The organism is Acetobacter sp. (genome assembly GCF_047723915.1).
GTDB lineage: Bacteria > Pseudomonadota > Alphaproteobacteria > Acetobacterales > Acetobacteraceae > Acetobacter.
Map to the genome: position 1 here is coordinate 56,691 of NZ_JBDOBQ010000003.1, position 57,671 is coordinate 114,361.

The following is a 57,671-nucleotide window of genomic DNA, read 5'->3' on the forward strand; positions in this document are numbered from 1 at the left end:
ATCCTGTCGGTCTTTTTGACACCGCTGCGGATCTGGATGGTCTGGCCGTAATTGGTGCCCACCTGCACGTTGATCAGATGCACGTGGTTCGTGTCATCCACCACAGCCACCTGCGTACCCTCTGCCCGGAACAGGATCGTGCCCAGTGGCAGCGCCATTTCGTTCGGGTCGCCCGGGGCGTGGAACGTGGCCGTGGCGTAGGAGTTGGGCCAGAGTTCACCGGTCTTGTTATCCAGCACCAGTTCCGTTGTAACCGTTCGGGTATTGGGGTTGAAAGCCGTGGCCGTCGCCAGGAAACGCGCCTTGAAGTGACGGTCAGGATATTGCGGAACGCTCAGTTCCGCCTCCAGGCGCGGCGAGATGATGTCGGCATAGTCCTGCGGGACCGCGACAAACACGCGCATGGCATGCACATCCGCCACGCTGAACAGTTCCGTCGCGTTGCCCTGGCTTGTCACATCGCCCCGCCCCGCATTGACGTAATCCCCCACGTCAGCCAGACGCGTGGTCACCACGCCATCGAACGGGGCAACGATTTTCTTGAACCCTTCAAGCGCCGCGAACCGTTCGACCTCATGCCGGGCAGCCTCCACCTGGGCCTGCTGTGCCTCGGCATTGGCGGCCTGCACGTCGACCTCCTGCTGCGAGACCGCCTGAGTGCCCTGCAGGGCCTTCCAGCGCTTGGCGGTAATCTGCGCCAGCTTGTAGCGGGCCGCAGCAACGTTCAGGTTGGCCTGGGCTGTCGCATACTGCGCGTCCAGCCCCGGTGTGTCGATAATGGCCAGCACATCGCCCGCTTTGACCCGTGCGCCGAAGTCCTTGTACCACATCTTCACGTAGCCCGAGACCTGGGCATAGATCGGCGCCTGGTACCACGCCGCGATATTGGCCGGCAGGGACAGCGTGCGTTCGTCCGGCCCTGGCAGCGGATAGGTGATCTGCACGGCGGGCACCGCGCTTTCACGTGTTTCGTCCGCCAGCTTCACATAGGAGGAATGGCGCTGCACAATGCCGGACACCGCCAGAAAACCGGCAACACCCGCGGCAATGGCGATCCCCATTTTTCTCTTGCGTGCGGACTGGGCCGCGGCATCGGTCCCGGCAGTTTTTTCATGCTCTGGGCTCATGCCACAGTCTCCTCTTTTTCAGTCTTGTCCGGCGTTCCCCTGCCATGCAGCAGGGTAAAGACACATGGCACGAACAGCAGGGTCGCAACCGTGGCGACAATCAACCCCCCCATGACCGCCTTGCCCAGCGGTGCGTTCTGCGAATTGCTCAGCGACATGGGCAGCATGCCGATCACCATGGCCGATGCAGTCATAAGCACGGGGCGGATACGCTCGAACCCGGCCTCCAGCGCGGCCTGTAGCGCATTGCCGTGCTCCTCCAGCCGTTCACGGGCGAACGACACCACCAGAATGGCGTTGGCCGTGGCCGTGCCCATACACATGATAGCCCCCGTCAGCGCCGGCACGGACAGGGTCGTATGGGTCAGGAACAGGCTCCAGGCGATCCCGGCCAGGGCACCCGGCAGTGCCGTGATGATAATGAACGGGTCCAGCCAGGACTGGAAATTCACCACGATCAGCAGGTACACGAGCAGGATGGACATGCCCAGCCCACCTATGAGCTGCACATAGGCATTGTTCATGGTCACGGCCTGGCCACGTACGCTCAGCGAGGAACCACGCGGCAGGTCGGCCCGTGCCTCATCCACGATACGGTTGACCTGCCGCGACACCGCACCGAGGTCCAGCCCGACATTGGTGGCGTAGATATCGAACACCGGCATGATGTTGTAATGCGCGACCTCCGCCGGGGTGCCAACCTGCGTGATTTCGCTCAGCCCCCCCAGAATCTGCGGCTGCTGGCCACCGGGATTGCCATCCCCCTTGTCGATGGGGGTCAGTTCCAGGTCGTTCATGGTCTGCAGGAACGGTGCGGGGGTCTGGATATCGATCAGATGCGAAACCCCGGTTGCCGTATCCAGCCAGTACACCTGCCCCACCTGCGAACTGCCCGAAAGCGAGACAAGGGCGTTATCCGCCACGTCGGCTTCCGAAATGCCGGTGCCAAGGGCGTAGATACGCCGGGCGTTCACCCGCAGGGTTGGCGCGGTCATGGGTTCCTGAACCGAGATATCGGCCAGCCCCGGCAGGTGGCGCAGTCGCTCCGCCAGCCGGTTGGCAAAGCGGAAATTACCCTCCAGATCGCGGCCTACCACCTGCACATCGATCGGAGATGGCAGGCCGAAGTTCAGGATCTTGGCCGTCAGGTCACCCGGCAGGAACGAGAACTGGGTGCCGGGAAAAGCCTCGCCCAGATCGTGGCGCAGGGTAGCGCGGTATTCCGCCACGGGAGACGCCGGGTTTTTAAGTGCGATGGTAATGTCGCAATCCTGCGTGCCCACCGTAGGGGTGGGGATATACGCCTGGTTGAGCGGGCTGAACGGCAGGCCGCAATTATCCACGATGGATTCAACCTGCCCGGGCAGGGCCTGTTCGACCCTGGCGTTGACAAGCTGGGAAATCTTGCCCGCCTCCTCGAGCCGGGTGCCGATGGGGGCTCGCATATGCAGGGCTATGACATCGGAATCCACCTCGGGGAAGAAGTCCTGACCAACAAAAACCAGCAGGCCCAGCGATCCCACGGAACACAGGATGAACACCGCCACGAACTTCCCGCCCAGCGAAAGCAGATAGCTCAGGAACTCCCGGTAGCGATGCCGGAATTTCTCGAACTGGTGCTCGAACCCGCGCTGGAAACGACCAAAAACATTTTTCGGTTCGACCGGCCCATGCGCATGGGCCGCCACCTGTGCGGCCAGCATGTATTTGGCCATGGTCGGCACCAGCGTTCTGGACAGGATGAAGGACGCCAGCATCGCAAAAATAATGGCCTCGGCCATGGGCATGAACAGCCAGCCCGCAACACCCGTAAGCTGGAAAAGCGGCATCCAGACAATGCAGATGCACAGGGTGGAAACAAAGGTCGGAATGACGATCTGGTTGGCGGCGTCGATAATGGCCGTCTCGAGGTCTTTCTCCATTTCCAGATGCGCGTCGATATTCTCGATCATGACCGTCGCGTCATCGACCAGGATACCCACCGCAAGCGCAAGCCCGCCCAGCGTCATGACATTGATGGTCTGCCCGGCCCAGCCCAGCCCGATGATGGAGCACAGCATGGCAAGGGGAATGGACGTGGCGATAATGACCGTGGACCGCCAGGACCCAAGGAACAGCAGCACGACAAGCCCGGTCAGGCACGCGGCTGTCAGCATTTCGCGCAGGACGTCGTAGACGGAATCCTTCACGAAAGTCGAGGCATCGTTCAGGACCTTGATTTCGACCCCCGGCGGCAGGGTCTGGACAATGCCGGGCAACAGCGCCTTGACCCCGGCCACCACATCCAGCGTCGAGGCGTCACCCCCTTTCATGACCACGATCAGAACACCCTGCTGCCCCTTGACGAGCACGAGGTTGGTCTGCGGTGGCCCGCCCGGATGGACCCAGGCCACGTCACGCAGGCGCACGACCGCCGTGCCCACCTGCTTGATCGGCAGGTTGTTCAGGTCATCCATCGTGCGGGCGGCGGCATTGGTCTGGACCATCCAGTCGAACGGACCGATCCGCTGGTCACCCGCGGGCACGACAATGTTCTGGCTGTTCAGCGCGCGCGACACATCCGTGGGCGAAAGCTTGTGCGCAAGCAGCTTGACCGGGTCCAGATCGACCATGACGTTGCCGGGCTGCCCGCCATACGGGTTGGGAATGGCCGCCCCCGCCACCGACACGAGCGCCGGGCGGATCAGGTTGGACGACATGTCGTAAATCTGGGATGCCGTCATGGACTTGGACGACACCTGCAGGGTCACGACCGGCACGGACGACGCATTATAGGCCAGCACCAGCGGCGGGGTGGAGCCGGTCGGCATCTGCTTGATAACCGTCTGCGACACGGACGTGATCTGGCTTTGCGCAACGGAGGTATCGGTGCCGGGCTGGAAGAATATCTTCACGATACCGCGGCCGTAATAGGACTGGCTTTCGATATGTTCGATATTGCTGACCGTGGCGGTCAGGGCGCGTTCGTAATAATACACCACGCGGCCCGACATGTCCTCGGGCATGAGGCCCGCGTACTGCCAGACCACCGCCACAACCGGAATGCGGATGCTGGGGAACACGTCCGTGGGCGTGGTGAAGATGCCTCTGATACCGAATACGACGATCAGGACGGAGAGCACCACGAATGTATACGGCTTCTTGAGCGCCGTAACGACAATCTCGTTCATGCCGCGACCTCCCGCATCATGGACGGTGCGACACTGGATGTGATGATAATAACCATATTGTTACACGATACATATCCGCTCCGTGCCTCGCCAATGACGTTGCAGTTAAATTCGGCATCATCCCGTGACACTCTGAACTGACCTGAGATTGGAATAACCTGTCTCCGCTGGCGTGATGATGGACTGTTCATTGCTGGACAGGAAAGGTGATGTAAAAACAGGTGCCGGTGCCGTCAGGCCCGCTTTCTATGCGCACATCCGCCTCGTGCAGATGGGCAATGGCGCAGACCAGGCTCAGCCCCAGGCCGCTGCCCGAGACATGCCGGCTCTTGTCCGAACGGTAAAAGCGCGACAGCACCGCCTGCCGCTCATCGGGGGCGATGCCCACGCCGTTATCCGTCACCATAAGGGCGGCCTTGCCCGCCTGCTCCCGCATTCCCAAGGTTATCGTGCCTCCTTCGGGGGTGAATTTGATGGCGTTGTCCACCAGATTGGCCAGCAGTTCTATCAGCAGGTGCCTGTCACCCCAGACCTGCAACCCAGCAGGACCGGGCTGGGCCAGCAGACGCTTGCCCTCGGTTTCGGCAATGGGTTCGTACAGGTCGAACACGTCATCTATCAGATCGCTCAGGACAACATGATCGAAACCCGCCTTTCTGCGGCTGTTCTCCAGTTCCGCAATGCGCAGCAGCGCCGTGATAATACCCAGGCACTGGTCCAGATCGTCCACCGCCCGGCCGATCGTGGCGTTCAGCGCATCCGCGTCCAGCCCCGCGGCACCGGCCCGTTCCAGCCTGGCCCGCACGCGCGAAAGCGGCGTGCGCAGATCATGCGCAATGTCGTTGCCAACCTCGCGCATGCCGTCCATCAGGCGTTCCAGCCGGTCGAGCATGCGGTTCACGCTGCCCGCCAGGCGTTCCACGTCGTCACGTTCGCGCGCAGCTGGCAGGCGTTCGTGAATATCGCCCGCCATAATACGGTCTATCGCCTCGTGCATGTCCTTGACGCGCGACAACGCCCGGTGGCTCAGGGCAATCCCCAGAAACAGCGCGAACAGGAAGGTCGGCATGGCTGCCACCAGCATGGTGTGCCGGAGCATGAGCTTCTGTTCGGCCAGCAGGTGGAAGCTGCGCCCCAGAACAAGAATGGTTTTATCCGGTAGCGTAACGGCCAGCAGGCGTAAAGGATAGGGCGCACCTTCCTCGGGAAAGATTTCTATGTTCTGGGGTTTGCCATCGGCCACCAGCCCGCGCGGCCATGTGTGCAGGTCCCCCGCGATCAGCGCATGCCCGGCGTCGAACAGGCCCGCACTGCTGATGATCAGCCGCAGGTCGCCCGTTGCCCGTCGCCTGATCACATATTCGAGATGTTCTGGTGACATCTGCGCGAGAAGTGAGGCCTCACCCTCCAGCAGTTCGGTCGAGCGGCGGGATTCGACCGCCTCCATCTGTGCGTAGACGAGGCCGAACTGCATCAGCATGACCCCGGCCATGGCGGCCAGAGCCATCAGTGTTATGCGGAAGGTTGCGGTGCGAAAAAGCTCAGTCAGGAACACGCAGCAAAAACCCTGTTCCGCGTATGCTCTGGATAAGCGGCTCCTCCGACGGGGCGTCGACCTTGCGGCGCAGCTTGCCGATATGCACATCGACAAGGTTGGTTCTGGGAATGAAGCGGTACTGCCAGACATCCTCCAGCAGCATGGAGCGGGTCAGGACCTGGCCCGGACGGCGCATGAGATATTCCAGAAGCCTGAATTCGCGCGGCAGCAGTTCGATCTCGCGCCCGTCGCGCCAGACACGGCGTTCGATCAGGTCCATTTCCAGCGCACCGGCCCGCAGACGGGTCGCGCGCGTGTCGTCCGGGCGACGCAGCAGGGCCTCGATCCGGGCCACCAGTTCCTCGATCGCGAAAGGCTTGGTCAGGTAGTCGTCCCCGCCTGCCTTCAGGCCCGTCACCCTGTCATCAACGGCGGAAAGAGCAGACAGCACCAGAACCGGCGTGCGCACGCCCTGCTGGCGCATGCCCTCGATCACGGAAAGCCCGTCCATGCCAGGCAGAAGCCTGTCCACGATCATGACGTCGGCTTCACCCGTCAGTGCCATGTCCAGCCCGGCCCTGCCGTTGGCCTCATGCCGGACGCGGAAGCCGCGGGCGGTCAGTTCAGCGACGATTTCTTCGGCGATCGTGCTGTCATCTTCCACCAGCAGGACCGTTCTTTCTTCCTGAGGGCGGGTCTCGGCGTCCTCTGTCATCATGTCCATGTCCCTGTATTCCTTCCCTGTCATGCAGGCCACGGGCATAATATACCAGTAAATTAGGTTTCAGAGTCCGGCTGGGTGTCCTCATCTCCGTCCAGCCCGTCGAGCGCTTTCAGCCTGCCGCTGACCGCGCGTGTGCGCCTGCGCGCCTCCTCGATCGAGAAGGACATGGACTGCGCGTTTTTCGCCAGTTTCTCCAGCACGCCGTCCATGCGCAGCATCTCCTGCCGGGTGGCCCCCAGCAGCCGCGCGATGCTTTCCGTCCGCTCCTCCAGCGCCAGGGTCACGTAGCCGAGGTGGATGGTCCGCAGCATGGCGGGCATGAGGGCAGGCCCCATGACCATGACGCGGAACTGCCGCCCCACATCGTCGATCAGGCCGGGAATGCGCGCGACTTCGGTATAAAGCCCGTCTGTCGGCAGGTAGAGCACCGCGAATTCGACCGTAGCGGGCGGCTGGATGTATTTTGTCGCAATCTTGCGCGCCTCGAGCCGCAGGGTGCTTTCCAGCGCCTTGCGGGCCGCTTTTTCGGCCTGCCCGTCGCCTTCTTCCGCCGCGTTGAGCAGCTTTTCATACGCTTCGGTCGGGAATTTGCTGTCTACCGGCAGCAGCGGGGCGACCGCCGCCCTGACCGGCATACGAATGGCGAATTCCACCACCTCCGCCCCCTCGCCCACGCGCACGTTGCTTTCATACGCACCGGGCGGCAGCACGTCGTCGAGAATGGCCTTGAGCTGGGCCTCCCCCCAGCCGCCGCGCGTCTTGACGTTGCCGAACAGGCGTTTGAGATCCCCGATCTGCGCGGTCATGGCACGGACCTCGCCCATGGCGGACTGCATGGCCGAAAACTGCTCCAGCACACGCTGGAACGATGTCTGCATCTGCTGTTCGACCGCCGCGTGCAACTGCTCCGTCACCGCCTGGCGGATAGCGGCAAGCTGCCGGGCCGAGGCCTCGGCCATACCCTGCAGCGCCTCGGCCTGGGCGGCCCGGGCTTCGGCCTGTTCACGCCCCATGGCCCCGCCCAGCGTGCCAAGCTGTTCAGCCAGGGTGGCGTGCATGCGCTCGATCCGCCCCGCCACGGCGCGTTCCATATCGGCCAGGGCCGCACGCTGGCTTGCAAGGTCGGACTGGGTGATTGCGGCCTCACGCTCGGTGCGGACATAAAGGCGGGCCAGCAGGTCGCCATCGGCACTTTTGCGACGGCCGAAAAGCAGGCCGATCCCCACCCCCAGAACCAGCGCGGCGACCACGGCACTTACAAGAACAATAATAGAACTCATGCGCCTGTTGTGCCCCGTGACGATGGCTGGGGCAAGGGGCCATGACCACCTGCCGCCAAACGATCCGCTCCACCGTCCCTGACCGGACCGTCATGCGGCCCGGCATGGGTGGGGCGCACGATCCGTCATCACCATTGCGCGTTCCGTGCCTGGCGGAATGGCAATGGCCGCGCAATGATGGTATGCAAACCAAACAACGGAGCCATGTTCAGAACCAGAACAATAAACTGAACACATGGGGGAAGACTTGAATACGACACAACGCATTCGCGGGATACTCGCGGGCTCGGCGGGCAACCTGCTCGAATATTTCGACTGGTACGTCTACTCATCCTTCACCATCTATTTCGCGCATGCGTTCTTCCCACGCGGGAACGCCACCGCCGAACTGCTGAACGCGGCGGCCGTGTTCGCGGTCGGTTTTTTCATGCGGCCGGTGGGCGGGTGGCTGCTGGGGGTGGCCGCCGACAAATATGGCAGGCGCACCGCGCTGACCTTTTCCGTGCTGGCCATGTGTCTGGGGTCTCTGGCCATCGCGATCTGTCCGACCTACACCCAGATCGGCCTGCTGTCCCCCATTGTGCTGGTGCTTGCCCGCCTGTTCCAGGGGCTTAGCCTGGGGGGCGAATACGGGGCTTCCGCCACCTATCTGGCCGAGGTGTCATCCCCCCGGCACAGGGGGTTCTGGTCGGGGTTTTTGTATGTCACGCTGGTCATGGGCCAGTTGCTGGCCCTGCTGTTGCTTCTGGTCATGCAATACGTGCTGCTTACCCCCCAGCAGATCGCGGACTGGGGCTGGCGGGTGCCGTTTCTGGTCGGTTCGGCCGGGGCTGTTCTGGTGTTCTGGCTGCGGCGGCAGATGGCCGAAAGCAACAGCTTTGAAAAAGCGCATGAACGCCAGGACAAGGGCGGCCTTGCGGTGCTGCTGCAACACTGGCGTTCGGTGTTGCGGGTGTGCGGCCTGACCATGGGCGGGACCGTGGCTTTTTACACCTACACCATTTACATGCAGAAATATCTGGCCAACAGCCTTGGTTTTTCCAAGGAAAGCGCGACCCTGATCTCGGCCGTCAGCCTGCTGGTGTTCGCCGCCATGCAGCCTGCCTTTGGCGCTGTTTCCGACAGGATCGGGCGCAGGCCTCTGCTGCTGTTCTTTGGCTTTGGGGCAACATTCGGCACCGTGCCGCTGCTGGGCGCGCTCTCGAACGCGCATTCGGCCCTGGGGGCTCTGGCCCTTATCATTGCGGCCCTTTTCGTGGCCTCGGGCTATACGTCCATCAACGCGGTGGTCAAGGCGGAACTGTTCCCCACCCGTATCCGCGCGCTGGGTGTGGCGTTCCCCTACGCGCTGACCGTCTCACTCTTTGGTGGCACGGCGGAATACATTGCCCTGTGGTGCAAGCAGGCCGGGCATGAAAGCTGGTTTGCCTGGTATGTCTCGGCCACGGCCGCAGTCACGCTGCTGACCGTTCTGACCCTGAAACCCACGGACAGGATTTCGGAAGAGCAGGGCTGACAGACAGCACCCCGCCCTGCCCGACGCAGGCGTGATGTGGAGCAACCGCGCACCAAATGGCCCCGCAAAGGCCTTTAATTTGCCATATGAGAGTCGATACTGGAGCTTATTGGAAAGACAAGGGGGCGGACCACGAAAACCGCACCCAGGAGACATGATCCAATGCGCCGCATGACAAAACTTCTTATGGTTCTTCCCCTCGTTGCCGGTCTGGGACTGGCGGCACAGCCTGCGGCACAGGCCCATCCCGGCGGCCATTGGGGCGGAGGATACGGGCATGGCTGGGGCGGACCCGGCTGGGGTGGACCGGGCCATTACGGCCCGCGCCCTTACGGTCCCGGCTATGGCCGCGGATATTACGGCCCCCGTGGCGGCGCCATTGCCGGCGCTGTCATTGGCGGGCTGGCGGTCGGCGCACTGGCCGGGGCGGCACTGGGTGGCGGACCGGGCTATTACGCGCCCCCACCCCCGCCACCGCCAGTGGCCTACCCGGTGCCCATGGCGGTACCGGTCATGCCCGCTCCCGGCTACTATCCGGGTGGCTATTACCCCGCCTGGTAACACCCCACGTAACACCCCACCCGGCCTGACAGATCAGGCCGGGGTGTAACCCCCTACTGGCCTGCGCCGCGGACCGGGGCTGACAGGCCCAAGCTGTGGCCCCAGCCTGGGCCCCGGACAACGGGCCCGGATATGTCAGGCCGCGCCGGTCAGGGCCTGCGCTTCGTTCATGACGGCCTCGACATGGCCGTCCACCTTCACCTTGCGCCAGATATGGGCGATTTTACCATCCGCCCCGATCAGGAACGTCGCGCGTTCGATCCCCATGCTGGTCTTGCCGTAAAGGGTTTTCTGCACCCATACGCCATAGGCCTCGGTCACGCTGCCATCCGCGTCGGAGGCAAGAGCAAAGGTCAGGCCATATTTGGCGGCGAACGCGTCGAGCTTCTTAACCGGATCGCGCGAGACGCCGATAATGGTCAGGCCGGCCTTTTCAAAAGCGTGCAGCGTTTCGTTGAACCCGCAGGCTTCCTTGGTGCAGCCGGGTGTGTCGGCCTTGGGGTAGAAATACAGAACAAAAGGCTTGCCCTTGAGCGATGCCAGATCGACCGTACGGTCGCCGCTGGCCTGCATGCTGAAAGCCGGCGCCTGATCGCCGACCGCAAGCGGTATCGTGTCCATGGTATGGGTCTCCGTCTTATGGGTTGTCGTGTTGCAGTGTCTTAACCCCGTGCACCGCGTGCTGTTCCGCTGCGATGGGGCCAATAAGCCGATCAAAGCAAGTCCGCACGGTTCTGGCCAGTGTGTTCGCCTGTTCCAGCAGGGCGGCAAGATCTGCCGCCCCCATGCCGCGCAGCAGAATTTTCAGCGCCGCCGGGGCCATGTCCTCAGCCAGTTCCCTGGGTGGAACCGGGCCGCATAGCAGGCGCAGCAGGGCCTGCAGCCGTCGCCAGAACAGATCCGCCCCGACCAGAATGCGCTCATCCTGCCGGCTGAGCAGCCCCGCCTGCGCCAGACGCGTCAGGGCCTGCCGCGTGACAGGGCTGCGCGCGGCGGCATGCCCCGCGCAGAGCTGGAGAGTCTGGGCAATGAATTCCACCTCCATCAGCCCGCCATCCCGACGTTTGACATCCCATATGGACAGCGGGGGCATATCCCGCGCCAGACGTTCGCGCATGGTGAGCGCATCCTCGCATAAAGTGGCGCAGGGGACCGGTGGCTGGCGCAAGGTTCCGTCGAGAATACGGCACAAATCCTGCCGCAGCCCGTCGCGCAGGGAACGGGGGGCCGCAACGATACGCGCACGCGTCAGGGCCATGCGCTCCCACGTCCAGGCGGACTGGGCATGGTACCTGACAAAAGCCGGGCGCGATACGGCAACCGGCCCCGCCGCGCCGGACGGGCGCAACCGCATATCCACCGCGTAAAGCGGTCCCTCCGGTCCGGGGGCGGTCAGTGCGGCGACAAACGCATGCGCAAGCCGTGTATAATAGCTGCCGACCGCGACCGAGCGCGCCTTCCCCACCGTCGCCCCTGCCCCATTGTCCGACTGGCCGCCTCCGGTATTGCTGGCGCCTGCCTGTGTGCCTGCCAGTGCGCCAACCGGTGCCCGCGCCGCCGCATTCCGTAGCGGAACCACGCTGGCCTGGACATGATCGGGGTGGTCGAACACCATCAGCAGATCGAGGTCTGACCCCGGCATCATCTCGCGCGAGCCGACCTTGCCCAGTGCGATCACCGCCATGCCCCCGCCCGGCACCCGCCCGTAGCGGCGCACATGCTCGGCTTCCACCGCTTTTTTGAGCAGGGTGATGATCGTATCCGCCAGCGTGGTGCGTTCCCGCTCAGCAGTGTTTTCGTTGATACGCCCTTCAAGCAGGGCGACCGACAGCCGGAATTCCTCCCCGCGCAGCAGCGGGTGCAGGGCTGCCACCAGCCCTTCGATATTTTCCGCAACCTCGGCCAGATGGTGCAGCCGGGCCACGACGTCGCGCCCGTCCTGCGGACCGGATTCAAGCAGCCCTTCAAGGGCGGAGGGCGTATCGGCCAGATAATTGGCCAGAAAGGCCGAGGCGTCGAAAATACTGGCGATACGCTCGATCAGGACCGGATTGTGGTCAAAAAGGGAAAGAAGCTGCACCCCCGCGTGCTGGCGGGCCAGCAGCGTATCGAACCGGCGCAGGCAGGCGAGCGGGTTGGTGCGCGCCCCGAAACTGGCGAGCAGCGTGGGCAGGAACGACCAGAGCAGCGCATGCGCCCGCTCCGACCGCAGGGCGCGCAGGCTGTTGCCGCTCCACCGGTCCAGAACGTGCAGGGCTTCGGGAATCTGGGTGGGGGGGAAACCCTGTTCGGCCAGCAGGTCCGCAAGCTGGCCTTCATCCGGGCCGCGCACCAGCACCCGCCCCTGCGCCGCACTGCCCGCGCTGGCCTGGGTTACGAAGTGGCGCTCGAATATCCGCCGTGCCTCGCGCATGCGGGGCAGCAGATCCAGTGCGAAGGCCTGCCCGTCCGCGCAGTTCATGAATACGGCAAAGGCCTCGAACCCGTCCTCCGTGTCGGGCAGGGCATGGGTCTGGTGGTCGGCGCGCATTTGCAGCCGGTGTTCCGCATCGCGCAAAACGCGGTAGGTGCGGGCCAGCACCTCGGCCTCCTGCCGGGGCAGGTGGCCCGAGCCCACCAGTTTTTTCAGCCCGCCAAAAGTGGTCTTGTCGCGCAGGGCCGGTTCGCGCCCGCCCCACACAAGCTGGATCGCCTGCACGATAAACTCGATTTCGCGAATACCGCCCTGCCCCAGCTTGAGGTTATGCCCCAAAAGCCAGTCACGGCTGGCCAGCGGGTCGGCCAGCACGGCATCAGACAGATCCGCCAGATCGGTACGCCCGGCCTTGCGGTGACGGTCGATCCGGGCTTTCATGTCATGAATATCATCAATCAGGGCGAAATCGAGCGTGCGCCGCCACACAAACGGGCGAATAGCCGCCAGAAAACGCCGCCCCACCCCCAGGTCACCCGCCACGGGGCGCGCCTTGATCATGGCCGCACGTTCCCAGGTCTGGCCCAGGCTCTCGTAATACAGGATGGCGGACTGCACCGTAACCGCCGGCGGGGTGGAGGCCGGGTCCGGGCGGAGGCGCAAATCCGTACGAAAAACGTAGCCATTCGCATCGCGCGCTTCCATCAGGCTGACAAGATCGCTAGTCATGCGCACAAAGATACGCCGCACCCCCTCGGGGTGTTTATGCATCATGGGATCATAGAGAACCATCAGGTCGATATCGGATGAGAAATTCAATTCCCGCGCGCCCAGCTTGCCCATGGCCAGCACAACCAGCCCGCAGCCCTGCGTGGGCCGGTCGGGGTGCGGCAGTTCGATCTGTCCGGCGGCATGCGCGCACCACATCAGATGCCTGAGAGCAAGCTCAAGCGCGGTTTCCGCCAGGCGGCTGAGTGTCGCCGTTACGTCATCGAGCGACCAGAACCCGCCCAGATCCGCCACGGCGCAAATAAATGCTATACGTTTTTTGAGGCGTCGGAGAAAAGCCGCGACATACTCTCGCCCCGATGTGGGGTCAAAATCCGCGCATGTCGCAAACACATCCTGCACGCATCTGTCCGGCCCGTTTTCCAGCAACGCCGCGAACGCACCGATATCGTCCCGCGCCAGATCGGACAGATAGGGGCTGTTTCCGCCCAGGCAGGCCTGCAACCCCCGCGCTCCGGCCTGCGATATGACCATGGGAAAAATACCAGCGGCATCCGCCAGAACCTTGATATCCGCCGCAAATCGCCGGGCGGCGGCATGGTCGGCTGGCCGGGGCCAGTCCGCATCCGGCCAGGCGCGCAGGCCACGCCCGCGCGGCAGCCTGACATCATGAAAAAGAAAATGCTCTGCCTGCGTCATGAAAGGGTCCGTACCGTGAACCATGAAGGCTTGCTGCGTTGACCGCCAACGGTCAAGACACAGCCGTACGGAAAACGGTGACAGTACGGCGCGCAATGCTGGTCAGTATATGCGCGCTGCTGGGGTTTGGCGTCAGCGGTGCTGCCGCGGCACTCGTGTACATGACCTACCGCCCCATCGACATTACGCCGGTTGTCAGGCCTTTTCTGCCCATAACGCTGATCAACAGCGGCGCCGGTCGCCCGCCACTGGCAAGCCTGAGCCTGAACCGCGCCGAACTGCGCTGGAACGGCCTGCATGACGGGCTTGGAAGTCCGCTGGCCCTTGTCCTGTATAACGTCACCCTGCAAGCGCCCGGCCACAGAACACATGATACCATCCGCGAGGCCCGGGTCATGCTTGACCCGGTGGCCCTGCTGCATGGAACCCTTGGCCTGCACTCGGCCAGCCTGCATGGTGTACGCCTGACCCTGCGCCGCAAGGCTGACGGGTCCACCGGCCCGGATTTCGACCTGCCAGCCGACCTGCAAAGTTCGGGGGGCGGCAACAGCGTCGATATCAGCCGCCTGCAGCATGTGCGTCTGGACGACGCCGTTATAACCGTCAACGACCAGCTTGCCCGTACAAGCTGGGTCATATCCCCCCTCAGTGCCGATCTGTCGGTCCGGCGCAGGGAGCACCATCTGGGCCTTGCGGGAACGGTATCCGTTGGCCTGTCCCGTCAGGATGGTGCGGGACTGACCCGGCTGGTAAACATCAACGCCACAAGCGCGCCTGACGAACACGCAAACGCGACAACGTGGCGACTGCTGACCAGCCCGATCAGCCCCGCGGCCCTTTCATCCCTTGTGCCGCAACTGAAATCCGTCGATCTTCCCATCGCGCTGGCGGCCGATGCAAAACTGGCGCCCGCTGCCGGTACACACTGGCTGCTACCCGACGAGATCAACCTCAACCTGAACCTTGGTGCTGGCCGCCTGAGCCTTGCCGGGTCGACCTACAGCCTGGAGCACGGTACGGCGGCCCTGCGCCTTGTGCGCGACCACACCGCCACCGGCCCCCTGCCCGCACGCCTGACCCTGCATGATACCAGCCTGTCGATCCATAACGCCGACCTGCCCCAGGGCCCCGAGCACGCGCTGGACGTGGAACTGGCTGGCCAGCTCGCCGCGTCCGACATCTTGCAACCACAGGGCATAACCGGGCAGGTGAGCGCGACCATAGCGCATGTGGCATTCAACGACCTGCGCAGCTACTGGCCCGAACATGCCGCCAAAGGCGGGAAAAAATGGGTTGTCGACAATATCACGAGCGGCGATGCATCGGGCCTGCAGGTCAAACTCTCCCTTGCCGGGACCAAAGGCTGGAGCACGCTCAAGGTCGCGGGACTGGACGGAGACCTTGCGGCCAGGGGGTTGACCATTCACTGGCTGCGTCCTGTCTCGCCCCTGCATGACATCTCGGCCAGGCTGGCCATTCACGACCTGGACAAGATTGTCATTACTTTCGACAATGGCTACCAGCTTGTGGACCGCGCGGGCAAGAATGTCGGCCTGTCCGGCACAGGGCGGATCGAGGCCGGACCGGGCAGCATGACCATTACCGGGTTGAGCCATCGGGACCAGACCGGGATTATCGCGTCGAAACTGACCGGAAAACTGGAAGATATTCTCGCCCTGCTGGCCGAGAACCGGCTGCACCTGCTTTCGCGCCACCCCATCACCATGACCAATCCGCGCGGCATGGCCGTGGTCAATCTGTCACTGTCCCTGCCCCTGGTCAGCCATGTGCATATCGATGATATGACCATCAACGCCCATGCGGAGGTGTCGCACGCCGCAATGGGCAATGTCGTGGCCGGGCGAAGTGTCACCAACGGGCGTTTCGGCCTGGATGCCACGACACAGGGCCTTGCCCTTGCGGGCAGTGGTGTTATTGGCGGCCTGCCCGCAACCGTGTCCTACACGACCGATTTCAGCCATGTCGGCCCCAAAGGCCTGCTGGAACAGGCCCATATGACATCGCGCCTGACCCCGCAAAGCCTGACCGCCGCAGGGTATGACCCGGGCGAGCATTTCAACGGCACAGCCGATCTTGACGTCACCTACCGCGAAACGGGCGACCATCATGGCACCGTGGATGTCGGGCTGGACCTTGAACATGCGCGTATTCTTATTCCGCTCTGGCACAAGGCCCCTGATCAGGCGGCCCGGGTTTCCGCCCGGCTGGACCTGGTTGACGGGAAAATTATTGCCGTGGACCGTATTGTGGCATCCGGCCCTGACCTGGAGGTCAAGGGTCAGGCGGCCATACGTCCGAACAGGCCGCCGGAACTGATTGTCTCGTCCTTCCGCATTGCGCGTTCAAACGGGCATGCGCGCCTGGCGTTACCCACGGGAACTGACAGCATGATCCATGTGGGTGTCTATGCCGATGCGCTGGACCTGTCCCCGCTGGTCAGTGGCGACCCGGCGGCCCCCCAGCCCACCACCAAAAGCTCCGGCTACCATGTGCCCGAAGCCGCGACCGGCAGACTGCATGGCCCCACAGGCAATGCATGGGCGATCGACCTGACGGCGGACACAGTGTGGTATAATGCGACCAAGCCGTCGCTGAAGGGGGTAAAGGCCTATTTCGAGCATAATGGCCGCCGCTTGCGGACCATGCGCTTTACCATGCGCGGCCCCACACCAGTCAGCATGTCGCTGACACCGCAGGGCAGCAACCGGACGCTGGACGTAAGCATTCCCGACCTGGGTGCGTTCCTGTCCGCGTTCAACATCCTGTCCGATGTAGAGGGCGGCCACGCGGTGCTGAGCGGCGCATTTGACGACACCCAGGCCACAGCCCCGTTCAAGGGCAAGATCACGGTCAGCCCGTTTACCCTGCAAAAGGCGCCAACGGCCCTGCGTGTGGCCCGTAATATCTCGGTCTATGGCTGGCTGACGGCCCAGAACACCGACGTGTTCGACATCACCCACATGACCTTGCCGGTCACGTTCGAAGGCGATGTGCTGAGCATTCACGATGGCAGCATAGGCAACACCGCTCTGGGCGCAACGCTGGAGGGGGCCATTAACCTCAGCCGCAACAACATAGACCTGCACGGCACGGTAGCCCCCGTATTTGCCGTGAACAAACTGCCGGGCAAACTGCCCGGCATAGGCCGCGTTTTCAGCCCCGAAAAAAACGGCGGTGTAGTGGCCATGACCTTCGGCATAAGTGGCAAACTGGACAACCCCGGCCTGCACATCAACCCGTTTTCGATCCTTTTTCCCGGTGTTCTGCGGAATATGCTGTGAGGACTCCCCTTAAAAAAGATATGAGCAGCACGGGAATAACCAATAAGAGCGATTGCTCGCCCTTATTGTCCATCATGGAGATCAATTCAGGCTAGCAACCACCCTATTGTATCCTCTCTGACACAACATCAAGAACCGCCGCTTGATGTATGATTTTGCCATACTCCTCTACCATCTCCGCAAAACCAGGCTGACTGTCCAACACAGCCCGACTTTTCATAGCAAGCTGAGAACGCAATGCTTCGTCTTCCACCAAATAAGAAATAAGAATTGCCAGCCGCTCTACATCTCCAGGAGAATAGAATAAAGCATTAACATTTTCATATACCTGCTCTGGTATTCCAAACACTGGCGTCGTAATTATAGGAAGACCACAAGCCATTGCCTCCACTATTACTCGCGGAGCGCTTTCTACAAAGGAAGTGCATACTGCAATATCAGCTGCCATATAATATTTAAATGGATCGGATGTTGGGCCTGTTAATATGATCCGCTCTGCTGCGTATGGCGGCAAACTCTTGATACGATTAGTAATCACCTCCACGTAATCTGCTTCTCCATTTGCACCAACCAAATAAATGCGTATCTTTTTTTGAGTTTCTGTATCCAACCAAGAAAAAGCCTCTACTATATCTAATTGAGATTTACGTGCACAAAGAGTGCCGACCACTACAATCACCACCTCTGCATCTTCAAGATGCAGCGAATTACGAGCTCGCTTACGATCCCACTGAGAGACCATTTCCTCCAAATGCAATGGCGGAATCCCATGACGAACAAGCTTGAATGTACGCTGGCTATCAAGTTTTTGCCAAGCACGCCGTGTCGCATCAGCCACATATAAAACACGGTAAGCTTTAGAAAATGCATCGTAAGCGTAAGACCGTATTGCCTCCGGCAAATAGTCGAAATAACTCTCCCATCCCTCGCTCTCATGCTGACACCAGATCGAAGGCAAGCCTACATAAGCAGCAGTAAGAACCGCCCAAAAATTCTGAAGAGTATTGACGACTACAACCTCAGCTCCTATTTCCCTCAACAAGGCCCCATGCCTCTCGCAACTACGTGCTAGAGAGGCACCATCGTAAACATCGTGCAACGGGGATTGAGGCAGAATATGTACAGCGATGCCCTCCGCCTCATAAAGTTCACGCAGTGGGCCGTCGCGCAATGACAATACCTTAGCGTGAACTTCCCCTCGCTTCACGAGGCCTATGGTTAGATCCATCAAAACAGATGGCGCCCCTTCATAGTTTAAATTATGGGTGACCATTACCACATTTACTGAACTACGCCGCCGGCTCTGCAAGCAAATCGCTTCCGGCTCGAAACGCTCATTTTCTAATGACAAATTGGGATTATACCAACGGTCATACCAATTGCCATAAATGCGACGAAAATTTATTCTTTCTTGTGGATTATACTTATAGCCTCGCGTTTTACTCTCAAAATGAAACAATTCAGCCGTAGCGCAATAAATACAACTACGGCTTGAGATTACAACTCTATAGCAGAAATCCACATCATTATAAGAAACAGGAAAATTTAATTCGTCAAATCCACCCAACTCTTCGAACAATGACCTCGATGTTAACAAACAAGCTGCCGTCACAGCCGAATATTCGCGCGAAGTACGAACAAAACCCATGTACCCCCATTCATGCCTAGGGATATTGCGAAAAGCGTGCCCGACCAATCCTTCGTGATAACCATGAACAACACCTGCATGTTGAATGGTATTATCTTCGAAATACAGTCGTGCGCCGACAGCACCGACCCCTGGAATTTGGCCGTACCCTACCATCTGACTTAGCCAGCCAGGTGATATGACTTTGGTGTCATTATTCAGAAAAAGTATATATTCCGATGCACAATATTCCTGCACAGCTCTATTATTAAGATTAGCGAAATTAAACCCGCCATCAGGACTGGGAATTTGTACAACTCGGATAGAAGGAAATAACACCAAAGATTCTAAATAGGCAATTGCTTCAGGCTCATCGCTCTCATTATCAACAATAAGAATATCATAATTACGATATGTTGTTTTTTTCAAAGAATTTATACAAGTCCTAAGAAAATCAACTTGATTTTTCGTCGGAATAACAATTGTTACTGATGGACCATCATCGGGAAAAATTAATCCAAATATACCACATCGTGCTTCCGCAGCCCAAGCAGGATGAATTACACGCACATCGGAATAGCCACGACGCTCCATGGCCTCCTCTACAGCGCGACGGCCAGCCTCAATACTTGCTGGCTTGCTATCCGCGGACACTGCTGTGGAACCCGGTGCAGCTCGCCAATGGTAAAGAATTTTTGGGATATGACCGACATGACGTGCTTTTTCTGCCGCACGCAATGCAAAATCATAATCCTGAGAACCATCGAATGATTTTCGAAAGCCACCCAGATCAACGAACAAAGATCGACGAACGCTAAATATATGCGAGATATACATAAAAGACAGTAGCAATACCGGCGCCCAGTCGGGTTTAAACTGAGGCGCATAACGATGACCGTTCATATCTATCTTGTCGTCATCGCTATAAACAATATCTGCGTCAGGATGATCGGCATAATAAATAGCCAATTCAGCCAAGCAATCTGGAGTTATTAAATCATCATGGTCGAGAAAAGCTATAATCTCTCCACTTGCCATCTCGACACCAGCATTCGTTGCAATACTTATTCCCCCATTCCTCTTCAAACGGGTAATTTTAATGCGTGGGTCACGATCTCTCGCTCTTTCCAACATTGTCGCAATATGCGGAGCACTGCTACAGTCATCGACTAGACATAGCTCCCAATTATCATAAATCTGCAAAAGCACAGACTCTAACAATTCGTCGAAAAGGTCGGGGTCTGTATTATAAATTGGTGTAATTAATGAAATTCTCGGAGTGCACCCCACCCGCTCGTCAAGAAGGTCACGAATATTGGTGACAGCAATGTTACTTATTCGGTTAACACCTAACCAAGCCTCATAAGCTGACACTGGTTCCTGAACGAAGTGATAATTTCTATCTTTTATTTCTGATATTTCTTGCTGCAAAATATTCGTTGCCGCGGCTCCATCATGCCCAAGCGCCTCTACAGCTTGAATCATATGCCCCCACGCACCACGGGCTCCCGCACTGCGCAGACGCGCAAGCATAAAAACCACCCGCCTAGGAAAGCGGCTTGGCCTTTTAATAGCCTCTTTCAGAATAAGCCCACCCATTCGGCTTCTAAAACGAAATTTATGCAGTCCACTCCGGGTGAAAGTCTTACACCATCGTAACCCAGCCGTAATTTGCCATGACGATGAAGCATAAACGGCCTCTAACTGAGCATTTAACCTTTCTATTACCACGCGAAGGCGCTCATTTTCTGGATAGAGCGCCGCTAACCGATTATCGCGCTCCACAATTCGCTCGTTGCAACTCTCCACATCACTAGATATTTTTCTAATTTTAATAGAAGATGCTGCTCTTTCCTTTTTCACCAAAACATTAAGGCGATTAATTTCTTTGTAAAGCAATTCCAATCGGTTATCGCGCTCGACAATCATATCATCCGCGCATTTCTGGACCTCCATCGCGCTCTTCAGTAAAGTATTAAGACGCTCTATTTCTTCATATAATTCTTGCAATCGATTATCACGCTCAACAACCGCCTCCCCAATATGACATTCAGCCTCTGCTGCGTCTTTCAGTAAAGTATTAAGGCGCTCTATTTCTTCATATAATATCTTCAATCGACTATCGCGTTCAACAACCATGTCGCTGAAACGCCGATTTTCTTCATGGGACCGCAACAAAAGGCTGGCACGCTCTTGTGACCACACCCTATCAAATAAACCCGCACCCAAGCGGGAAAAAAAGCGCTGCACAACAGCCAACCGCTCGGTGCTTGACGCCACTTCAGTTATCAACCAGCGAATATTTTCAGGCATAGGTTCATTACCCACGTAAACCATGCCCAACCCATTAGAATGATCGAAAGAAAACGCGGGATATTGTGTGGATATTTCTTCCCACAATTTCCAAACCCCGAAATCTCGCTCACGAACATTAATATCGTGTATCAAGATAAGGCCTCGATAACTCATTTTCGGAAGCCAGTTAATGAAATCATTTTTTACAGCATCATATGTATGCAAACCATCGATATGTAACAAATCGATGGAATTATCAGAAAAATAATCAAGCGCCTGATCAAATGTCATGCGCATCAAACGAGAAACTCCACCATATAGCGGATTATGATAAGCACTCAGTTCATCGTAGACTTCATTCCCATAATAACCAGCATGCGAATCCCCTTCCCAAGTATCAACCGCATAGGCCTTAACTGGTACATTACAGGCAATCGCTGCCTGCAAAAATGCGCAGTAGGAATTCCCTGTATGAGTTCCCAGTTCGACCATGCAAGCCGGACGCGCATTCTCCATGACCCAAAACGCAAATGGAATATGTCCAACCCAAGGGGGGGGCCACGCTAGGAACTGCGGTTCTGCCAAAATTACTTTTGAACACAAAAGGCGCGCAACATCATCGTTAGAAGAAAGCGACATAAAACCAGACGTCCATCAATCATGATTAGTCTCAGTTTTAGCATTCACTCTGCTGCTCTGGAATACCTTCTTTTCGATTTGACGCCTTCTCGACGTCAGAACGGGTTGATTCTGCAGAGGTGATGCATTTTATGACACACCCGATGTCATCTCATCGATGTTTTTGTGCTTAATTTAAGTTACTCTGAACCGATGCAGCCTCATCACATTAGCTCAAATATTTCAAATCATAAACAAATAATTAAATTATTATTAGCCCTTCCAGCCCATATAAACATGACGTATTGCAGCAAACACACCTCATAGTCAGGAGTGAAAGCGTGGTCATTTCAAGATGCTGACGTTCTTGAATGCTAGAGGATGTTATGCGCCTTAAGCGAGTATAGCAGCGTTTCTGAGCATGAAGCATGCGAAAGCGATGGCATGAGGACTTGCGAGCGTTGAAGCGTAGCGCTCGTAATCTTTGCCAAATCTGCGGTATCGTGTGGCCCGTACGAAAGACGGTTCGACGACCCAGCGACGAGGCAGAAGGATCAAGCTGCGTTTGACTTCGGGCAATTTGACGACTTCAAGGGCGATGCCGTGAGCCCCCGCTGCCTCGGCCGGCCTCTCGCCTGTATAGTCCTGATCGACATAGGCCAGCTCGAAGCTTTCGTCCGTCACCTCCTGAATGGCGGCGGCGAGGCGTCCGACCTCGGCGCGATCATCCCGATTGGCTGGCATGACATGCAGAGCTAGCAGATGACAAAACGTGTCCACTGCCATATGCAGTTTTGAGCCTTTTTTGCGTTTGGCCCCGTCATATCCGGCGCGCGCCCCGCTCTCCGGTGTCGAACGCAAGGTTCGGCTGTCGAGGATGGTCGCCGTGGGTTCTGCCTTGCGGTCGGAGGCCATGCGCAGCACAGCCTGCAGGTCAGACGCCAGCGCTTCGAAGCAGCCAGCCTCCATCCAGCGACGAAATTACTGATAGACCGCCGACCAGGGCGGCAGATCGTTCAGCATGGCGCGCCAGACTATCCCGTAACGGATCACATAGCGCAACCCGTTTAACAGTTCGCGCAAATCATGCCGCCGATGTTCCGCGTCCTCTCGCATCAGGACAAGATACGAGACAACCAACGACCATTCTTCGTCTGATACGCCAGAGGGATACGGCTTGCGAACTTGCGTTATTCAGCATTACTAAACCAATCACGCATAAAAGTACATAACACCCCCTAAATATAAGCATAACACGCACTTCAAAACTATCATTAATATTCCCAAACAACAGTCCATTTTTGCCAACACCCCTTCCTTTAAAAGGAAAAGTCTTTCGCTGCAACTACGCGACTGCTTGCGCGTACGCTGTTTTTATGATCATAACATTCGCAACAATTGAAATCCGAATCAACGCCAGCTTGAATTTTTGGGAGTTCACATGAGCATTCCGGTTTCCGTTATAATAACTTGCTATAATTCGGAGCATTTTATTAGGAAGACACTGGAAAAAATTATCAATCAGACAATGCAGAACTTTGAAATAATTTGTATCGATGATTGTTCCAGCGATGCAACGTATACCCTAGTGTGTGATTATGCCAAAAATGATCAGCGAATAAAAGCCATTCGAAATCAGAAAAATATGGGTGCTGCAAAATCAAGAAATATTGGCTTTGAGCAGTCATGTGGAGACTATATTATATTTTTAGATGACGATGATATTTATGAACCCAATCTCGTCGAAGTCGCTTATGAAAATATTAAAAAATATGATGTAGATATTCTAGTTTACAGATCTCATGGCTATGATGAGGAAATTCAATCCAGCATCAATACGGACTGGACAATTAATACACCCAATATCGACGCTTATGAAGTTTTCAACAAAAATGACATAAGCAGGAATTTTTTCCAGTCTTTTATCTGGTGGGCTTGGGATAAAATTTTTAAAAGAACCCTAATTGAAAATAATCAAATAAAATTTCAGAATATACCGTCAGCAAATGACATGTCCTTTGTTGTAAAGGCTTTTCTTCATTCGGAAAAAATCATCTACATCAACGACAGGCTCATAACTCATCTTTTTGAACGAAAAAATTCCATATCAAGTACACGTGCGAAAAGGTATATGGGGTCAATATATGCTCTCTCCAATGTTCTAAATGCAGTGAATGAGCAAAATTCTAACGAAAATTATATGATTTCATTTAAAAATTATTCGATCACCTACCTTGAGTGGTATATCAACACCATAAGCGGCGATGGATTCTTCTCATTATTTTGTGAAATTAAAAAATTTCTTCTTTCCATGAACATTTCACGTGACGATTTATTTGAGTATCATATTTTCCTGGCTTATGAAAGACTTCTGAACCTGACCCCTTTAGAGTATTTATTTTCTTTAAAGGACAGACTGACCCATGAAAGAAAAATTTTTCTTGAGAAGAAGAGTTGATTACATACTATTCCACATCAGTTGTGACGTTTTTCAATAATGTTTTTGGAAGCCTGCTCAGTTAATGATACTCACTCACTTGCGCGCAAGGCACTGTCCCCATAGCCACAGAGATCATGAATGATGTTGCGCATTAAATTCGGCAATACGAAACAAACAGATACTCTTTTGGGTTCCCTCTGAACATATCGAAACCGACTGATCGCCGCTCTAAAATCAGACCTACAGCCTGCGGGAGCTGACTCGACCTGCCCCCCCCCCCGAAGTCAAATCAGATAGTTTTCATACGCTGGGAGGCAAAATGCCTTCTATAATCCTGCCCGCATTATCAGCCGGAATATCGCCGGAGAAGGCCTTTTAAAGCCCATACGGACCTTAATTGACAAATTTAATGAACCCAATAAAATAAACACTATCTTTTGACTTCCTGAAACGAGTTTTTTAAATGAAGATTGAATTGTATATTGCAGCGCATAAAAACTTCGAAATGCGCTTTGATAAAACTTTTCTCCCGATACATGTAGGAAGCAGGAACTCAAAAGAGGATTTTTGTCCCATAAAAGATGCGTCTGGTGACAATATTTCTGACCGAAATGATACTTTCTGTGAATTGACCGCATTATACTGGATGTGGAAAAATACAAAAGGTCAGGATTTTATTGGATTACTGCATTACCGACGCCACTTGAATTTTTCTTTTTCACAAAAAAAGGAAAATGAATGGGGCACTATTGATTATCCTATAATAGATGAAAAATATATCGATGAGAATTCTTTAGATTACTCTGGTGTTTTGGCCCGCCTTGATGACACCGATATACTCTTGCCCAAAAAATGGGATGTGCGTCATGCTGGCTCAACGTCTATGTTGAACCACTATGAACGCGGCGACCACCATCATGTGAGCGATTACATCAGTGCCCTGAATATTCTAAAAGAAAAATATCCAGATTACTATCAATTTGCATCAATAGTAAATAATTCCACGAATGGGTATTTTACAAATATATTTATTGCGAAACGTGATATTTTTGATCAGTATTGCACTTGGCTTTTCGATATTCTCTTTGAATTAGAGAAGACGCTTGATATATCAAACTATTCGATACAAGAGAGAAGAGTCTTTGGATACATCTCTGAATGGCTTCTAAATATTTTTATCGAAAAACTAAAGCATGATAAAAAAGATATCAAAATAAAAGAACTGCAAAGAACATTTGTACAAAATCCATCTTTTATTTTGCATCCGAAACCAAGTTTTTCTGTCGCAAATATTCCTATACTCATTTCATTCAACAACACCTATGCGCCCTATGCCGGTGTTTTAATTCAATCAATTATCAAGAACGCAAATGTAAATACGAACTATGATATATTCATATTCGGCAGCAACGTCTCGCAACTCAATAAAAATTACATCAATCTCATTACATCGCACAAATCCAATGTGAACGTAACTTTTTTAGATCCTGATCCTCTATTTTCAAATTACGATCTGTACAGTTATTCGCATTTTTCCAAAGATATGTACTATCGTCTCTTTATCCCGGATGTATTTAAAAACTTTACGCGGGTTATTTATATCGATAGCGATACTCTGGTTCAAACGGACATTGCTGCCCTTTTCGATACCGATATGGAGGGAAAAAGTATTGCAGCAGTCCGGGACTGCGTCATGCAGGGATTTATTAAATTCAAAGTACGCTCCAATGCAGAAACCGGCTCTTTGGAAGCCATGGATTACCTGCGTAGTTATTTGGAAATCGAAGATGACTGCGCCTATTTTCAGTCTGGAATTTTGATCTTTGACATTGCAAAATCGCAGGCAAAAATGGAGCAAGTCCGTTCCATTTTAATGTCGGGGAAAAAATACTGGTTCCCTGACCAGGATATTTTAAACAAAGTCTATAAAAACGATGTTCTTTATCTAGACCCAAGATGGAATGTCTATCATGGCAATGGTGATACTCAGACGTTTTTCCAAAATTTACCCGCAGCAGTTGCCAAAACATATTTTGAATCAAGGAATGATCCTTTTGTCATTCATTTCGCGGGTCCCCGCAAACCCTGGATATTCCCTAAAGTAGATTTTGCGTCTTATTTTTGGAGCGTGGCAAGAGAAACGCCTTGGTATGAGGAGTTGCTCCTCAATCTGGCTGCCAAGCATGATGATATTAAGGGGATTGATCACAGGACAGTGGAGGTCATTGCCCATAGAATAGTGAATGAAAAGTCTATTGGAATTAGAGACGTAATGCGTGCACTGGCCTCACCGTTTGCACCTATAGGCAGCACACGGCGCAATATTTTAAGAAAGGCCTTTAACGTATTGCGCAGACCTTTTGTGTAAAGCAATTAAATCTTAAAATCTGCTGTTACTGCAATGGCTTCTGATAGCAGCATTTTTGCTATATGTAGGAATTTCATTGTCGGGTAAAGTTTGAGAGATGCTGACGCTGATTCCAACCGGGTGATTTTCCAACGATTTAATGCTTTGAGGTCACTTATGAGACATAAAAAATCAAAGACAATCGTAAGAGGTGCTGATTGCGTATTTTATTGACAGGCGGATGCGGCTTTATCGGGTCCGCAGTCATCAGGCACCTCATCCGGACGACCGGTCATGAGATCCTGAATGTGGACTGCATGACCTACGCAGCGTCGGAAGAAACCGTCGAGGACGCACCGTGCAGCGGCCGGTATCGCCTCACCCGCGCCAATATCGTCAACGCGGATGAGATGAGCCGCCTGTTCGAGACATTTCGTCCGCACGCGGTCATGCATCTTGCAGCGGAAAGCCATGTGGACCGCTCGATCGACGGTCCCGGCGTCTTTATCCAGACAAATGTCGTCGGCACCTACACCCTTCTGGACGCGGCCCGCAGATACTGGTTCTCCCTCGACACAATCGACCGGGCGGCCTTCCGCTTCCATCATATTTCGACCGACGAGGTTTTCGGCGCGCTGGCCCCCCATGACCCGCCCTTTACCGAGACCACCCCCTACGATCCGCGCAGTCCCTATTCCGCCAGCAAGGCGTCGTCCGATCATCTGGTGCGGGCATGGCACCATACATACGGGCTGCCGACCTTCGTCACCAACACGACCAACAACTATGGTATCTGGCATTTCCCGGAAAAACTTATCCCGCTGATCACCATCAACGCCATCGAGGGCACGGACCTGCCTGTTTATGGCGACGGCGCCAATGTCCGGGACTGGCTGTTCGTGGAAGACCATGCCGAGGCCCTGGTCAAGGCCGTTGAAAAAGGTGTCCCGGGGGAAACCTACGCTATAGGTGCCCGCCAGCCGCGCAGTAATCTGGATGTGGTTCATACGATCTGCCGGGTGCTCGATGACCTTGCTCCTGACCCACGCGGCCCCCGTGACCGGCTGATCCGCTTTGTCGCGGATCGTCCCGGCCATGATTTCCGATACGAAATCGACCCCTCCCACGCAGAGCGGGCACTGGACTGGAAAGCCCGGCACGATTTCGAGACCGGTATTCGCCGCACCGTTCAGTGGTATCTGGACAACCGGTCCTGGTGGGAAGTTATTCGCGCCAGGCGCTACACTGGCAACCGCATGGGAACTGCCGTAGAATGACACAGACATCCGCGATTTCCGCACCCATGAAGGGTATTCTGCTGGCTGGCGGTTCGGGCACGCGCCTCTATCCGATGACAATCGCAACCAGCAAGCAATTGCTGCCGGTTTACGACAAGCCGATGATCTATTATCCGCTGTCCACGCTCATGCTGGCTGGTATCCGCGAGATCATGATTATCAGCACACCGGCGGATCTGCCGCAATTCCAGCGGCTGCTGGGTGACGGAGCCCAGTTCGGTGTTACATTCGAGTATCGTGTTCAGCCCTCGCCGGATGGCATTCCGCAGGCTTTCCTGATCGCGGAGGACTGGCTGGGCAACGCACCAAGCGCACTCGTGCTTGGTGACAATCTGATTTTTGCCGATCATTTGAGTGCTGCCCTGCAAACCGCTGCCCAGCGGCCAAGTGGCGCGACAGTTTTCGCCTACCAGGTGCGCGATCCCGAGCGTTATGGCGTGGTAACGTTCGATGGCACAGGGCGCGCACTGAGTATTGAGGAAAAACCGCGCTCCCCCTCCTCCAACTGGGCTGTCACTGGGCTGTATTTCTACGACAACCGCGTGCTGGATTTTGCCAAAAAGCTAAAGCCGTCAGCACGGGGAGAACTGGAAATAACCGATCTCAATCACGCCTATCTGGAAGAAGGATCCTTGCAGGTTGACCGGCTGGGGCGCGGATGTGCATGGCTGGATGCCGGCATCCCCGACAGCCTGATGGAAGCCAGTCAGTTTGTGAACACGATTCAGGCCAGACAGGGTATGCTCGTAGGGGCTCCGGCCGAGGTCGCCTACCGCATGGGCTTCATTACTGCGGACCAGTTGCGCGATCACGCCCAGTGCATGATCAAGACTGAACTGGGACGCATGTTGATGCAGGTCGCCAACGCAGAGGCTGGACAGCCTTGATCTCAGAGATTTTTTCCCAAAAATATCCCTGCATGCTAGACTTCAGGGCATGAAAACAGAACGCTTGGCCATTCCGGACGTCATTGTCCTGACCCCGCCCCGTTTTGGGGATAATCGCGGTTTTTTCTCGGAAACCTATAATATCGACCGCATGCGCGAGGCTGGCATTTCTCAGCCTTTCGTGCAGGACAATCAAAGCTTTTCCCGGCAGAAAGGCGTTGTACGGGGCCTGCATTGCCAACTTGCACCCTATGCTCAGGGCAAACTGGTTCGCTGCACCAAAGGCGCGATCTGGGACGTTGCTGTGGATATTCGTACCAATTCCCCCACATATGGCAAATGGGTCGCCGCGACATTATCCGAGGACAACTGGTCACAACTCTGGATTCCGCCCGGTTTTTTGCATGGCTTCTGCACCCTGACGGACAACGCCGAAGTACAATACAAATGCACGGCCCTTTATGACAAAGCGTCAGAACGTGCGGTGATCTGGAACAGCAAAGACCTTGCAATTGACTGGCCGCTCGACCCCGAGAATACTGTGCTGTCAGAGAAAGACTTGGCAGCACCCGAATTTTCCGCAGCCCATGGCTGGTTCCATCTATAATTCAAAAGGGTGACCAATGAATACTCCACTGTCTCAGGGCGGTCCCATTCTGGTAACGGGAGGTCAGGGCCAGTTGGCAACGTCACTGGTCACGCTTGGCGGTGCGCGCATTCACCGCGTGGGACGTCCGGATTTTGACTTCGACAGACCTGAAACGCTAGCTGCAACGCTGGAAGCCGTGCAACCTGTGGCCGTTGTCAATGCGGCAGCCTGGACCGCTGTTGATCTGGCTGAAAGCGAACCCGAGGCTGCTGCTCTGGCCAATACTTATGGTCCGGCCGAACTAGCCCGGCTATGTGCGATGCGCGGCATCCCCCTTATCCATATTTCGACAGATTATGTTTTTGCCGGGGACAAGGGGACGCCTTATGTGGAAACAGATCGCATTTCTCCCCAGACAGTGTACGGCGAGACTAAAGCCGAAGGAGAAAAACTGGCGCTGACAGCTAACCCCAAGACCTTGGTTTTACGCACATCGTGGGTCTATTCGGCTCACGGAAAAAATTTTGTGCGGACGATACTGAACGCAGGCGCTAAAAATCCTGTCCTGAAAGTCGTTGGGGACCAGATCGGCAATCCAACCAGTTCCGACGATCTGGCGCGGGCCATTCTTTCGATGCTCGCAACCATAGAAAAAAATGGCTGGCAAGACGACTTTGCCGGTCTTTACCATGCCTGCGGTACGGGAGAAACCACATGGCACGGTCTGGCTGTTGCAGCCCTTAAGGAAGCAGCAAACTACGGGCAGGCAATGCCAAGCGTGACGGCAATCCGGACAGAAGACTGGCCGACACCGGCCAAGCGTCCGGCGGTCTCCAGCATGAATAATGCTAAACTGCACGATGTGTTTGGCATCACCATGCCAAGATGGGATGACAGCTTACGTCAGGTTGTAAAAGCGCTTTATCGCTCATAAAAAGCAGAAAACGACTTAACAGGTTTTTTTATGATCAAAATTGCGCTGATCTATTTTGGCATTTCCAGAAACCCATCGAAAACAAGAGATGGAATTTACCAGAATATTATAAAACCAAATGAAGCGGTCGGCGTAGAATTCACATATATATCCTTTCTCAATATCATTGATCGGATACACAACCCCCGATCTGGTGAGCATGATCTCAATATTGAGAGAAGCGATACCTTAAATTTGTATTCAGACTACTATTTTCTTTTTGATCAACATAAAAACAACATCTGCTCAGCATTAGATGTAGCTAAAAAACGGCAGGATCCTTTTTGCGATGATTGGAACTCCATAAGGAATTTGTTAAATCAGTTGTACGTTTTAAAAAATGGATGGAACGCCTTTAGCGCTCTCCATAACAATGATTACGACGCTTATTTTTTTATAAGGCCAGATATTTTATATATAGATAAAGTTATAATACCTGACCTCTTAGAAAAAATGCGTCATGATAAATCTGTATTGATCCCGTCCTGGCATAGTTGGGGTGGATTGAACGACAGATGTGCATTGATGAAACCAAAGGCAGCACAGTATTACGCATTACGATTTAATCAGATCAAGAAATTTTGCAAACACAACGATTTGCATTCAGAATCTTTTTTGGCCTGGTGCCTGGCGTCCCAAGGATGTCATGTGGGCGAACTACCTCTGCGCGGGAGACGGGTGCGGGCCAATGGTTTTGTAAAAGATGAAAATTTTGAGGACGCGTGCATCACCATGCCAAGTCAGGCCGGAAAATTCCGATATAGCCCGCTAAAAAAAGAAATCAAATGGAACTCCTCATGGAGCGTGTTCGGCAAGAATTAGCGTCATTACATAAATATACATGGAATACCGTCACGGCAGACTGTTTCAATTATAAACAAACCTCCGCCTTCCGAGGTATCCGGGTCAAACGCCTACTGGTGCTCTCCTGCTTTAACACCTTCGAACGCCTATTTATCGGCTTGAAAGCCGTTCGGAACATGGCGGCAATCTACAACGAACTGAAATTAGGCCACTCAGCCATCATCTCGCTGACCTGACGACATGTTCTATGGTCTGCCTGTTCCTGGAACCGTATTGCCGCTGTAACCGGGCAGATCGTCCGCGGCTTCATCCGTGTCATGGGGATCAGGCAGTCTGTCGAGCCATTGTCCGGTTTCCCGCCCCTGTGCTGATGCATTCCCGGACGGGGGATGTGCTGCATCGTCAGTGTCCTCGGACAGAATATCCGCCGGGCCTTCCTGAAGGTAGACTGTCTCATTCAGGGACTGACTGACAGAGGCCAGAAGCTGGCCGGAACTTGCAAGACTGCGGAAGGACGTGTCCTCATCCGCCATCGTGGTATCCAGCCCGTTACCGCTGATTTCTCCCACAGCATGAAAGGACAGATCGGCCGCCGCGTTCACAGGCGCCACCAGCCAGTGCCGCGTATGCGACACAACGCTTGACGCGTCAGCCTGCGCGCAGGGTTGCATGTGGGTCAGCGTCACGGTTTCTGTCGTGACAAATCCTTCGGTACGACTGTCCACCACGACATGTGTGCGATGGGGTGCACCACGCCGGGGCACCACCCTGCGCTGCCATTGTCTGGCTGTGAAAACCGTGCCCGACGGCACAACCACAAGAGCCTGAGCGGGCTGGGCGGCCTGTGGAGCAAGACACACATTTGCCGCACCGCTTCCCGCCGCATGCGCGACGCCATGCAAACCCAGCCGCTCCGAACCAGACCAGGACAGGCAGGGCCCAAAATTGCTCATGGCACACACCACCGTCAGAATGGCCAGAACACGCAGGGATACTCCGCCTGCCTGTGGTTTCATGGCGTGGCACCTTTCCTGTCAGTCTTGTCGCGCGCACCCAGGCTGAAATCAGGGGTGCGCGGGGTCCTCGGGCTTCAGGCCGGCCGGAATGGCAAAAACGCTGTCCGGCTGGGCTGCGCGGTTCACACTGAGCGCATGCACCCGCACCTGCCCGCCCTGAACAACCTGAAGCAGCAGGCCGTCAGCCGTGTAACACGCATCGGTCTGCTGGCCGTCCGTATCCGTTGTACGCCAGAGTGTGCAACCTTCCCCCGCGACAGTGGAACTCCCCAATCGTGCATAGGTGCCTGTAGCGGGGTGCTGGCCAGGCAGTGTCAGCGCCTGCTGGCCTGGAACGGGCATGCTGCTCTGCCGCCCCCGGGTCTGGTCCACCACGTTCAGCGTACGGTCTTGCCATGACGTGATCATGAACACGCCTGCGCCCTGCGGGTCCAGGCGCTGGCGCAGGGTGGACACCTGCCAGCGCATACGCTGGCGGGCCGATGCCTCACCCTGGGCGGACGCCACCTCGTACATGACGTCCACATCAACCGACGGTGTCACAAAAGGCGCATCGGCATTGTCAGCGGCAACGCCACGCCCACCTCCTGCGCCTGTGCAGGCAAGCACGAACACAAAGCCCATGATCCTGCCCGCACGGGGCAGGCAGCCGCCACGACCCCGCATTACTGCGCCCCCTGCCGACTGCCATCAGGCTGGGTACCTGTGGGCTGCATGCCTGTGGCTTGGGGTGCCGCAGGGTCTGTGCCCGGCTGCGCATCGCCTTGACCGCCATCTGAGGGAACAGGGACATGCGGCCTGACTTCCTGATACCCGGTCGGGGGCTGGAAAGCACTGCTGGGCACTGTTTCGTATGTGACCCTGGTGGCCACCAACTGGCCGTTCAGCCCGTCCACATCCACCCCGTCCTGCCGCAGGATAAAGCCGTCATCGGTTACGCAGGCAAAGGTCGACCCCTGGGCGGAATAAGCCTGCCAGACCGTGCAGGGCTGCCCGGCCACCGTATCCGTTCCCTTGCGGGTGAACTGCATGGACAGATCGAGCAGGAAGGGGTTACGCACGCTCTCCTGCTGCATGAGGCGGGTATAGACATGACGTGTGTTCAGAACGACCAGCACTTCCTGGGCTGCCCGATTGATGATGACCGCACCCCGGCTTTCCCCATCGCTGGCTCCTGTCAGGTAGTTGATCCGCAGCAGCCCGCCATCGCCCGAATAGAGAACCTGTACCTGGCGCGTGGGCAGCGGCGTGGTGGGGGCCGGACCTTCCTTGAGGTCCTGTTCGGTCGGGCGTGGCTGGAAATTATACACAATCACGGCGTCACGCGCGGGCGTAAGCGGAGGGTGGTCCCCCGCCTGCTGGGCATGAGCGTGGCCCGCGCCGGCGCTCCCCACCGCACATAACGCCAGAAAACCCATTACGCGCGCAGGCCCCGCGCCCTTGCTCAAGACGTGGGAAATATTGATCACCGTGGCTGTCTCCAATCTTCACGCAGGGTTATCGTGCACAAGGTTGCACATACCGCATGGGTGTTTTCACCCGCAACCGGGCAGGAGTGGGGCAGACCATCATAAATTGCGGATTTCCATCCGCAGCATATCGGGCGGAATATCCGCCTGCCAGCGGGGCGGCATGGCAACGGCCTGTTCCAGCATGGCCTTATACCGGGATGCGGGAATTTCCACCCCGCCGAACCTCGCCAGATGATCGGTCCCGAACTGTGTGTCAAGCAGGATGAAGCCCCCCAGCCGCAACCGCGCCATCAGGTGGACCAGCGCCACCTTGGACGCATCGGTTGCGCGGCTGAACATGCTTTCTCCAAAAAACACGCCACCCAGCGCCACACCATACAACCCGCCCACTAGGGCACCATCCAGCCGACATTCCACACTATGGCCGAACCCCATGGCGTGCAGATCGCAGAAAATGCGATAGATCCGGGAATTGATCCAGGTTGTCTCCCGCCCCGGCGCCGGACTTGCACACCCGCGCATGACCGCAGCGAAGTCCCGGTCCACACTGACATCGAAACGATCTGACAAAACCGTGCGCCGCAAGCGTTTTGGCAGGTGAAAACCATCCAGCGGCAGCACACCGCGCGGGTCGGGGTCGTACCAGTCAAGGTCCTGCCCAACCTCCTCCGACGCCATGGGAAACAGCCCGGCGGCATAGGCGGCAAGCATGAATTCGGGCGTCAGCCCCTGTGTCATGCGACTTTTCCTCTCCGGCTCCCCCACGCGACAGGCCTGCGCCTCCTGCGCGGCCCCTTGGGCAAATCCCGCCGCCAGGTGTTGCAAGCCCGCACGCGCCACAGCCGACGGGGCAACAACACAACGGCGTCCCCCCTCGCTTGCCAGATTGACAGGCCCGAACGCAACGGCCCAACTACCTGACCAATAAAAATTATGGAGACCGCCGTGACAGCCACGCCCCCACGCCTGATTCGCTCGGTTCGCCTGCTTGATGCGGCGGAAGCGCGCATCCGCTCGGAATTCACGGCTCCCCCGCCCCCCGACACCGCCATGGACACGGCCACCGCCATCGCGCTGGCCAACGAATTCAGACCCTTCGCCATGGTGGTGACGCATACGGCCCCCCTGCGCAAACCCGATATCGCCAAACTGCCCGACAGCGTGAAACTGGTGGCCACGGTCAGCGTCGGGCTGGATCACCTGGACGTGCCTGCGCTGCTTGAACGCGGCATTGCCGTGTCCAACACGCCCGATGTGCTGACCGACTGCAACGCCGACCTGACCATGATGCTGATTCTGGCCGCCAGCCGCAGGGCGGCGGAATACTATACGCTGGTCAAGACAACCGGCTGGACCAAACCACTGGGCATGGCCGACATGCTGGGCCACCGCGTCACCGGCAAACGGCTGGGCATTGTGGGCATGGGGCGCATCGGGCAGGCGGTGGCCAGACGCGCACGGGGTTTCGATATGGAAATCCTCTACCATAACCGGCGCCGCCTTGACCCGGCGGAGGAAGCCGGAGCGACCTATTACGCGGCACTGGAGGACATGCTGCCCCATTGCGATGTCGTGTCCCTGCACATGCCGGGCAATGCCGCTGCTCCCCCCATCATCAACGCTGCCACGCTGGCGCTGCTGCCGCGTGGCAGCGTGCTGGTGAATGCCGCACGCGGTTCGCTGGTGGATGAAGACGCGCTGATAGATGCCCTGCAATCGGGCCAGCTCAGCAGTGCGGGGCTGGATGTCTACCGCCGTGAACCCAACCCCGACCCACGCCTGATCGCCCTGCCCAACCTGTTCACCACCCCGCATATGGGCAGCGCGACAGTAGAAACACGCACAGCCATGTGCATGCTCGCACTCGATAACGCGGCGGCCCTTGCCGCAGGCAGGCCTATGCCATCCCCCGTGACCGCGTAAGGACACCGCGACATGACATTTCGTTTATTCTGCGTTCTGGGCGTGTTCGGCTGCCTGCTTCTGGAGTGTGTAGCACCGCATTATCGTGGCACCGCCCGCATCACCGGGCTGGCGTTCCTGGGGTTCGCCGTAATCGCCACGGCCATCATCTACAGGACCGACGCACGCGCGAAGGCCCGGTCCGGCTGACGGGTCAGGGGGGACTGGCCTCCCCCCCCCCCAGGCGTAGCCCTGTTTACAGCAGCGGGTCCCGATCGCGCGTGGCAAGGTTGTCACGCATGGCCATGGCGGTATCGCGCACGACGGGGCCGTGCTCACGCTCCAGCCTGCGAATGGTGAAATGCGCGCGCGCCAAGGCACGATAATGGTTGAAGAACGCCGTATTCAGCGACGCACCGCACAGCGCCCCGGCAACCGGCATAAGCTGGAGCGAGATTTTCTGGCCCAGAGCAAGCCCGTAATGCGACGCAACCTCGGCAATCAGCATGACTATGGGGCGGCCCCGCAGCACCGTCCGGGCCGAGAAATAACCCAGCTCGCTTTCCTCCCCGTTCCGGCGATTGGGGAACGCCTTGAGCGCGAACACTTCCAGACAGGCGCGCCGGGCATCCGGGTCGTCCATGTCCTCGCCTTCTTCACGCGCGATACGGGCGATCTCGCGCATGATGGTCAGCGTGGTAAAGCCGATGTCGGGCGCCAGGCCGGCAAGCCCCGTAAACCCGCCGACAGCGCCCGAAACCGCAACCGCCGCCTGCAGGGCAGGGCCACGCCAGCGGGGTTCTTCCATGACCGTATCGGCCACGCCCCCCATGCCCAGCACGGCCACATCGAACGCACGGGCCACAGCCACTTCCGCCAGGCCGCGTAATTTGTCCTCGAAATTGGGGGCCATCCCCAGGCCACGCAGGCCAAGCCGTGCCGCGTGCCCGACAGCACCGCCCATCAGGTCAGCCAGGCGAATAAGCACACCACGCCCCGATTCCACCTCGGCCAGGGCGTGTTCCAGTTCTCCCAGAGCCTGCCCGCTCAGTACCAGTGGCGTCAGCGCGCCTGCTTGGTTTGTGCTCATGTCTGCTTTCCCTGCACTGCTGTCACCCGGGCATACGGCAACGCCGCCACCCCGATCGGAATTACCAAGGAGCATAACAGGCGCCGCCCCCGAAAGACAGCGCCACGCCCCCTCCCCCCATCCATGCGGCCTCCAGCACGCGGGAACAACATTGTCTCCCCCGCGGGAAGCCCTTACACCACTTAGACTGATGCACCATGGTCAGGAATCTGGCGTGCGTGCCCCTGCTTTCAAGGAGTTGCCTCCATGACTGGTCTTTCTCACCATTCTTTTTCCGGCTCGCGGGTGGCCACAGCGCTGCGCGGCACGCTGGGCAGTCTTTCGCTCATGGCAGCCCTGGCGCTGACGGCGTGCGCGACCCCCGCGCAGGAAACATACCAGGCCGCGCTGGCCGATGCCCGGACCGACCCGACCCTGTGCAGCGCGGAAAGCTTTGGCCCGTCGGGCCGGTATGCCAATCTTGTGGCGCAATCCTGGTTCAGGGCGCATCAGCCCGGCAATGCCGACGGGCAGGATGCCTCCCCACCGGCTCGCGCAGCCGCGCCGCCTGTCACGGTTTCCGGCGTTTCGGCCCTGCCCGATGTCAGCTTTCCGCCGTATTCGCAGCGCGCCTGCCGCATGACGGTACAAAGTGGCACAAACCCGCCCGAAACCGGGTTCCTGACCGTGGCCTATTTCATTCATAACGGCACGGTGGACAGTTCTCTCGCGCGCTGGGATTCAGACGGCGCCGTGTCGCGCTACTACGACGCCCTGAAAGAGAAAATCCGCGCCGGGGTGGATATGAACAACCCCACCCTTCAGGCCTGCATGACGCACTTCCCTGCCCTGCACCCCGACAGCACGGACCCCGTGGTGCAGCAGGCCGCCGTCAGCCTGCGCGCCCTGCTGATCCGCCATTGCCTGGCCGATCATGCCGCATTGCAGAACCTGTATTCGGACATGTATTTCATCCACCGGTGACGTTACCGGGGCCTGCCTGGCGCCGCGCAAGTTGTAGCGGCGGCAAAAGCAGGCTCTCTCCCGCTCCATCCGGCCTGCCTGGCGCAGGCCCCAGCCACAGGACCGCCCAAACCATGACTTTCCATAGCCTCAGCCCCGATTTTGCCGTTTCCGCCCAGATTACGGCCGACGATATCCCCGCCATCCGCGATGCGGGTTTCAAGACCGTGATCTGCAACCGCCCCGATGGTGAAGAACCGGGCCAGCCCACGACCCAGAGCATCGGCGCGGCCGCTCAGGCGGCGGGGCTTTCCTTTATCGCCATACCGGTTGCGGCGGGACATGGCCCGTCATCCGACGCCATTATCGAAACGCAGGAAGCCATCAACACCCTGCCCGGCCCGATTTTTGCCTATTGTCGTTCAGGCAACCGTTCCGCCCAGCTCTGGACCCAGGCAACGCAGGGCTGATCGTCCTGCGGCAAGCCACCCCTATGACCCTGCCCCTCTGGCAGGGTCATAGGGGTTATCACAATACCGTGTTTAAAAACCCTGCCAGAGCCGGCCCCATGGGGTTACGCAGGGTCGGACCATCCGCCCATCTGGCACAAAAGCGCCCATTCCGGGTCTGTCACCGGGCAGACCGACAGGCGTGACTGACGCACCAGCGCCATGTCGGCCAGGGCTGGTGTATCCTTGATTTCAGCCAGCGTTACCGGGCGCGGCATGGGGCCGACAGTCCTGACATCGACACAGACCCACGCCCCCTTCGGCCCGTCGCCGTCGGCGGCACTGGGGTCGGGATAGGCTTCACGCACCACCTCCACCACACCCACGATCGCGCGCTGCACGTTGGAATGATAGAAAAACGCACGGTCCCCCACGGCCATGGCCATCAGGTTTTTTTTCGCCTGATGGTTGCGCACGCCGGTCCAGGGTTCCACGTTATTGGCAACCTGTTCGTCCCAGCTAAAGGCGTCCGGTTCGCTTTTGATCAGCCAGTATGCCATGGCTATTCCACCAGTTGCCCGTCACGGAAAACCGTGCGCAATGGCCGTATGATCACGCTTTCGAACAGGTTGACACCGGCGTAGGGATCGGCTGCGGCAAATCCTTCCGCGCTTTCCATATCCGCCACGTCCAGCAGGATCAGGCTGCCGCATGGCTTGCCCTGTGTATCAAGCTGGGGCCCGGCGAACTGGATGGAGGCTTTCTGGCTTTCCATATAGGCAAGGTGCTGGGCGCGGGTGGCCATGCGCAGGTCCTGCGCACCCGGTCGGTCGGTACAGATAATGGCAAACAGCATGGCGTTTGATACTTCCGCTCTGATGGTTGTCTCGCGCAGGCAGAACGCCCATGAAGACCCGCGTTATGTCAAGACACGTTGCGCGTTATATCAAAGAAGACAAGCACAGTCCCCTTCCCACCGGCGCGTGAATGTGGAATGGAGAACAGCCGAACGGGTCAAACTGGAAACGGAACGGGTCAGCATTTGAACGCCACACCAACCTTTACCGCGCGGGCCGGCGGTTTTCTGCACCGCTACGCCAATCCCGGTCGCTTTCTCAAGCTGGGTGCCCGCCTGCAACCCTGGCTGACCTGGCCCGCCATCGTGCTGACCCTGGCAGGCCTGGGCTGGGGGCTGTTCTTCTCCCCCGCCGACTGGCAGCAGGGAGATTCCGTGCGGATCATGTATATCCATGTGCCTGCCGCAATGCTGGCATCGGGCGGGTATGCGGGGCTTGCGGTCTGCGCCGTACTGTCCCTGGTGTGGCGCCACCCGCTGGCGGATCTTGCCGCGGTCGAGATCGGGCCTGTGGGGGCGTGCATTACAGCACTCTGCCTTGCCACGGGTTCGCTGTGGGGCAAGCCGATGTGGGGTACATGGTGGGTGTGGGATGCAAGGCTGACCTCCGTTCTGGTGCTGTTTTTCCTGTATCTGGGGCATATCGCCCTAATCCGCGCTTTCGATGATCCACAGCGCGGCTACCGCGCGGCGGCCATTCTGGCACTGGCGGGCGCTGTCGATCTGCCCATCATCAAGTTCAGTGTGCAATGGTGGAACACCCTGCACCAGCCCGACAGTATTACCCTGACAGGTGCGCCCACCATGTCCAGTTCCATGCTGTGGCCGCTGGCATTGTCCACGCTGGGTATCTCGCTGGGGTTCGCGGCCATTGTCGTGGCCCGCACGCGTGCCGCCGTCATGGAAAGCCGTATTCGCGCGCTGCTGTCCTCCCCCCGCCGCAAAGGAGGTGCTGCATGACGCACCTGCCCTATATTCTTGCAAGCTACGGGCTGGCCGCCATCATGGCCCTCACGCTTGCGATCGGCGCGGCCCTGCGCCTGCGCCGCGACAAGGCACGCCTTGCCGCCCTGGAACGCACGGACGGCAGAAAAGCCGATGCCGCCGCAACTGCGGGTGCCGCGCCATGACGCGCAAGACCCGGCGGCTGTGGCTTGTCATTGCCTGCGTGGCCTGCCTTGGCACGGCGGCAGGCCTGATCCTGCGCGCCTTTTCATCGGACATCGTGTTTTTTGTCACGCCGTCGCAGGTCGTAGCCTCCCCCCCGCCCAAGGACCGGACAGTCAAGCTGGGCGGCATGGTAGTGGCAGGGTCCGTCAAGCGCGAAAAACGAGGCGAAACACCTGTCTCCACCTTTGACGTCACGGATGGCCAGGCCTCCGTGACTGTGCATTACGAAGGTATTCTGCCCGACCTGTTCCGCGAGGGGCAGAGCGTTGTCGCCATTGGCACCGCAACACCACCGCATGACTTTGCCGCATCGGAAGTGCTGGCAAAGCACGACGAGACCTATATGCCCAAGGAAGTGGCCGAAGCCCTGAAAAAAGCCGGAAAATGGGACCCGCGCTTTGGCCCGCCCCCCAGTGCGACAAGCTGGAACCAGATGACCGTGCAGGACGCCCGCAAGGATATTTCCGCGGCCCCCGCCACCAACTAGACAACGCGGGAGCCTGACCCCTGATATGCTGAGCCCCGAACTCGGACACTACGCCCTTGCCCTGGCCTGCGTGCTGGCAGCCGTGCAAGGTATTCTGCCCCTTGTTGGCGCATACCGGCACAATGCGCGGCTGATGGCGCTGGCCCCCGGCCTTGCCGTGGGGCAGTTGATCGCCCTTGTGTGCGCCTTTGCCTGCCTGATCAACGCTGCCGTGACGGATGACTTCTCAGTCCAGAACGTGGCGGCCAACAGTGCTGTCTCCAAACCGCTGCTGTACAAGATCACGGGGGTATGGGGGAACCATGAAGGCTCCATCCTGCTCTGGGCGCTTATTCTCAGCCTGTGCGGAGCGGCCGTGGCCGCCTTTGGCCGCACCCTGCCCACAGCACTGCGCGCGCGGGTTATTGCTGTGCTGGGACTTGTCGCCACCGGGTTCGAACTGTTCTGCCTGACGACATCAGACCCGTTCGCCCGTGTCTGGCCCGCCCCCATGGACGGGCGCGGCATGAACCCCCTGCTCCAGGACCCCGGACTGGCCTTTCATCCGCCCATTCTCTACACGGGTTATGTCGGGTTCGCGGTCCCGTTCGCATTTGCCATTGCCGCCCTGATCGAAGGCCGGGTGGATGCCGCCTGGGGCCGCTGGGTGCGCCCCTGGGCCGTGGCGGCATGGTGCTTCCTGACCTGCGGCATCGCCATGGGGTCCTGGTGGTCGTATTACGTATTGGGCTGGGGTGGCTACTGGTTCTGGGACCCGGTGGAAAACGCATCCCTCATTCCATGGCTGACAGGCACAGCCCTGATCCATTCCGCCATTGTGGTTGAAAAACGCGAAGCCCTGAAAATCTGGACCGTGCTGCTGGCGATCGGTACATTTTCATTCTCGCTTTCGGGCACGTTTCTCGTGCGTTCGGGCATTCTCAACTCGGTGCATGCCTTCGCCAACGATCCGGCGCGCGGGGTGTTCATTCTCGGCCTGCTCGGTGTGGTGATCGGGGGCTCCCTGGCCCTGTTCGCCTATCGCGCGCCGTCGCTGACGGCAGGCGGGCTGTTCGCCCCCCTCTCGCGCGAGGGAGCGCTGGTGCTGAACAACATCCTGCTGTGTTCGATCTGCGCGGTGGTGCTGACTGGCACCATGTATCCGCCGTTCATGTCCCTGCTGTTCGACCGCACGATTTCGGTCGGCAAGCCGTTTTTCGATGCGACGACCATCCCGCTGGCCCTGCCGCTTTTCATTTTCATGGGGTTTGGCCCCATGCTGCCGTGGAAACGCGCGCAGCTCTGGCCCGTGCTGAGCAAACTCTGGCTGGCCGCCTGTGCCTGCGCCATTGCCGTGCTGGTTGCCTCGGTTCGGCTGTCGGGTGTGCTGCCCGTTCTGTGTGCCGCCGCCGCCGTCTGGATCATTGCGTCCAGCGTGACGGATATCGCCACGCGCACGAAACTGTTCCGCACGTCTTTCGTCACCAGCGTGCAGCGTGCCCGCATGCTGCCCCGCGCCATTATCGGCACCGCCATCGCGCATGCGGGTGTTGGCATTACGGTGCTGGGCCTTGCCGCCATGTCGCAGGCGCAGCACCGCATTGTCGAAGTGCCTATCGGCACGACCGAACATCTGGCTGGCTATGACTGGACCCTGACCGGCGTAACGCAGGAACCGGGACCGAACTACACAGCCATGGCCGCGACACTGGAAATTCGCCGCAACGGTCATCTGGTCACGGTGCTGCATCCGTCCAAACGCAGCTTCAACAGCCAGAACCAGACCACGACGGATGTGGCCATCCACACCAACCTGATGGCCGATCTGTACGGTGTGCTGGGCGACAGGCATGGCCCGGACAGCAACCCCACCTACGTGCTGCGACTGCATTACAACCCGCTGGCCCCCTGGATGTGGCTTGGCGCGCTGGTCATGGCCTTTGGCGGTGCGCTATCCCTGTCCGACAGGCGTGTGCGGGTGGGGGCACCTGCGCGCGCGCGTTCTTCCACCGCAACGGCAGGTGTATCATGACCACACCAGACACCACCACACGCCGCCGCCTGCTTATGGCGCTACCCCTCGCCGGGGCCGGGGCCGTAGGGGTCGCGTTCTGGAAAATGCTTTCGGGCATGGAACAGGGCTCGTTCAACCCGCATGACATCCATGCCCCGGTTCTCAACCGCCCGGTGCCCGATTTCACGGCGCCAGATCTCGCACCCGGCAAGGGCTTTGGCACAGCGGACCTGCGCAGCCTGACACAGCCGGTCGTGCTGAATTTCTTTGCATCGTGGTGCATTCCCTGCCTTGCGGAAATGCCGACCCTCCTGACCCTGAAGGAACAGGTTCCGCTCTGGGGCATTGCCTACAAGGACAAGCCGGACGACGCGGGCGCGTTCCTGCGCCATTCCGGCAACCCGTTCAGCAGGCTGGGTCTGGACCAGGATGGCCGTGTAGGGATCGAATGGGGAATTTCGGGCGTGCCGGAAACATTCCTGATCGGGCCGGGCGGGGTGATCCGCTGGCATAGCGCCGCCCCCCTGGGCGAAGACACGATCCGCGACACGCTTATGCCCCTTATCCGGACATTGAAAACACCATGACATGGCGCCGCCTTGCCTGCGTGCTGGCCCTCGGCTTTTCCCTCGTGGTGGCTCCGGGCCTGAGCCTTGCGGTCGATGACCCGTCGGAAATGCTGCCCGACCCCAAGGCCGAAGCCCGGGCCGAAGCCATAGGCGCGCAACTGCGCTGCCTTGTCTGCCAGAACGAATCCATTGAGGACAGCAGTGCCGGGCTTGCCCGCGACCTGCGCCGGGTCGTGCGCGAACATGTGGCCAAGGGCGAAGACAACCAGCAGATCATGGACTGGATGGTCAGCCGGTACGGCAACTTCATCCGCCTGCGTCCCGCCTTTTCCTTTGGCACGATGCTGTTATGGAGCATGCCGGTGCTGGCCCTGCTGCTGGGGTGTGGCGCAGCCGTGCTGTTCTACCGCCGCCGCGCGACATTGCCCCCACCCCCGCCTCTGACACCGGAGGAAGAAGCCCGGCTGGCGGGGCTGACACAGCCCCCGGCACAAAAGGGAGAGAACGCATGATCTGGCTTTCCATCGCGCTGCTCAGCCTGATCGCGCTCACCCCCGCCGCGTTGGGGCTGAGGCGCCGCGGGTCCGTGATCAGGGATGAGCGTAGTGCTGCACTGCTGCTGCATGGCGCGCAACTGGCCGAAGTGGACCGCGACCTGGCCATAGGCCTGATCGCACCCGAGGAACACGGCGTGGCCAAGCTGGAAATCCAGCGGCGTATTCTGGCGGCGGATACACACACGCCAGACCGACGTGCCGCCACAACGGCCCGCTGGGGCTGGGTCATGCTGGGGCTGATCCCTTTCCTTGCCGTTGGCCTGTACCTGACCAACGGCATGCCCATGATGCCCGCGCAGCCGCTGGGGCCACGCCTGGTCGCACGTCACATGCAGGACCAGAAGGATGATATGGTTGTCGCGCAGCTTAAGCAGGCTCTGGCCAGCCTGCCCGCGACAGACCCCAATCTGCGGCAGGGATACCTGCTGCTTGGCCAGGCGGAAGCCGGGCGCGAACACTACGCAGCGGCGGCGGATGCCTGGAGCCATGCCCTGGCGCTGGGTTTCGAGCCCGAACTGGCGGCCCGCACGGCCGAAGCCCTGACCCGCGTGGACCAGCACGTAACCCCGCAGGCGCTGGAGCTGTTCCGCAAGGCGCTGGACGCGGCACCCAAGGACGCCCCGTGGCGTGACGCGGCCCAGGCCCGCGTGGCGCAGGGCGAACACGACCTGGCCAACCCGTAAGAGTGCCAGACCCTCTGTCTGACAGCCCTGTGCCTGCGGCAACCCCGTAGGCCCACAGGGCTTCCGGCACGGGACTTTTGCGCACTATGGACAGGCCAGTCGCCAGAGCTTGCGGCGCGCTGCCAAATTTACCTGGAAAAACCCCGACGGCCCCACCGCATCGGGCACGGAGCGGGCCGGATACGCCCGCTGGCAATCCGCGCGGCACATGACCGGCCCTGCGCCTGTTGTTCTGGCCGCGTGGTTATTCGGCCTGTGGTTATTCGGCCTGTGGTTATTCGGCCTGTGGTTATTCGGGCTGTAGTCATTCGGGGCATGGACAGGCCGGAGCGGACTGGCGGATCAGAACCCGCCGCCCTCACGCACGGTGGCCGGCCGTGCCCATAGCTGTGTCACCGGACGCCGCTGCGGCGGACGCGGCTGGCAGGAAATGAAATACAGCCCGACCACGAACACGATATTGGAAAACGCGTTGAACCACACCGCCAGGCTGAACGCAGCCGGTGCCGTCATGGCCTGATAGACCACATAAAGCGTGAACGGGATGGAGAGTATACGCACCCCCAGCAGCATGTGCCGCAGCGGATTGGCCATGCCAACCTTGACCAACATGCGCAGCCGCCCCAGCCCGAAAAAGAAGCTGACACACAAGGCCCAGATCAGGACATTGAAAATCATGTTGCCGAAGTCGTTCATGCCGGTCACGACAAAAACGGCAATGATCGATACTGCCGACAGCAGCACCGAGCCGAGCTGGCAGCTCATGCCCAGTTCAAACGCGGGAAAGCGTTCGGGCAGTCTGTCAGCCAGAGGCTGACAGACCTCATCCAGAACCCATGCGTCCGCGCGCGTAATACGTTCACCCAGAGTCATGAACTTAGTGTAACGCAATCGCGCGCGTTATGCACGACCGCAGCACAGGACGGCGCTCAGCTTTTCAGGCGCTTTTTCCCTGCGCGTCGGGCAGCACGCCATCGGGCGTCTTTTCATTGACGGCGGTCGGCAGGAAATGGGCCAGTGCCGTCAGCACGCTGTCCGCGGGCAGGCCTGTACGCTCGACAAGATCATGCACGGCACCGCTGCCAAGAATATTATGGATTTCGTCAGGGGTTACGGGCAGGTTCCCGCTCTGGCTGATCCATGACCGCACCTTGTCGCCCAGACCGGCCTGGTCCGCCCGGTCCAGCAGGGCCTGCACGTTCTGGGGCTGCAACCAGGACTGAACCTGCTGCTGGATGGCGTTTTGCGCGTCCACACCCAGCACGCTGCCCACCTTACCCAGGATATTCTGAAAAAATTCGGACATTTCTGCTTTCCTTCGTTACCATAGGCTCAAATTCGCCGGTCCGATCGCAGTGCCTGCCGCCCTTGCAGGCCGCCGCGTTCTCCTTACCGGCGATAGCTGATATGCAAATGAACCTACAAGGAAAAACTGGGAAAACACGCTACGCTTCCCAGTCTTGGCCATGCCATTCTCCCACCAGCCGCAAACAAAGTAGCGCCCGTGTCCAGTCTTTCATTTTCCCTGCTCTCCCGGCTTGGTTCCCTGCGTGATTTTTATCCGTTGCGGCGGCCAGGAAGCCCAGGAAAACAGCGTCTGGCATGGCTTCTGGCCCCTACACCCGCCGCTGTCGGCTTTGCCCTGTGCACCACGACCGCGGCGCTGATCTCTCTTGTCATCGCGCTCTGGATGGAACTGGACGACCCGCAATGGGCCGCCATGACGGTCTGGATCGTGGCGCAGGGGTCACGCGGGGAGAGTCTTTCCAAGGCGCGCTGGCGTCTGGTCGGCACGGGTGTGGGCGTTGTCATGTCCATTACGCTGATTTCGGCCTTCAACCAGCATGCGTGGCTCTTTTTCCCCGCTCTTGCCCTGTGGCTGGGGGGGTGCTGCGGACTGGCGACACTGGTGCGCAACTTCCGCTCCTACGCCCTTGTGCTGGCGGGTTACACCACGGCCATTATCGCCATTGCCGCCATTCCCGACCCCGAAAACGTGTTCATGACCGCCATGTCGCGCGCGACCTACATCGTGCTGGGCATTGTGTGCGAAAGCACCGTGGCCGGTCTGTTCGCCCATAATCTGGCACAGACCGCACGCAGGAACATCCGCGACAAGCTGCGCACGGCGCTGGGCAATGTTTCAAGCTCCGTGGCCAGCCTGCTCTCGGGCGATCGCGAGGCCATGATCCGTTCACGGGCCATGTTCGGGCCCATTCTCTCGATCAATGACCAGATCGAATTTTCCGAAATCGAAATGGGTCCGCACGGGCATGAAGGCGACCACGCGCGGGCAGCACTTGCGGCGGTCTCGGTCCTGCTGTCGCGCGGGCTGGGCATGGCCGTGCGCCTGCAATACGTCCAGACCGACCAGCCCGCCTTCCGTGAAACGGCGGCCCGTGTCAGCGAATTCCTGACCTCCGTGCCACAACGGCTTGATTCGGATGACGCCGTGCAGGCCCTGCTGCGCGACCTGCAACTGCTGCGGGCCGAATGCCACCAGCAGATCGTGGATGCGCTGACGCGCGAAGTCGACACAGCCTTTGGCCCGCATGAGCATAATACCGGCCTTTCCGCCCTGCTGGACGGGCGTATCCTGCATAACGCGCTTGACGAACTTCTGGGCGAGCTTGAACAGGGTATTCGCGAATACGATGCCAGCCAGCATTTTGTCAGGGGCGATCATTTCCATTTCCGCCTGCAATCACATGTGGACAAGCGCGAAGCCCTGTATAACGGCGTGCGCGCGACCGTGGCCATTGCCTCCGCCGGGCTGGTGTGGGAATGCACGGCATGGCCTGCGGGACTGGGGTTCATAACCTTTGTGGCCGTCGTATGCGGCCTGTTCGCCACGCGCGAAAACCCGGTTGTGGCGACAAGCCAGTTCATGGTGGGCAGTCTCTGGGCGGCTGTGGTTTCGTTCTTCCTGGTCTTTGTGGTGCTGCCCACCCAGGAAAACTACGAAATGCTGGTGGCAACCCTGGCCCTGCCCATGTTCGCGGGCGGGCTTGCGGCCCGCAATGCCGGCACGGCCCTGCATTCGGCCGCCTATACGCTGCTGCTGCCCAACTTCGTGCATCCCCTCAACCAGGGCCGGGTCAGCGAGGTCGCGTGGTTCAACTCCACTTTCGCCATTCTGGCCGGGGTGTTTTTCGCGGTGCTGATTTTCCGCGCCGTGCTGCCGTTCAACAGCGGGGCGGAGCGCTGGCGCATGCGCAGGACCATGCTGCGCGACCTGCGCACCCTGGCCTCGGCCGAGCCCATTCCCATGACGCGAGACTGGATCGGCCGCAATACGGACCGGTTCTCGCGCCTGATCCGCCATGCCGGTCCCACGCCGTCGCCCACAATCGAGGGCTGCCTGCAAGGCACGCTGGCAGCCATGACGATCGGGCTTAACATCATCCGCCTGCGCACGCTGCTCAAACGGGACCAGATCCCGCCCGCCGCCCGCCGCGCGATCGAAATCGTCATGCTGCGCATGAGCAATTTTACCGGAAAATACGGCCACACCGCCCATGCCGCCCGCGTGGCCACAGCCGCCCTGCGCCGGATGGAACGGGTGGAACCCAATATTACCACCCGTATCGAACTGACCCGCGCCATCGCCTACCTGATCGTGGTCTCGCACGAGCTTGACGCCAATGCCGTGTTCCTGGACGCTTCCAAACCTTACAGGGTCGACTGACACAACACCGCCCCGCCTGCACTCGGGGCGCGATACGGCCTTGGTCATCAGGGGGACGGGTTCACCGGCAATAGGCGGATCACCCCGGATCATGCCTGCACCTGAAACTATTTTTTGCACTCGCCAAGCACGGTGGCCTGATCAGCAAAACCGTATTCGCCCTGCCCGCAGGCATGAATACGAACGATGCATGGGGCACCACTTTGAGCAAGACCGCCTGAAGCGGGCAGGTGCCGTTGCCAGCACAGGAATCCGGCCCTATGCACAGGCGTGCAAGCGGGCTGACAGGCGTTGAAAAACGCACAGACCCGCTGTGGTGGCGTTGGCCCTAATGCTCTTCCACGTCGTGGAAACGGCTGTAATCCACCGCAATCCGGCCATCGGGCCGACTGTGGACGATATCCACAAAGCGATGGTTATGATGCACCCGGTCAAAACGATAGGCCGTTCGTGCAAAAACAGTCTGGCCCAGTGCCTCATCCGTGCCGGTGACGGTAATGATGATTTCGGCCGACTGGGCTTCAAGCTCTGTTACGGTCTTGCCGTGCAGGGGACTGTCCGGCCCGATGACATGGGCCAGCACAAAAGCGAAACGCAGCACCGGCACATGGGACTGAACCAGAAGAAGCTGATCGAACTGGCGCACCAGATGCCCGCTGTCGCTCATGACCAGGCGCGAAAGGGCAACCTCGATATCGACCGATAGAATAACGCTGATCCGCTGGTTGGCGATCCGCACGCACAGGGCCGGAATACCGCCTTCGCTGCTGATAACCGCCTTGTCGCTGAACATGACCCGCGCGCGGGGCCGGGCAAACCGGGCGAAGATCACCCCCGTTACAAGGGCTGTGACCATCATGCCCAGAAAAACCTCGACCGAGACCACGGTATTGGCATAAGGCCCCACAGGGGTCATGCCGCCATACCCGACGGTGGACAGGGTCTGGACACTGAAGAAAAACAGCGACAGCAGTGTGTGCGGCCCCAGATTGGAAATCTGGTCGGAGGCCACGGAATACAGCAGCGCGAAAAACAGATTGACCAGCAGGTAGGAAATAACGGCGATCACCATAAAGGTGGGCCAGCTTGCCGTCAGCGCGTGGTGGTAAAGGTCCGTCCACACACTGTCTTTTACACCCACCCTGATAATGTCGCTGTGGGTTTTCTCGTTCGCCAGCATGTGGTCGCGAAAACGCCGCCGGATGTCATGCGCGGAAAGATGAAACCCCTTTCCGCTGGCGTGATCGTGGGCCGCCTTGTGCTGCTTGCCGTGCTTGTGCACCGGGTCCTCCACGCCGGGATGGACCTGATCCGCCGCACCCTGCGCATCCTGATGTTCCGATGCGTGACGCTGTCTTTTCCTGTAGCGATGCAGAATTCGCTTCATGGCCAATGCTCCGTGCATCGGCTTGCAAAAAGCCAATGCTGTAAGCGAGCCTGTTGCATATTGGCCGAACTCTGTGCTCGCCTAATTCTGCATGGAACCCCTGCGCCAGAGCGGAATACCTGGCACGCACACCCAGAACGCCCGGTTATGCTCGCCGCATGCACCGCCTTCCCGTGGGCCTACGCGCCATCACAACCCCGCGCGCCCAGCACCAGAGGTACGGAGGAAAAGCCGTGCCCCATGCGCCGCCCGATTACGGCTGCCCTTATGGCGTGGTGTTATCCGTATCAAAGGGACGGAGTGCGATGTCCCCCGCCTTGCGCGCCCAGATGGCGGCATCATCCTGTGCGACATCCGCGCCCGACGCCCCGGCGGTGGATGTGCCCACGGACGGAACGGCCAGAACCGCCGGATGAACCACAGCCGAAGAAGGCACAGCAGGCAGTATAGCCGCAGATGTCTTGTTCTGGGCTGCGGCACTTTGGGCGGCCCGCGCCCACAATGCTCTTGCACCGGGCTGGTCGCCGCTGGCTCTGGCCAGTTCGGCCGCCAGCGCCAGCACACGGGACATATCGCGGTACACGCCATTGTCCTGCAACAAAGCTGCCGCGTGTTCGGCCAGGGACCGTGCCCGCGCGGGATCTGACCCGCGCAGGCTGCGTGCCTGAATTTCGTCCAGGGCGGCCTGCTGTATCTGCTGCTGCGGCATCGAGAGCGTTTTGCGCCCGCCCCCACCCTGCCCCAACAGGTAGGCTTCGGCCTGTCTCAGCCCTGCGGCGTCACCCCGATGGTCTGCCGCAAGGCCGAGCACAAGGGCCGCACGCATACCCGCTGCCCTGTCACCCGCCGTCAGGACACGAGCCGCCAGTTCCTGCGCCTGCGCGTACTGCCCCAGCCGGTAGCGGGCTGCCGCTTCCACAAGGTCCAGAAACGGCATGGGTGTCGTCTGGCGCAGCGCCACGGCCTGCCGGGTGGCTGTTATGGTGTTCAGGGCCTGTGCTGGCTGGTTGGCGGCCAGTTGCGACACCGCCAGATCGTACCCCGCTTCGGCAATATCGGGCGCGCTGTCACGCACCAGCGCCAGATCGGCTGCCTTGCGGTACTGCGTTGCCGCCACGCTATAACGCCCAAGTGCAAAGGAATCTTCCCCCGCGGTCATGAACTGGTCCCATGTCGCGTCATCCTGGGCAGTGGTTTTTTCCGCACCCCCCCCACAGGCCGCCAGCAGCAATGGCAGGGCAAGAACCGCCCCACGCAACAGGCCGGGCCGGTACAGCCCCGACCGCGCCGGACGTACGGCCAGTTTGCCGATACGCCGCGTCATGGCCGCACCTGCTCGGGTGCGAGGCGTTTATGCCGCGTAACCGTCTGCCCGCCCAGCAGCCACATGCCCCGCAGCTGGTCGGTCAGTTTTTCCAGCCCGTACAGCGTGGTCTGCGCCTGTGCCAGCAGGGCCGGCAGATCGGCGGTGCCTGCTTCCACATTGGCCGCGATCCCGTTCAGGTGCGGTGTGGCACCTTTCAGGTCGTTCGTGGCGGATTTCAGGTTGCCTACGGTCGCATCCGTTTTCTTCATGACACCCGAAATCTGCTGCTCGATGGGTTTAAGACGGCTGATCACGTCATCGAGCGAGGCCATGACCGCCTCCGAACGCTTGATAAGCTGGTCGTTGGTCATAAGCTGGCCCACCGTGCCCTTGCCCGCATGCATGTCGGTTATGGTGGAATCAAGCTGGGCCATCATGTGGCGTGCACTGGCCAGGGCAGGCATGATCTCGGCCTGGATGCTGTTGAGCGTCGCGGTGATCTGGTCTGCCGGATTGGGTGCGGGAGAGGCCGAAATAACCGCGTAGGTCCAGTCCATGGGCTCGCCCGAACCCCGGCTGAGATCGAGGTAGGACGCACCGGTCACGATCAACTGCTTGCGGATCAGGGCCGTACTGTCACGCCGGATGAACGGCTTGGCCTGCGGGTCCAGATCGACATTGGCATACATGTTGCCCGACGGGTTGAGCTTGATGGCGCGGATGGTGCCGGCATGCGCCCCCATAAGCTGGACATCGCCCCCCACGGTCAAACCGCCCACACCCGAGGCTGGCAGGACCACCTGCAGGCGGGCCGGAGGTGTCAGCCAGTCCCGCAGGACACCGGCCTCCACCACCGAACCCACGAAAATGGCGATGCTGAGGAGAACAAGAAACCCCACCCATTCATCCGCGTAGCGCAGGAAGATAAGTGGCTTGACCTTCTGTCTTAAGCGGAGCTGAAACATTAGCCCATCCGTACTGCTGCTAGACCGTCATCGGCAAGCCGCCAGCTTGCCGTAATACCCTGGCGGTAACGCTGCCAGACAGCATTGCCGCGTACCAGCCAGATCACACCCGCCCCCCTGTCCCGCGCCTCGGTAATCGCACCCAGGAACGGGTTGGCAAGCTCCTGCGGGCCACCGTCTAGCGGGTCTTCCAGCAAAAGCAGGTGGGGCCGCCCCAGAAACGCCCGCACACAGGCCGCGCGGCACAGATCGCTCTCGGACAGCAGGGCCGGGCTGAGCGTGGGCAGGCCCGGCAGGCCGAACCATTCCGCAAGGCGCGCCGCCTCCTGCAACAGGTCGTCCTGCGGGCGGGTGGTGTGGTGCAACTGCTGGAGCATGATCGCGATATGGGTCGGCACGAACTCGGGCCAGCTTGCCCTGCGTGTAATCCGCCCGATCCGCCCGCGCAGGGCGTTCAGGGCACGATCCTTCATCTGGGTCCAGTCCAGGCCCATGAACGTGACATTGCCGCCGTCAAGCGGAACAAGACCACTGCAGATATCCGCGAACATGGTGGCCCGGGCGGCATCGCGCACCTCCACCACCACGCAGTCTCCGGGCATCAGCTTCATGCTGAAGGGCACGGGCGGGAGGCCGCTTTCCTCGAAGGAGGGAATGGCCCTGTTCAGTTCCAGAAGGGGGCCGGATGTATAGGTTTCCATTACAGTTCCAGACTGAACAGAACGCTGACCACCATGACGATCAGCATCCCGCGTGAGAACCCGCGTGGCAGCAGGGACCGCAGCGTGTCGGTATTGGTGGCGGTCAGCCCTGTCAGGCAGCCGCCCAGCCCGACGACAAAACCCACCGTAATGAACTTGAGCGGAATGATCACGTAATCGGCCCCGGACATGGCTGTCACCACGTCATCGAAAAAAGTCCAGACGGGGTTGGTGATAACGCCGCTGATACGGCTCATGACATAGCCGGTCACAAGGGCTGCGAACGAGAACAGGATACCCAGCGTAAAACCCGCCACGGTAAAGGCCAGCGTGCGCGGCATGACAAGCAGCAGGAACGGGTCCACCCCCACCGCCTGCATGGAGCGGATTTCCCCGCCTATGGTCAGCAGCCCCAGCTCGGTCGTGGACAGCATGCCGTTGCGGCCCAGCAGCAGCACTCCCACCAGAATGGGCGCGATTTCACGCACCACCACATTGATCAGGATCGAGCCGGTCATGGTGGCGAGCCCGGTCAGGCCCAGCCAGTAGATAACCTGCGATACGGCGGCCAGCCCCGTCAGCACCCCGGCGAACAGCGTGGCCACCACACCGCCACGGATAATGCTGTTCATGGTGCTGACAAATTCGTACCGCACCGTCCGCCGCCATGTATGGGCACGAAAGCTCTCGTATATCACGCCCCAGGACGCACCCAGCATGATCAGCATGAAACGGGCCTGCCTGCGGACCAGCCGCCCGATCCACGCCAGTTTGCGCCGCCCCCATTCCAGCGCCGATGCGCGACGCCCCTGCGGGTGGGCCACAAGCGGGTCATGCGCCTCGGGCAGAAGCCCGTGATCCCCGCCGGCGGCATCAGCTCCGGGGTCGGTTCCGGGATCGGTTCCGGGGGCTGGCGGCAAAGACTCGCTCATCGGCGTGCCGCCAGGGTGTAGGCCCGCCCCAGCCCCAGATTGGGTGCAAAGAAAGCCCCCCGGCTGCGGAACAGGTAACGGTCACGCAGGGCGGCATAAACCCGTTCCGTCACCTGGATTACCCCGGGGTCTGACGCGCCTTCGGCCATGAGTTCAGCCAGCGAGACGGTCTGCCCCCACAGGTTGAAAACCTTGGGGCTCTGCCCCACCGCGCCACCGAACGCCGTGCCGTAATCGATTCCCATCGTAAAGACAGGTTCAAGATCGGCTGCGGCCAGTGCCGCCATGAACGTCTCGCGCATTCTCAGCGCCGCATCGGCCAGGCGGGTCAACGCCCCCGGATCGGGGGCCGTGGTGCAGCCTGCCATGCAGATCATGCGATGGCCCGCGACCTCCACCGCGAAAAGCCGTTCCTCCGTCGCGATCGCCTGCACATCCATCGCCAACTGGTTGATGAGGGTGATAAGCGCCGTCACCTCCTGTTCGCCTTCCACCACGGGGTCGGAGAAGGTGATGACCAGCACCGCCACGGATGAATAGATACTTGCACCCTGAATGTTCTCAAGCTCGGGCCCGTGCATCAGCATGTTGTCGGTCAGCACCGGGGCCAGCGCGGGCGGCACGGCCTGATCGGGCAGCCGGGCTACGGGGGCCTGCTCGGTATGCTGTTCCAGGGCGCGCTGGGCCATGAAACGCGTACCCGCGATATTGGTCGTCAGATCCATGAAATATTGCAGGTGCGGCAGCAGGGTCGGGTCTTCAAGGGCGATCATGCCCAGAACCCCCTGCGAACCGGACACGGGAAAAACCGCGAGCGTGCGCGTACCGATCTCACGCATGACAAGCCGTTCGAAAGACGCCGTGCGTTCATCGGCGGCGGCGGTGTTCACCGTAAAGGGCGCACCCTCGCCTATGGCGGCAAAAAACCTGTTCAGTTCCGCGCCGCCCATTTCAAAACCGCCGGTATGGATATCCTGCGCGAGATCGTAGGATTCCTCGCAGACCATGGCCGCCCCGTCATGCAGGAAGCGCCACAGGCTGACACGCCGGGCCTGGGCGACCCGCGCAAGCTGCGTTGTCAGCACCAGCGGCTCCACCGAGGGGTCGAACAGTTGCGGGGCAATGGCTACCTGCCGGACAGCCGCACTTTCATGCGTGATCTGGAGCTGCTGCGCCGCCATCTGGCGCGTTACGCGCTCGGTCCTGCGCACCTGCCTGATGAACAGCCCCCCCAGCAGCAGCGAAAAGACGATAATGATCCCCATGAACAGAAGGCTCTGGCGGCTGCTCTGGTGGCCAAAGCTCGCGAAATCCTTCTCGGGCACGGCAATAAGCAGTATCCACCCTTCGGAATAGCGCGGCAGGGCAGACGCCATGGTAATGTAGTGCCTGCCCCCGGTCGTGACATTATGCGGCCCAAAGCCCCGCACGCGGTAATGATCGTAACCAAGGGAGAAAACGGGCTCGTCCTTGGGGTTGATCACCATCCTGTCGGGGTTCCAGCCCGCCGCCTTTGCCTGTTGCGACAGATTCCGCCCTGCCATGATCCGGCCCTTGCCATCCACGATCATGGCGCTGCCGGAATTGCCGATCTGGATTTTTTCGAGATAGGCGCTGAGTTCGTTCAGCGAAATATTGGCCGCGAACACCAGTGTATGACCGTCGCCGCCCTTGAAGCGGACGGAACTGGTCATGACGAACTGCCCGTCTGACGGGAACAGAAACGGCTGGGTCCATTTTATGCTGCTGGTTCCTGCCGTGTCGGTGAACCATGGGCGGGTGCGGGGGTCGTAGCCCTTGGCGTCCTCATCCCATACCTTTACCCGGGTGTCGTGCTCGTCATACAGCTCATGGTGAAAGACACGCGCCGTCCCTGTGCCCGACAGCCGTATACGGTCCAGAATCCCTTTGTCCGGGCTGCGCGTGACAAGCAGGAAATCGCCCTGCTCAGTCGCCAGGTAAAAGGACTGAAGCTGCGGCGCTTCACGCAGCACCGTGCTGGCATAGGCATAGAATACCCTGTCCTGCACCTGAACCGGAGCATGTGCGATCATGCCACTGGCGACCTGGTTGCCGGTTACGGCGGGCATGATGTAATCGGCCACTTCCTGGCCGATGTTACGCTGTACCGCGTCGAGCAGGTTGTCCGTCAGTTGCGAAACACCCGCCTGCGTTGTCCGGTAGGACGTGTAGCCAACCCACGCAATGGCCACCACAGCCAGCAGGGTCAGGCAGAAAGGCAGCATCAGGTGCAGCAGAACCCGCCGCACGGATGTCTCGTTCCGGATTGTGGGGTCAACGATCTCTTCAGAAGCCACGCAATGAGTCCCAGTGGTTGCTGGTCATATCCCACCCGGGCCTGCACGAACGCGGACAGTCCCGAACATGGACCCCACCTGCCGAACAGGAGATGTCTCTGCCCCTAACCTGCCCATAACAACCCGTATTGTCCACCCTTGCGACCGGGAGCCTGCCCACCGGCCCGGCTATGGTCCCCGCTATGGCCCCGCTGCGGCCAGGCCGCGCCGCTGGTAATCGCCAGCCTATGATTAACCGGGGCCGGACGGGTCAGGGGTAACGGAAACCACCATACCCCAGAGGCCGCAGGGGCCACGCGTTCCGGGCCGGGGCTTTTGAGCGGAACGGGCTCTAGCGGCCCGGCAGGTCCACGGCAAAGCGGGTCGGCACGTCCAGCGCCTGACCCAGCCGCTCCAGCCCGCGCCTTACCCCCTCGCCCTTGACCGCCACCCGCGCGGAGGTGAGCGTCAGCACCAGTTCCGGCCCCTGCCACGCAAGGGATGTGCCGTCCAGCAGAATACCGGCCCCGCCCGACAGCGAGTAAGCCAGCCGCAGGGCCAGCCCCACCGCCACCGCACTACGCCATTGGGCCTCGTTCAGCAAAAGGCGGGATGTGCCAAGGAACGGGGCGGACAGTTCGGCCGAATACCGCACCGCCAGCGCAAGGGAAAGCCACGCCCGGGCCTGATGGTCGAACCCCGCCCCCTGCACGCGCAGAACCCGCCAGTAGGTCTGCTCGGCCCGGTATTCGGGGTGATCGTGGCTGCCAATATCGGACAGATAACACGCAATGCGGCGCAGGTAGCGGTCCCGGCTGTTTTCGGCGGGGTTGAGGCAGTCCGTCCAGTCATGCAGCACCGCGGGCAGGGTGCTGCTGCGGCCCAGACGGTCACACATTTCGCGCGCCACGCTTTCCATAGGGTCCTGCGCCAGACGGTCCGGGGCGACATTGAGCATGTACCACCCTTCGCGCAGGCCATCGACACAGAACACCACCCTGTCGGGCTGAACCTTGCGGATAAGCCTGCGCAGGACAGTGGCCGCGAACGGCACGTCGTCCAGGCGTTTGCGCGGCGCACCCGGCAGGCGTTCGAGAGTGCGGCGGGGGGCTGTCAGCAGCCAGGATGTCAGGTCGTTGGCATCCTTCGCCTCAAGCGTGTAATAATGCACGATGTTGAGCGGATACTGCTTACGGGCAATATCCAGCCGGGCCAGCGCGCGGAACGCGCCCCCGACCAGGTACAGCGTGCTGCCCTGCAGGTGCTGCAGCCACTTGACCCCGCCGATATCCTCATCCGCCAGCTGGCGGGCTTTTACCAGATCGCCCTCCGCCCTGTCGGACAGGCGGATCATGCCCAGCGGCAGGGTCGTGACATCGTGCCGGCCCTGCGCGTTGAGGTGAATGAGTTCGAGCGACCCGCCGCCCACATCGGCCACCACGCCCTCGGCGCCCGGAATCCCGCACATGACCCCAATGGCGGAATGATCGGCCTCTTCCTCGCCGGAGAGAATACGCACGCTCACACCCGGCATGGTGTCGCGCAGCATGGCGACAAAGGCCGGCCCGTTTGCTGCGTCCCGCACGGCGGCGGTCGCCAGAATTTCAAACGGATCGGCCTGCATGGCCTTGGCAATGGCATGAAAACGGCTGAGCACTTCCACCGCCATGCCCACGCCTTCCTCGTTCAGGCGGCCTGTCGCGGTCAGCCCCCGACCAAGGCGCAGCACGGCTTTTTCATTGAAAATCGGCATCGGATTGCGGGACACACCCTCGAACACCACAAGCCGTACCGAATTGGACCCAAGGTCCACCACTGCTGACCGCTGCTGCATATCCGCTCCCTTTACCGTCACTGCCATGGCAGAAAACCCCTCTGCCCGGCAAGGTACGACGGCAACGATACCCGCCCGCCCATGCCCCGATCGCACACAAACCGGGGCATGCAGCACTCAGATATCAATCATCAGATCCTGGGCTGATGACAGGGATGCAGGAGCCCGGATAGGTGTTTCATGCGCGGCGGACCCCCGGCCCGACAGGGAGGGATGGGTCATGAACCATTCATGCGCGGAAAACGGCTTGTTGCCCGCCGTCAGCCGCCGCCATACGCCGTTCTGCTCCAGAATCCAGGACTGGAGATTGTCACGCATGTTGGAAACCATGATCTGGTCCAGCACCTGCGCGTGCACGGTGGGGTTGGTGATGGGCACCATGCTTTCGACCCGCCAGTTCATGTTGCGGGTCATCCAGTCGGCGGAGGAAATAAAGACT

Annotated in this window: 49 protein-coding genes and 1 pseudogene (2 of these 50 cut by a window edge); 24 read left to right on the forward strand and 26 right to left on the reverse strand. The window is 59.3% G+C overall.

Going from position 1 to position 57,671, the window contains the following annotated elements:
• From ABF990_RS03305 to ABF990_RS03325, 5 genes are all read right to left on the reverse strand, one after another.
• On the reverse strand, positions 1 to 1,127 hold the 5' portion of the coding sequence (locus tag ABF990_RS03305) for an efflux RND transporter periplasmic adaptor subunit (protein ID WP_415491039.1). It extends 187 nt beyond the left edge of the window; the window shows 1,127 of its 1,314 coding nt (coding positions 1-1,127); its start codon is at positions 1,125 to 1,127; its stop codon lies off the left edge, out of view.
• Complete coding sequence (locus ABF990_RS03310; RefSeq protein ID WP_415491038.1) at positions 1,124 to 4,297, reverse strand: efflux RND transporter permease subunit; 3,174 nt, start codon at positions 4,295 to 4,297, stop codon at positions 1,124 to 1,126. The genes ABF990_RS03305 and ABF990_RS03310 overlap by 4 nt, the downstream gene beginning before the upstream one ends.
• A gap of 187 nt (positions 4,298 to 4,484) precedes the next feature.
• The gene (locus tag ABF990_RS03315) at positions 4,485 to 5,852 is read right to left on the reverse strand and encodes an ATP-binding protein (RefSeq protein WP_415491037.1); all 1,368 of its coding nucleotides are present in this window, start codon (positions 5,850 to 5,852) and stop codon (positions 4,485 to 4,487) included.
• The gene (locus tag ABF990_RS03320; protein ID WP_415491036.1) at positions 5,839 to 6,558 is read right to left on the reverse strand and encodes a response regulator transcription factor; all 720 of its coding nucleotides are present in this window, start codon (positions 6,556 to 6,558) and stop codon (positions 5,839 to 5,841) included. Before ABF990_RS03320 ends, ABF990_RS03315 begins: the two co-directional genes overlap by 14 nt.
• A gap of 53 nt (positions 6,559 to 6,611) precedes the next feature.
• Positions 6,612 to 7,838 carry a DNA recombination protein RmuC gene (locus ABF990_RS03325; RefSeq protein WP_415491035.1) on the reverse strand — a complete coding sequence of 409 codons (1,227 nt, stop codon included), beginning with the start codon at positions 7,836 to 7,838 and terminating at the stop codon, positions 6,612 to 6,614.
• Between the two features lie 247 nt (positions 7,839 to 8,085).
• Here ABF990_RS03325 and ABF990_RS03330 point away from each other — a divergent pair, with 247 nt between their 5' ends.
• Positions 8,086 to 9,354 carry an MFS transporter gene (locus ABF990_RS03330; RefSeq protein WP_415491077.1) on the forward strand — a complete coding sequence of 423 codons (1,269 nt, stop codon included), beginning with the start codon at positions 8,086 to 8,088 and terminating at the stop codon, positions 9,352 to 9,354.
• Positions 9,355 to 9,516: 162 nt separating this feature from the next.
• Positions 9,517 to 9,915, forward strand: coding sequence for a hypothetical protein (locus ABF990_RS03335; RefSeq protein WP_415491034.1), 399 nt, complete (start codon positions 9,517 to 9,519; stop codon positions 9,913 to 9,915).
• Positions 9,916 to 10,050: 135 nt separating this feature from the next.
• Here the strand turns inward: ABF990_RS03335 and bcp are convergent, their stop codons facing one another.
• Both bcp and ABF990_RS03345 read right to left on the reverse strand, forming a co-directional pair.
• Positions 10,051 to 10,536 carry a thioredoxin-dependent thiol peroxidase gene (bcp, locus tag ABF990_RS03340; RefSeq protein WP_415491033.1) on the reverse strand — a complete coding sequence of 162 codons (486 nt, stop codon included), beginning with the start codon at positions 10,534 to 10,536 and terminating at the stop codon, positions 10,051 to 10,053.
• Positions 10,537 to 10,552: 16 nt separating this feature from the next.
• Positions 10,553 to 13,756 (reverse strand): glutamine-synthetase adenylyltransferase, encoded by a 3,204-nt coding sequence (locus ABF990_RS03345; RefSeq protein ID WP_415499930.1) that lies wholly within the window; start codon positions 13,754 to 13,756, stop codon positions 10,553 to 10,555.
• Positions 13,757 to 13,851: 95 nt separating this feature from the next.
• Between ABF990_RS03345 and ABF990_RS03350 the strand changes: the two genes are divergently transcribed.
• The gene (locus tag ABF990_RS03350) at positions 13,852 to 17,058 is read left to right on the forward strand and encodes an AsmA-like C-terminal region-containing protein (RefSeq protein ID WP_415499931.1); all 3,207 of its coding nucleotides are present in this window, start codon (positions 13,852 to 13,854) and stop codon (positions 17,056 to 17,058) included.
• 103 nt (positions 17,059 to 17,161) lie between these two features.
• On the opposite strand, the gene ABF990_RS03355 is transcribed toward ABF990_RS03350, so the two are convergent.
• Together ABF990_RS03355 and ABF990_RS03360 are read right to left on the reverse strand one after the other, a co-directional pair.
• Positions 17,162 to 21,619, reverse strand: coding sequence for a glycosyltransferase (locus ABF990_RS03355; RefSeq protein WP_415499932.1), 4,458 nt, complete (start codon positions 21,617 to 21,619; stop codon positions 17,162 to 17,164).
• Positions 21,620 to 21,991: 372 nt separating this feature from the next.
• Positions 21,992 to 22,792, reverse strand: a pseudogene (locus ABF990_RS03360) (IS5 family transposase).
• Between the two features lie 247 nt (positions 22,793 to 23,039).
• Between ABF990_RS03360 and ABF990_RS03365 the strand changes: the two are divergent.
• The 8 genes from ABF990_RS03365 (at position 23,040) to ABF990_RS03400 (ending at position 31,172) form a co-directional block, all read left to right on the forward strand.
• A complete protein-coding gene (locus tag ABF990_RS03365) occupies positions 23,040 to 24,056 on the forward strand; it encodes a glycosyltransferase family 2 protein (protein ID WP_415499933.1) in 1,017 nt (338 codons plus the stop codon).
• Positions 24,057 to 24,501: 445 nt separating this feature from the next.
• Positions 24,502 to 26,406, forward strand: a complete 1,905-nt coding sequence (locus ABF990_RS03370) for a DUF4422 domain-containing protein (protein ID WP_415492287.1) — start codon at positions 24,502 to 24,504, stop codon at positions 26,404 to 26,406.
• Between the two features lie 197 nt (positions 26,407 to 26,603).
• Positions 26,604 to 27,662: a dTDP-glucose 4,6-dehydratase gene (gene rfbB / locus ABF990_RS03375; protein ID WP_415492288.1), complete on the forward strand. Its 1,059-nt coding sequence runs from the start codon at positions 26,604 to 26,606 to the stop codon at positions 27,660 to 27,662.
• Positions 27,663 to 27,688: 26 nt separating this feature from the next.
• Positions 27,689 to 28,570 carry a glucose-1-phosphate thymidylyltransferase RfbA gene (rfbA, locus tag ABF990_RS03380; RefSeq protein ID WP_415492300.1) on the forward strand — a complete coding sequence of 294 codons (882 nt, stop codon included), beginning with the start codon at positions 27,689 to 27,691 and terminating at the stop codon, positions 28,568 to 28,570.
• 49 nt (positions 28,571 to 28,619) lie between these two features.
• Positions 28,620 to 29,177 carry a dTDP-4-dehydrorhamnose 3,5-epimerase gene (rfbC, locus tag ABF990_RS03385; RefSeq protein WP_415492289.1) on the forward strand — a complete coding sequence of 186 codons (558 nt, stop codon included), beginning with the start codon at positions 28,620 to 28,622 and terminating at the stop codon, positions 29,175 to 29,177.
• A 16-nt stretch (positions 29,178 to 29,193) separates the two neighbouring features.
• Positions 29,194 to 30,093 (forward strand): dTDP-4-dehydrorhamnose reductase, encoded by a 900-nt coding sequence (gene rfbD, locus ABF990_RS03390; protein WP_415492290.1) that lies wholly within the window; start codon positions 29,194 to 29,196, stop codon positions 30,091 to 30,093.
• A gap of 30 nt (positions 30,094 to 30,123) precedes the next feature.
• A complete protein-coding gene (locus tag ABF990_RS03395; RefSeq protein ID WP_415492291.1) occupies positions 30,124 to 30,954 on the forward strand; it encodes a hypothetical protein in 831 nt (276 codons plus the stop codon).
• A complete protein-coding gene (locus ABF990_RS03400; protein WP_415492292.1) occupies positions 30,930 to 31,172 on the forward strand; it encodes a hypothetical protein in 243 nt (80 codons plus the stop codon). The genes ABF990_RS03395 and ABF990_RS03400 overlap by 25 nt, the downstream gene beginning before the upstream one ends.
• Positions 31,173 to 31,181: 9 nt before the next feature.
• On the opposite strand, the gene ABF990_RS03405 is transcribed toward ABF990_RS03400, so the two are convergent.
• The 4 genes from ABF990_RS03405 to aat form a co-directional block, all read right to left on the reverse strand.
• Complete coding sequence (locus ABF990_RS03405) at positions 31,182 to 31,952, reverse strand: hypothetical protein (protein ID WP_415492293.1); 771 nt, start codon at positions 31,950 to 31,952, stop codon at positions 31,182 to 31,184.
• Positions 31,953 to 32,000: 48 nt separating this feature from the next.
• Entirely contained in the window at positions 32,001 to 32,618 is a 618-nt protein-coding gene (locus ABF990_RS03410; protein WP_415506474.1) for a hypothetical protein, read from the reverse strand.
• Positions 32,618 to 33,400: a hypothetical protein gene (locus ABF990_RS03415; RefSeq protein ID WP_415506475.1), complete on the reverse strand. Its 783-nt coding sequence runs from the start codon at positions 33,398 to 33,400 to the stop codon at positions 32,618 to 32,620. The genes ABF990_RS03410 and ABF990_RS03415 overlap by 1 nt, the downstream gene beginning before the upstream one ends.
• Positions 33,401 to 33,520: 120 nt before the next feature.
• Positions 33,521 to 34,162, reverse strand: coding sequence for a leucyl/phenylalanyl-tRNA--protein transferase (aat, locus tag ABF990_RS03420; protein WP_415492296.1), 642 nt, complete (start codon positions 34,160 to 34,162; stop codon positions 33,521 to 33,523).
• Between the two features lie 195 nt (positions 34,163 to 34,357).
• Here aat and ABF990_RS03425 point away from each other — a divergent pair, with 195 nt between their 5' ends.
• Both ABF990_RS03425 and ABF990_RS03430 read left to right on the forward strand, forming a co-directional pair.
• A complete protein-coding gene (locus ABF990_RS03425; protein ID WP_415492297.1) occupies positions 34,358 to 35,347 on the forward strand; it encodes a 2-hydroxyacid dehydrogenase in 990 nt (329 codons plus the stop codon).
• A gap of 12 nt (positions 35,348 to 35,359) precedes the next feature.
• The gene (locus ABF990_RS03430) at positions 35,360 to 35,536 is read left to right on the forward strand and encodes a hypothetical protein (RefSeq protein WP_415492298.1); all 177 of its coding nucleotides are present in this window, start codon (positions 35,360 to 35,362) and stop codon (positions 35,534 to 35,536) included.
• Positions 35,537 to 35,582: 46 nt separating this feature from the next.
• Here ABF990_RS03430 and ABF990_RS03435 read toward each other — a convergent pair whose 3' ends face one another.
• The gene (locus tag ABF990_RS03435; RefSeq protein ID WP_415492299.1) at positions 35,583 to 36,416 is read right to left on the reverse strand and encodes an EcsC family protein; all 834 of its coding nucleotides are present in this window, start codon (positions 36,414 to 36,416) and stop codon (positions 35,583 to 35,585) included.
• 246 nt (positions 36,417 to 36,662) lie between these two features.
• On the opposite strand from ABF990_RS03435, the gene ABF990_RS03440 reads away from it, so the two are divergent.
• The gene (locus tag ABF990_RS03440) at positions 36,663 to 37,379 is read left to right on the forward strand and encodes a hypothetical protein (RefSeq protein WP_415491188.1); all 717 of its coding nucleotides are present in this window, start codon (positions 36,663 to 36,665) and stop codon (positions 37,377 to 37,379) included.
• 113 nt (positions 37,380 to 37,492) lie between these two features.
• Positions 37,493 to 37,828 carry a TIGR01244 family sulfur transferase gene (locus tag ABF990_RS03445; protein WP_415491187.1) on the forward strand — a complete coding sequence of 112 codons (336 nt, stop codon included), beginning with the start codon at positions 37,493 to 37,495 and terminating at the stop codon, positions 37,826 to 37,828.
• Between the two features lie 104 nt (positions 37,829 to 37,932).
• Here ABF990_RS03445 and ABF990_RS03450 read toward each other — a convergent pair whose 3' ends face one another.
• Complete coding sequence (locus tag ABF990_RS03450) at positions 37,933 to 38,367, reverse strand: EVE domain-containing protein (protein WP_415491186.1); 435 nt, start codon at positions 38,365 to 38,367, stop codon at positions 37,933 to 37,935.
• Positions 38,368 to 38,369: 2 nt separating this feature from the next.
• Entirely contained in the window at positions 38,370 to 38,663 is a 294-nt protein-coding gene (locus ABF990_RS03455) for a YciI family protein (protein ID WP_415491185.1), read from the reverse strand.
• Here ABF990_RS03455 and ABF990_RS03460 point away from each other — a divergent pair.
• From ABF990_RS03460 to ccmI, 8 genes are read left to right on the forward strand one after another with little or no spacing between them, the layout of a single operon-like run.
• Positions 38,662 to 38,853 (forward strand): hypothetical protein, encoded by a 192-nt coding sequence (locus tag ABF990_RS03460; protein ID WP_415491184.1) that lies wholly within the window; start codon positions 38,662 to 38,664, stop codon positions 38,851 to 38,853. The two genes, ABF990_RS03455 and ABF990_RS03460, sit on opposite strands and share 2 nt — an antisense overlap.
• On the forward strand, positions 38,850 to 39,623 hold the full coding sequence (locus tag ABF990_RS03465; protein ID WP_415491183.1) for a heme ABC transporter permease: 774 nt from the start codon (positions 38,850 to 38,852) through the stop codon (positions 39,621 to 39,623). Before ABF990_RS03460 ends, ABF990_RS03465 begins: the two co-directional genes overlap by 4 nt.
• A complete protein-coding gene (locus ABF990_RS03470) occupies positions 39,620 to 39,793 on the forward strand; it encodes a hypothetical protein (protein WP_415491182.1) in 174 nt (57 codons plus the stop codon). The genes ABF990_RS03465 and ABF990_RS03470 overlap by 4 nt, the downstream gene beginning before the upstream one ends.
• A complete protein-coding gene (gene ccmE, locus ABF990_RS03475) occupies positions 39,790 to 40,320 on the forward strand; it encodes a cytochrome c maturation protein CcmE (RefSeq protein WP_415491181.1) in 531 nt (176 codons plus the stop codon). Before ABF990_RS03470 ends, ccmE begins: the two co-directional genes overlap by 4 nt.
• A 25-nt stretch (positions 40,321 to 40,345) precedes the next feature.
• On the forward strand, positions 40,346 to 42,331 hold the full coding sequence (locus tag ABF990_RS03480; RefSeq protein WP_415491180.1) for a heme lyase CcmF/NrfE family subunit: 1,986 nt from the start codon (positions 40,346 to 40,348) through the stop codon (positions 42,329 to 42,331).
• Positions 42,328 to 42,900, forward strand: a complete 573-nt coding sequence (locus tag ABF990_RS03485; protein WP_415491179.1) for a redoxin domain-containing protein — start codon at positions 42,328 to 42,330, stop codon at positions 42,898 to 42,900. The genes ABF990_RS03480 and ABF990_RS03485 overlap by 4 nt, the downstream gene beginning before the upstream one ends.
• On the forward strand, positions 42,897 to 43,394 hold the full coding sequence (locus ABF990_RS03490) for a cytochrome c-type biogenesis protein CcmH (protein ID WP_415491178.1): 498 nt from the start codon (positions 42,897 to 42,899) through the stop codon (positions 43,392 to 43,394). The genes ABF990_RS03485 and ABF990_RS03490 overlap by 4 nt, the downstream gene beginning before the upstream one ends.
• A complete protein-coding gene (ccmI, locus tag ABF990_RS03495; protein WP_415499935.1) occupies positions 43,391 to 44,122 on the forward strand; it encodes a c-type cytochrome biogenesis protein CcmI in 732 nt (243 codons plus the stop codon). The genes ABF990_RS03490 and ccmI overlap by 4 nt, the downstream gene beginning before the upstream one ends.
• Before the next feature lie 342 nt (positions 44,123 to 44,464).
• On the opposite strand, the gene ABF990_RS03500 is transcribed toward ccmI, so the two are convergent.
• Positions 44,465 to 44,995 carry a hypothetical protein gene (locus ABF990_RS03500; protein WP_415491175.1) on the reverse strand — a complete coding sequence of 177 codons (531 nt, stop codon included), beginning with the start codon at positions 44,993 to 44,995 and terminating at the stop codon, positions 44,465 to 44,467.
• A gap of 64 nt (positions 44,996 to 45,059) precedes the next feature.
• Positions 45,060 to 45,428, reverse strand: coding sequence for a YidB family protein (locus tag ABF990_RS03505; protein ID WP_415491174.1), 369 nt, complete (start codon positions 45,426 to 45,428; stop codon positions 45,060 to 45,062).
• Between the two features lie 198 nt (positions 45,429 to 45,626).
• On the opposite strand from ABF990_RS03505, the gene ABF990_RS03510 reads away from it, so the two are divergent.
• On the forward strand, positions 45,627 to 47,810 hold the full coding sequence (locus ABF990_RS03510; protein WP_415491173.1) for an FUSC family protein: 2,184 nt from the start codon (positions 45,627 to 45,629) through the stop codon (positions 47,808 to 47,810).
• 328 nt (positions 47,811 to 48,138) lie between these two features.
• Here ABF990_RS03510 and ABF990_RS03515 read toward each other — a convergent pair whose 3' ends face one another.
• The 8 genes from ABF990_RS03515 to ABF990_RS03550 form a co-directional block, all read right to left on the reverse strand.
• Positions 48,139 to 49,197 carry an ion channel gene (locus ABF990_RS03515; RefSeq protein WP_415491172.1) on the reverse strand — a complete coding sequence of 353 codons (1,059 nt, stop codon included), beginning with the start codon at positions 49,195 to 49,197 and terminating at the stop codon, positions 48,139 to 48,141.
• 265 nt (positions 49,198 to 49,462) lie between these two features.
• The gene (locus ABF990_RS03520; protein WP_415491171.1) at positions 49,463 to 50,521 is read right to left on the reverse strand and encodes a hypothetical protein; all 1,059 of its coding nucleotides are present in this window, start codon (positions 50,519 to 50,521) and stop codon (positions 49,463 to 49,465) included.
• On the reverse strand, positions 50,518 to 51,468 hold the full coding sequence (locus tag ABF990_RS03525; protein ID WP_415491170.1) for an MlaD family protein: 951 nt from the start codon (positions 51,466 to 51,468) through the stop codon (positions 50,518 to 50,520). Before ABF990_RS03525 ends, ABF990_RS03520 begins: the two co-directional genes overlap by 4 nt.
• Complete coding sequence (locus ABF990_RS03530) at positions 51,468 to 52,169, reverse strand: ABC transporter ATP-binding protein (protein WP_415491169.1); 702 nt, start codon at positions 52,167 to 52,169, stop codon at positions 51,468 to 51,470. The genes ABF990_RS03525 and ABF990_RS03530 overlap by 1 nt, the downstream gene beginning before the upstream one ends.
• Positions 52,169 to 53,101 carry an MlaE family ABC transporter permease gene (locus ABF990_RS03535; RefSeq protein WP_415491168.1) on the reverse strand — a complete coding sequence of 311 codons (933 nt, stop codon included), beginning with the start codon at positions 53,099 to 53,101 and terminating at the stop codon, positions 52,169 to 52,171. Before ABF990_RS03535 ends, ABF990_RS03530 begins: the two co-directional genes overlap by 1 nt.
• The gene (locus tag ABF990_RS03540; RefSeq protein WP_415491167.1) at positions 53,098 to 55,419 is read right to left on the reverse strand and encodes an adenylate/guanylate cyclase domain-containing protein; all 2,322 of its coding nucleotides are present in this window, start codon (positions 55,417 to 55,419) and stop codon (positions 53,098 to 53,100) included. The genes ABF990_RS03535 and ABF990_RS03540 overlap by 4 nt, the downstream gene beginning before the upstream one ends.
• Before the next feature lie 331 nt (positions 55,420 to 55,750).
• Positions 55,751 to 57,259 carry a Ppx/GppA family phosphatase gene (locus ABF990_RS03545; protein ID WP_415491166.1) on the reverse strand — a complete coding sequence of 503 codons (1,509 nt, stop codon included), beginning with the start codon at positions 57,257 to 57,259 and terminating at the stop codon, positions 55,751 to 55,753.
• Between the two features lie 90 nt (positions 57,260 to 57,349).
• A protein-coding gene (locus ABF990_RS03550) for an RNA degradosome polyphosphate kinase (RefSeq protein ID WP_415499936.1) crosses the window boundary here: on the reverse strand, positions 57,350 to 57,671 show its 3' portion. Its footprint extends 2,183 nt past the window's final position; 322 of the gene's 2,505 nt are visible here — the last part of the coding sequence; the start codon falls outside the window, past its right edge; its stop codon occupies positions 57,350 to 57,352.

Bases quoted from the DNA above. Each gene is read 5' to 3' on its own strand.
- aat (WP_415492296.1), bottom strand. From the start codon at position 34,162: ATGACACAGGGGCTGACGCCCGAATTCATGCTTGCCGCCTATGCCGCC.
- ABF990_RS03515 (WP_415491172.1), bottom strand. From the start codon at position 49,197: ATGAAGCGAATTCTGCATCGCTACAGGAAAAGACAGCGTCACGCATCG.
- ABF990_RS03455 (WP_415491185.1), bottom strand. From the start codon at position 38,663: ATGCTGTTTGCCATTATCTGTACCGACCGACCGGGTGCGCAGGACCTG.
- ABF990_RS03525 (WP_415491170.1), bottom strand. From the start codon at position 51,468: ATGTTTCAGCTCCGCTTAAGACAGAAGGTCAAGCCACTTATCTTCCTG.
- rfbD (WP_415492290.1), top strand. From the start codon at position 29,194: ATGAATACTCCACTGTCTCAGGGCGGTCCCATTCTGGTAACGGGAGGT.
- ABF990_RS03395 (WP_415492291.1), top strand. From the start codon at position 30,124: ATGATCAAAATTGCGCTGATCTATTTTGGCATTTCCAGAAACCCATCG.
- ccmE (WP_415491181.1), top strand. From the start codon at position 39,790: ATGACGCGCAAGACCCGGCGGCTGTGGCTTGTCATTGCCTGCGTGGCC.
- ABF990_RS03545 (WP_415491166.1), bottom strand. From the start codon at position 57,259: ATGGCAGTGACGGTAAAGGGAGCGGATATGCAGCAGCGGTCAGCAGTG.
- ABF990_RS03430 (WP_415492298.1), top strand. From the start codon at position 35,360: ATGACATTTCGTTTATTCTGCGTTCTGGGCGTGTTCGGCTGCCTGCTT.
- ABF990_RS03485 (WP_415491179.1), top strand. From the start codon at position 42,328: ATGACCACACCAGACACCACCACACGCCGCCGCCTGCTTATGGCGCTA.
- ABF990_RS03355 (WP_415499932.1), bottom strand. From the start codon at position 21,619: ATGTCGCTTTCTTCTAACGATGATGTTGCGCGCCTTTTGTGTTCAAAA.
- bcp (WP_415491033.1), bottom strand. From the start codon at position 10,536: ATGGACACGATACCGCTTGCGGTCGGCGATCAGGCGCCGGCTTTCAGC.
- ccmI (WP_415499935.1), top strand. From the start codon at position 43,391: ATGATCTGGCTTTCCATCGCGCTGCTCAGCCTGATCGCGCTCACCCCC.
- rfbA (WP_415492300.1), top strand. From the start codon at position 27,689: ATGAAGGGTATTCTGCTGGCTGGCGGTTCGGGCACGCGCCTCTATCCG.
- ABF990_RS03365 (WP_415499933.1), top strand. From the start codon at position 23,040: ATGAGCATTCCGGTTTCCGTTATAATAACTTGCTATAATTCGGAGCAT.
- ABF990_RS03310 (WP_415491038.1), bottom strand. From the start codon at position 4,297: ATGAACGAGATTGTCGTTACGGCGCTCAAGAAGCCGTATACATTCGTG.
- ABF990_RS03520 (WP_415491171.1), bottom strand. From the start codon at position 50,521: ATGACGCGGCGTATCGGCAAACTGGCCGTACGTCCGGCGCGGTCGGGG.
- ABF990_RS03350 (WP_415499931.1), top strand. From the start codon at position 13,852: ATGCTGGTCAGTATATGCGCGCTGCTGGGGTTTGGCGTCAGCGGTGCT.
- ABF990_RS03505 (WP_415491174.1), bottom strand. From the start codon at position 45,428: ATGTCCGAATTTTTTCAGAATATCCTGGGTAAGGTGGGCAGCGTGCTG.
- rfbC (WP_415492289.1), top strand. From the start codon at position 28,620: ATGAAAACAGAACGCTTGGCCATTCCGGACGTCATTGTCCTGACCCCG.
- ABF990_RS03450 (WP_415491186.1), bottom strand. From the start codon at position 38,367: ATGGCATACTGGCTGATCAAAAGCGAACCGGACGCCTTTAGCTGGGAC.
- ABF990_RS03370 (WP_415492287.1), top strand. From the start codon at position 24,502: ATGAAGATTGAATTGTATATTGCAGCGCATAAAAACTTCGAAATGCGC.
- ABF990_RS03325 (WP_415491035.1), bottom strand. From the start codon at position 7,838: ATGAGTTCTATTATTGTTCTTGTAAGTGCCGTGGTCGCCGCGCTGGTT.
- ABF990_RS03470 (WP_415491182.1), top strand. From the start codon at position 39,620: ATGACGCACCTGCCCTATATTCTTGCAAGCTACGGGCTGGCCGCCATC.
- ABF990_RS03335 (WP_415491034.1), top strand. From the start codon at position 9,517: ATGCGCCGCATGACAAAACTTCTTATGGTTCTTCCCCTCGTTGCCGGT.
- ABF990_RS03530 (WP_415491169.1), bottom strand. From the start codon at position 52,169: ATGGAAACCTATACATCCGGCCCCCTTCTGGAACTGAACAGGGCCATT.
- ABF990_RS03445 (WP_415491187.1), top strand. From the start codon at position 37,493: ATGACTTTCCATAGCCTCAGCCCCGATTTTGCCGTTTCCGCCCAGATT.
- ABF990_RS03345 (WP_415499930.1), bottom strand. From the start codon at position 13,756: ATGACGCAGGCAGAGCATTTTCTTTTTCATGATGTCAGGCTGCCGCGC.
- ABF990_RS03410 (WP_415506474.1), bottom strand. From the start codon at position 32,618: ATGCGGGGTCGTGGCGGCTGCCTGCCCCGTGCGGGCAGGATCATGGGC.
- ABF990_RS03440 (WP_415491188.1), top strand. From the start codon at position 36,663: ATGACTGGTCTTTCTCACCATTCTTTTTCCGGCTCGCGGGTGGCCACA.
- ABF990_RS03320 (WP_415491036.1), bottom strand. From the start codon at position 6,558: ATGGACATGATGACAGAGGACGCCGAGACCCGCCCTCAGGAAGAAAGA.
- ABF990_RS03500 (WP_415491175.1), bottom strand. From the start codon at position 44,995: ATGACTCTGGGTGAACGTATTACGCGCGCGGACGCATGGGTTCTGGAT.
- ABF990_RS03400 (WP_415492292.1), top strand. From the start codon at position 30,930: ATGGAGCGTGTTCGGCAAGAATTAGCGTCATTACATAAATATACATGG.
- ABF990_RS03490 (WP_415491178.1), top strand. From the start codon at position 42,897: ATGACATGGCGCCGCCTTGCCTGCGTGCTGGCCCTCGGCTTTTCCCTC.
- ABF990_RS03405 (WP_415492293.1), bottom strand. From the start codon at position 31,952: ATGAAACCACAGGCAGGCGGAGTATCCCTGCGTGTTCTGGCCATTCTG.
- ABF990_RS03435 (WP_415492299.1), bottom strand. From the start codon at position 36,416: ATGAGCACAAACCAAGCAGGCGCGCTGACGCCACTGGTACTGAGCGGG.
- ABF990_RS03425 (WP_415492297.1), top strand. From the start codon at position 34,358: ATGGAGACCGCCGTGACAGCCACGCCCCCACGCCTGATTCGCTCGGTT.
- ABF990_RS03535 (WP_415491168.1), bottom strand. From the start codon at position 53,101: ATGAGCGAGTCTTTGCCGCCAGCCCCCGGAACCGATCCCGGAACCGAC.
- ABF990_RS03480 (WP_415491180.1), top strand. From the start codon at position 40,346: ATGCTGAGCCCCGAACTCGGACACTACGCCCTTGCCCTGGCCTGCGTG.
- ABF990_RS03460 (WP_415491184.1), top strand. From the start codon at position 38,662: ATGGCGTTTGATACTTCCGCTCTGATGGTTGTCTCGCGCAGGCAGAAC.